Annotated in this window: 57 protein-coding genes, 1 tRNA gene and 1 pseudogene (2 of these 59 only partly in view); 23 read left to right on the top strand and 36 right to left on the bottom strand. The window is 61.4% G+C overall.

Going from position 1 to position 54,754, the window contains the following annotated elements:
* From RGV59_RS09465 to sctU, 9 genes and pseudogenes are all read left to right on the top strand, one after another.
* On the top strand, positions 1-449 hold the 3' portion of the coding sequence (locus RGV59_RS09465; protein WP_126587237.1) for an FHA domain-containing protein. Its footprint begins 454 nt before the window's first position; only the last 449 of its 903 coding nucleotides appear in the window; its start codon lies beyond the left edge, outside the window; its stop codon occupies positions 447-449.
* Positions 446-1,803 (top strand): annotated as a pseudogene (locus RGV59_RS09470) (FliI/YscN family ATPase). Before RGV59_RS09465 ends, RGV59_RS09470 begins: the two are co-directional and overlap by 4 nt.
* Positions 1,790-2,218: a type III secretion system stalk subunit SctO gene (gene sctO / locus RGV59_RS09475; RefSeq protein ID WP_046384777.1), complete on the top strand. Its 429-nt coding sequence runs from the start codon at positions 1,790-1,792 to the stop codon at positions 2,216-2,218. Before RGV59_RS09470 ends, sctO begins: the two are co-directional and overlap by 14 nt.
* Positions 2,215-2,670, top strand: a complete 456-nt coding sequence (locus RGV59_RS09480; protein ID WP_046384776.1) for a type III secretion system HrpP C-terminal domain-containing protein — start codon at positions 2,215-2,217, stop codon at positions 2,668-2,670. Before sctO ends, RGV59_RS09480 begins: the two co-directional genes overlap by 4 nt.
* On the top strand, positions 2,667-3,680 hold the full coding sequence (locus RGV59_RS09485) for a FliM/FliN family flagellar motor switch protein (RefSeq protein ID WP_046488026.1): 1,014 nt from the start codon (positions 2,667-2,669) through the stop codon (positions 3,678-3,680). The genes RGV59_RS09480 and RGV59_RS09485 overlap by 4 nt, the downstream gene beginning before the upstream one ends.
* Positions 3,677-4,330 (top strand): type III secretion system export apparatus subunit SctR, encoded by a 654-nt coding sequence (sctR, locus tag RGV59_RS09490; protein ID WP_046384774.1) that lies wholly within the window; start codon positions 3,677-3,679, stop codon positions 4,328-4,330. The genes RGV59_RS09485 and sctR overlap by 4 nt, the downstream gene beginning before the upstream one ends.
* Positions 4,331-4,337: 7 nt before the next feature.
* Entirely contained in the window at positions 4,338-4,601 is a 264-nt protein-coding gene (sctS, locus tag RGV59_RS09495) for a type III secretion system export apparatus subunit SctS (RefSeq protein ID WP_017844422.1), read from the top strand.
* A 9-nt stretch (positions 4,602-4,610) separates the two neighbouring features.
* A complete protein-coding gene (sctT, locus tag RGV59_RS09500) occupies positions 4,611-5,399 on the top strand; it encodes a type III secretion system export apparatus subunit SctT (RefSeq protein WP_017844421.1) in 789 nt (262 codons plus the stop codon).
* On the top strand, positions 5,396-6,493 hold the full coding sequence (gene sctU, locus RGV59_RS09505; protein ID WP_046488028.1) for a type III secretion system export apparatus subunit SctU: 1,098 nt from the start codon (positions 5,396-5,398) through the stop codon (positions 6,491-6,493). Before sctT ends, sctU begins: the two co-directional genes overlap by 4 nt.
* On the opposite strand, the gene RGV59_RS09510 is transcribed toward sctU, so the two are convergent.
* The 19 genes from RGV59_RS09510 to RGV59_RS09600 form a co-directional block, all read right to left on the bottom strand.
* Positions 6,494-6,865, bottom strand: coding sequence for a hypothetical protein (locus RGV59_RS09510; protein ID WP_017844419.1), 372 nt, complete (start codon positions 6,863-6,865; stop codon positions 6,494-6,496).
* The gene (gene hrpT / locus RGV59_RS09515) at positions 6,862-7,065 is read right to left on the bottom strand and encodes an HrpT family type III secretion system protein (protein WP_108525284.1); all 204 of its coding nucleotides are present in this window, start codon (positions 7,063-7,065) and stop codon (positions 6,862-6,864) included. The genes RGV59_RS09510 and hrpT overlap by 4 nt, the downstream gene beginning before the upstream one ends.
* Positions 7,062-9,203, bottom strand: a complete 2,142-nt coding sequence (sctC, locus tag RGV59_RS09520) for a type III secretion system outer membrane ring subunit SctC (protein WP_126587238.1) — start codon at positions 9,201-9,203, stop codon at positions 7,062-7,064. Before sctC ends, hrpT begins: the two co-directional genes overlap by 4 nt.
* A 14-nt stretch (positions 9,204-9,217) precedes the next feature.
* A complete protein-coding gene (locus RGV59_RS09525) occupies positions 9,218-9,565 on the bottom strand; it encodes a type III secretion protein (protein ID WP_226926247.1) in 348 nt (115 codons plus the stop codon).
* A 46-nt stretch (positions 9,566-9,611) separates the two neighbouring features.
* Positions 9,612-9,830, bottom strand: coding sequence for a hypothetical protein (locus RGV59_RS09530; RefSeq protein ID WP_026139725.1), 219 nt, complete (start codon positions 9,828-9,830; stop codon positions 9,612-9,614).
* 86 nt (positions 9,831-9,916) lie between these two features.
* The gene (sctL, locus tag RGV59_RS09535) at positions 9,917-10,513 is read right to left on the bottom strand and encodes a type III secretion system stator protein SctL (RefSeq protein ID WP_017844414.1); all 597 of its coding nucleotides are present in this window, start codon (positions 10,511-10,513) and stop codon (positions 9,917-9,919) included.
* A 2-nt stretch (positions 10,514-10,515) separates the two neighbouring features.
* Positions 10,516-11,073 (bottom strand): hypothetical protein, encoded by a 558-nt coding sequence (locus tag RGV59_RS09540; RefSeq protein WP_032804176.1) that lies wholly within the window; start codon positions 11,071-11,073, stop codon positions 10,516-10,518.
* Positions 11,066-11,872: a type III secretion system inner membrane ring lipoprotein SctJ gene (gene sctJ / locus RGV59_RS09545; protein WP_026139723.1), complete on the bottom strand. Its 807-nt coding sequence runs from the start codon at positions 11,870-11,872 to the stop codon at positions 11,066-11,068. The genes RGV59_RS09540 and sctJ overlap by 8 nt, the downstream gene beginning before the upstream one ends.
* 6 nt (positions 11,873-11,878) lie before the next feature.
* Entirely contained in the window at positions 11,879-12,244 is a 366-nt protein-coding gene (locus tag RGV59_RS09550; protein ID WP_259331064.1) for a hypothetical protein, read from the bottom strand.
* Between the two features lie 108 nt (positions 12,245-12,352).
* A complete protein-coding gene (locus RGV59_RS09555; protein WP_017844410.1) occupies positions 12,353-12,556 on the bottom strand; it encodes a hypothetical protein in 204 nt (67 codons plus the stop codon).
* A 181-nt stretch (positions 12,557-12,737) separates the two neighbouring features.
* Entirely contained in the window at positions 12,738-13,664 is a 927-nt protein-coding gene (locus tag RGV59_RS09560) for a sigma 54-interacting transcriptional regulator (RefSeq protein WP_017844409.1), read from the bottom strand.
* A 377-nt stretch (positions 13,665-14,041) separates the two neighbouring features.
* On the bottom strand, positions 14,042-15,142 hold the full coding sequence (ychF, locus tag RGV59_RS09565; RefSeq protein WP_046384760.1) for a redox-regulated ATPase YchF: 1,101 nt from the start codon (positions 15,140-15,142) through the stop codon (positions 14,042-14,044).
* Positions 15,143-15,164: 22 nt separating this feature from the next.
* Positions 15,165-15,749 carry an aminoacyl-tRNA hydrolase gene (pth, locus tag RGV59_RS09570; protein ID WP_017844407.1) on the bottom strand — a complete coding sequence of 195 codons (585 nt, stop codon included), beginning with the start codon at positions 15,747-15,749 and terminating at the stop codon, positions 15,165-15,167.
* A 166-nt stretch (positions 15,750-15,915) separates the two neighbouring features.
* The gene (locus tag RGV59_RS09575; RefSeq protein ID WP_017844406.1) at positions 15,916-16,515 is read right to left on the bottom strand and encodes a 50S ribosomal protein L25/general stress protein Ctc; all 600 of its coding nucleotides are present in this window, start codon (positions 16,513-16,515) and stop codon (positions 15,916-15,918) included.
* 138 nt (positions 16,516-16,653) lie between these two features.
* Positions 16,654-17,595, bottom strand: a complete 942-nt coding sequence (locus tag RGV59_RS09580) for a ribose-phosphate pyrophosphokinase (RefSeq protein WP_017844405.1) — start codon at positions 17,593-17,595, stop codon at positions 16,654-16,656.
* A gap of 46 nt (positions 17,596-17,641) precedes the next feature.
* Positions 17,642-17,716, bottom strand: a tRNA-Gln gene (locus RGV59_RS09585).
* A gap of 37 nt (positions 17,717-17,753) precedes the next feature.
* Positions 17,754-18,557 (bottom strand): 4-(cytidine 5'-diphospho)-2-C-methyl-D-erythritol kinase, encoded by an 804-nt coding sequence (ispE, locus tag RGV59_RS09590; protein WP_186352149.1) that lies wholly within the window; start codon positions 18,555-18,557, stop codon positions 17,754-17,756.
* A gap of 49 nt (positions 18,558-18,606) precedes the next feature.
* Positions 18,607-19,224 (bottom strand): lipoprotein insertase outer membrane protein LolB, encoded by a 618-nt coding sequence (gene lolB, locus RGV59_RS09595; protein WP_046488043.1) that lies wholly within the window; start codon positions 19,222-19,224, stop codon positions 18,607-18,609.
* Positions 19,225-19,228: 4 nt separating this feature from the next.
* Positions 19,229-20,953, bottom strand: a complete 1,725-nt coding sequence (locus tag RGV59_RS09600; protein WP_079442819.1) for a tetratricopeptide repeat protein — start codon at positions 20,951-20,953, stop codon at positions 19,229-19,231.
* Positions 20,954-21,135: 182 nt separating this feature from the next.
* Between RGV59_RS09600 and hemA the strand changes: the two genes are divergently transcribed.
* The 6 genes from hemA (at position 21,136) to RGV59_RS09630 (ending at position 26,503) form a co-directional block, all read left to right on the top strand.
* The gene (hemA, locus tag RGV59_RS09605) at positions 21,136-22,422 is read left to right on the top strand and encodes a glutamyl-tRNA reductase (protein ID WP_017844401.1); all 1,287 of its coding nucleotides are present in this window, start codon (positions 21,136-21,138) and stop codon (positions 22,420-22,422) included.
* Positions 22,422-23,504, top strand: coding sequence for a peptide chain release factor 1 (prfA, locus tag RGV59_RS09610; RefSeq protein WP_017844400.1), 1,083 nt, complete (start codon positions 22,422-22,424; stop codon positions 23,502-23,504). The genes hemA and prfA overlap by 1 nt, the downstream gene beginning before the upstream one ends.
* Entirely contained in the window at positions 23,505-24,335 is an 831-nt protein-coding gene (prmC, locus tag RGV59_RS09615; protein ID WP_017844399.1) for a peptide chain release factor N(5)-glutamine methyltransferase, read from the top strand. It abuts the gene before it with no gap.
* Positions 24,329-25,084, top strand: coding sequence for a molybdopterin-synthase adenylyltransferase MoeB (locus RGV59_RS09620; protein ID WP_017844398.1), 756 nt, complete (start codon positions 24,329-24,331; stop codon positions 25,082-25,084). The genes prmC and RGV59_RS09620 overlap by 7 nt, the downstream gene beginning before the upstream one ends.
* On the top strand, positions 25,077-25,871 hold the full coding sequence (gene murI / locus RGV59_RS09625; RefSeq protein ID WP_017844397.1) for a glutamate racemase: 795 nt from the start codon (positions 25,077-25,079) through the stop codon (positions 25,869-25,871). The genes RGV59_RS09620 and murI overlap by 8 nt, the downstream gene beginning before the upstream one ends.
* A 113-nt stretch (positions 25,872-25,984) precedes the next feature.
* Complete coding sequence (locus RGV59_RS09630) at positions 25,985-26,503, top strand: acyloxyacyl hydrolase (RefSeq protein ID WP_017844396.1); 519 nt, start codon at positions 25,985-25,987, stop codon at positions 26,501-26,503.
* Between the two features lie 2,039 nt (positions 26,504-28,542).
* Here the strand turns inward: RGV59_RS09630 and RGV59_RS09635 are convergent.
* The 11 genes from RGV59_RS09635 to RGV59_RS09685 all read right to left on the bottom strand — a co-directional run bounded on the left by RGV59_RS09635 (position 28,543) and on the right by RGV59_RS09685 (position 38,093).
* On the bottom strand, positions 28,543-28,848 hold the full coding sequence (locus tag RGV59_RS09635; protein ID WP_102617168.1) for a YkgJ family cysteine cluster protein: 306 nt from the start codon (positions 28,846-28,848) through the stop codon (positions 28,543-28,545).
* Positions 28,849-28,923: 75 nt separating this feature from the next.
* Positions 28,924-30,195, bottom strand: coding sequence for an SAM-dependent methyltransferase (locus tag RGV59_RS09640; protein ID WP_017845512.1), 1,272 nt, complete (start codon positions 30,193-30,195; stop codon positions 28,924-28,926).
* Positions 30,182-30,991 carry a DUF1365 domain-containing protein gene (locus RGV59_RS09645; RefSeq protein ID WP_102617167.1) on the bottom strand — a complete coding sequence of 270 codons (810 nt, stop codon included), beginning with the start codon at positions 30,989-30,991 and terminating at the stop codon, positions 30,182-30,184. The genes RGV59_RS09640 and RGV59_RS09645 overlap by 14 nt, the downstream gene beginning before the upstream one ends.
* Entirely contained in the window at positions 30,988-32,235 is a 1,248-nt protein-coding gene (locus tag RGV59_RS09650) for an NAD(P)/FAD-dependent oxidoreductase (protein ID WP_102617166.1), read from the bottom strand. The genes RGV59_RS09645 and RGV59_RS09650 overlap by 4 nt, the downstream gene beginning before the upstream one ends.
* A complete protein-coding gene (locus RGV59_RS09655; RefSeq protein WP_046384752.1) occupies positions 32,232-33,014 on the bottom strand; it encodes an SDR family NAD(P)-dependent oxidoreductase in 783 nt (260 codons plus the stop codon). Before RGV59_RS09655 ends, RGV59_RS09650 begins: the two co-directional genes overlap by 4 nt.
* Positions 33,011-33,433 (bottom strand): nuclear transport factor 2 family protein, encoded by a 423-nt coding sequence (locus RGV59_RS09660; RefSeq protein WP_017845508.1) that lies wholly within the window; start codon positions 33,431-33,433, stop codon positions 33,011-33,013. The genes RGV59_RS09655 and RGV59_RS09660 overlap by 4 nt, the downstream gene beginning before the upstream one ends.
* Complete coding sequence (phrB, locus tag RGV59_RS09665) at positions 33,426-34,871, bottom strand: deoxyribodipyrimidine photo-lyase (protein WP_017845507.1); 1,446 nt, start codon at positions 34,869-34,871, stop codon at positions 33,426-33,428. The genes RGV59_RS09660 and phrB overlap by 8 nt, the downstream gene beginning before the upstream one ends.
* Positions 34,872-35,801 carry a MerR family transcriptional regulator gene (locus RGV59_RS09670; protein WP_017845506.1) on the bottom strand — a complete coding sequence of 310 codons (930 nt, stop codon included), beginning with the start codon at positions 35,799-35,801 and terminating at the stop codon, positions 34,872-34,874.
* Positions 35,802-35,816: 15 nt separating this feature from the next.
* Positions 35,817-36,782 (bottom strand): YbgA family protein, encoded by a 966-nt coding sequence (locus tag RGV59_RS09675; protein ID WP_126585820.1) that lies wholly within the window; start codon positions 36,780-36,782, stop codon positions 35,817-35,819.
* 112 nt (positions 36,783-36,894) lie between these two features.
* A complete protein-coding gene (locus RGV59_RS09680) occupies positions 36,895-37,110 on the bottom strand; it encodes a TIGR02450 family Trp-rich protein (protein ID WP_017845504.1) in 216 nt (71 codons plus the stop codon).
* The gene (locus tag RGV59_RS09685; protein WP_017845503.1) at positions 37,110-38,093 is read right to left on the bottom strand and encodes an NAD(P)/FAD-dependent oxidoreductase; all 984 of its coding nucleotides are present in this window, start codon (positions 38,091-38,093) and stop codon (positions 37,110-37,112) included. Before RGV59_RS09685 ends, RGV59_RS09680 begins: the two co-directional genes overlap by 1 nt.
* 211 nt (positions 38,094-38,304) lie before the next feature.
* On the opposite strand from RGV59_RS09685, the gene RGV59_RS09690 reads away from it, so the two are divergent.
* Together RGV59_RS09690 and hemH are read left to right on the top strand one after the other, a co-directional pair.
* A complete protein-coding gene (locus RGV59_RS09690) occupies positions 38,305-39,204 on the top strand; it encodes a TIGR01777 family oxidoreductase (protein WP_126585819.1) in 900 nt (299 codons plus the stop codon).
* A 14-nt stretch (positions 39,205-39,218) separates the two neighbouring features.
* Positions 39,219-40,244, top strand: a complete 1,026-nt coding sequence (hemH, locus tag RGV59_RS09695) for a ferrochelatase (protein ID WP_017845501.1) — start codon at positions 39,219-39,221, stop codon at positions 40,242-40,244.
* A 101-nt stretch (positions 40,245-40,345) separates the two neighbouring features.
* On the opposite strand, the gene RGV59_RS09700 is transcribed toward hemH, so the two are convergent.
* A complete protein-coding gene (locus RGV59_RS09700) occupies positions 40,346-42,442 on the bottom strand; it encodes a TonB-dependent siderophore receptor (RefSeq protein WP_126585818.1) in 2,097 nt (698 codons plus the stop codon).
* 114 nt (positions 42,443-42,556) lie between these two features.
* On the bottom strand, positions 42,557-43,711 hold the full coding sequence (gene algW, locus RGV59_RS09705; RefSeq protein ID WP_017845499.1) for a Do family serine endopeptidase AlgW: 1,155 nt from the start codon (positions 43,709-43,711) through the stop codon (positions 42,557-42,559).
* A gap of 102 nt (positions 43,712-43,813) precedes the next feature.
* On the opposite strand from algW, the gene RGV59_RS09710 reads away from it, so the two are divergent.
* The 3 genes from RGV59_RS09710 to cysN all read left to right on the top strand — a co-directional run bounded on the left by RGV59_RS09710 (position 43,814) and on the right by cysN (position 47,578).
* Positions 43,814-44,572 (top strand): Nif3-like dinuclear metal center hexameric protein, encoded by a 759-nt coding sequence (locus RGV59_RS09710; protein ID WP_017845498.1) that lies wholly within the window; start codon positions 43,814-43,816, stop codon positions 44,570-44,572.
* Between the two features lie 180 nt (positions 44,573-44,752).
* Positions 44,753-45,670 (top strand): sulfate adenylyltransferase subunit CysD, encoded by a 918-nt coding sequence (cysD, locus tag RGV59_RS09715; RefSeq protein WP_010565604.1) that lies wholly within the window; start codon positions 44,753-44,755, stop codon positions 45,668-45,670.
* 9 nt (positions 45,671-45,679) lie between these two features.
* On the top strand, positions 45,680-47,578 hold the full coding sequence (gene cysN, locus RGV59_RS09720) for a sulfate adenylyltransferase subunit CysN (RefSeq protein WP_046488067.1): 1,899 nt from the start codon (positions 45,680-45,682) through the stop codon (positions 47,576-47,578).
* Positions 47,579-47,753: 175 nt separating this feature from the next.
* On the opposite strand, the gene RGV59_RS09725 is transcribed toward cysN, so the two are convergent.
* The 3 genes from RGV59_RS09725 to RGV59_RS09735 form a co-directional block, all read right to left on the bottom strand.
* Positions 47,754-48,653: an acyltransferase gene (locus RGV59_RS09725; RefSeq protein ID WP_046384745.1), complete on the bottom strand. Its 900-nt coding sequence runs from the start codon at positions 48,651-48,653 to the stop codon at positions 47,754-47,756.
* Positions 48,654-50,753, bottom strand: coding sequence for a phosphate acetyltransferase (pta, locus tag RGV59_RS09730; RefSeq protein ID WP_017845495.1), 2,100 nt, complete (start codon positions 50,751-50,753; stop codon positions 48,654-48,656). It lies immediately after the preceding gene.
* Between the two features lie 79 nt (positions 50,754-50,832).
* Positions 50,833-51,123, bottom strand: coding sequence for a DUF3565 domain-containing protein (locus RGV59_RS09735; protein ID WP_046384743.1), 291 nt, complete (start codon positions 51,121-51,123; stop codon positions 50,833-50,835).
* On the opposite strand from RGV59_RS09735, the gene RGV59_RS09740 reads away from it, so the two are divergent.
* Complete coding sequence (locus tag RGV59_RS09740) at positions 51,122-51,607, top strand: FKBP-type peptidyl-prolyl cis-trans isomerase (protein ID WP_017845493.1); 486 nt, start codon at positions 51,122-51,124, stop codon at positions 51,605-51,607. The two genes, RGV59_RS09735 and RGV59_RS09740, sit on opposite strands and share 2 nt — an antisense overlap.
* Positions 51,608-51,771: 164 nt before the next feature.
* Here RGV59_RS09740 and rpsT read toward each other — a convergent pair whose 3' ends face one another.
* Positions 51,772-52,050, bottom strand: a complete 279-nt coding sequence (rpsT, locus tag RGV59_RS09745; protein WP_003215870.1) for a 30S ribosomal protein S20 — start codon at positions 52,048-52,050, stop codon at positions 51,772-51,774.
* Between the two features lie 253 nt (positions 52,051-52,303).
* Between rpsT and murJ the strand changes: the two genes are divergently transcribed.
* Together murJ and ribF are read left to right on the top strand one after the other, a co-directional pair.
* Positions 52,304-53,842, top strand: a complete 1,539-nt coding sequence (gene murJ, locus RGV59_RS09750) for a murein biosynthesis integral membrane protein MurJ (RefSeq protein ID WP_017845492.1) — start codon at positions 52,304-52,306, stop codon at positions 53,840-53,842.
* Positions 53,843-53,962: 120 nt separating this feature from the next.
* Positions 53,963-54,754, top strand: the 5' portion of a protein-coding gene (ribF, locus tag RGV59_RS09755) for a bifunctional riboflavin kinase/FAD synthetase (RefSeq protein WP_017845491.1). 147 nt of this gene lie beyond the right edge of the window; 792 of the gene's 939 nt are visible here — the first part of the coding sequence; it begins with the start codon at positions 53,963-53,965; the stop codon falls past the right edge of the window.

Consider the following 54,754-nt stretch of genomic DNA (forward strand, 5'->3'; position numbering starts at 1 on the left):
CCACCGGCGAGCATGAGGCCCAGGCGTCGTTGATGCCCGTCGAGCCGCAAAAGCCCAACCTCGGTTCGCCGCTCGAGGTGCGTCAGCAGTTGCTCAAGATGCTCGGCGAGCGCGAGCTGGACCATCGCGTCGGCTTGCAGGTGATCAATGGGCAGATCGCCCTCAATGGCGATGTGTCCCAGGAAGAGGTCGAACTCGTGGCGCGCATGCTCAGCCGCTTTGCTGAACAGTTCGATACCGCCGTGCCGGTGATCAGTCGTGTGCGGGTACGTGACAACATCCTGCCGTTCAAGATCTTGCAGATCGTCGGCGGGCCGAGCGGTCATGTGGTGTTGGAACACGGCGACCGTTTGTTCGTCGGCGATGAGGTGGATGGCCTGCGGCTGGTGCTGATCGACAACAGCAAGGTGGTGTTCGACGGCACGCAACGCTATGAGGTGCGCTGGTGAGCGGCACGGTGCAGGAGCGTCTCGACGCGTGGCAATTGATTCAGTCCCAGGGCCTGGCCCGTTTCGCGCCGGTGTCGATGCGCGGGCGTATCCAGCGTGTCAACGGCATGCTGTTGCAGTGCCGGCTGCCCCAGGCGCGTATCGGTGATCTGTGCCAGGTCGAAAAAAGCCTGGCGATTACATGCTGGCCGAAATCATCGGGTTCGATCAGCAGGATGCGGTGCTCAGTGCCCTGGGCAATCTGGAGGGGGTGCGCGTCGGCGCCGCGGTGGAGCGCCTGGGGGTGCCGCACCGGGTGCGGGTCAGCGACGAGCTGTTGGGCCAGGTGCTGGATGGTTTTGGTCGGCCGATTGCCGGCGAGGGCCCCAGTGCGTTCGTCGAGGCGGATACGCCCGACGCGACCACGGTGTTGTGCGAGGCGCCATTGCCCACGGAGCGCCCGCGCATCAGTCGCGCGTTGGCCACTGGCGTGCGCTCGATCGATGGCTTGCTGACGTTGGGCGAGGGCCAGCGTGTCGGGCTGTTCGCCGGCGCCGGTTGTGGCAAAACCACGTTGTTGGCCGAGATCGCCCGTAACGTGGAGTGCGATGTGATTGTGTTCGGCCTGATCGGTGAACGGGGCCGCGAATTGCGCGAGTTCCTCGATCACGAACTGGATGACCAGTTGCGTGCCAAGGCCGTGCTGGTGTGCGCCACGTCCGACCGCTCCAGCATGGAGCGCGCGCGTGCCGCGTTCACGGCGACGGCGCTGGCCGAAGGTTTCCGGCGCAAGGGCAAGCGGGTGTTGTTGCTGATCGACTCGTTGACCCGTTTCGCCAGGGCCCAGCGTGAAATCGGCCTGGCCGCCGGCGAACCGTTGGGCCGCGGTGGTTTGCCGCCGTCGGTGTACAGCTTGTTGCCGCGCTTGGTGGAGCGCGCCGGGTTGACGCGCGAAGGCGTGATCACCGCGATCTACACCGTGCTGATCGAGCAGGACTCGATGAGCGATCCGGTGGCCGATGAAGTTCGCTCGCTGCTCGACGGCCATATCGTGCTGTCTCGCAAGCTGGCCGAGCGGGGCCACTACCCGGCCGTGGATGTGCTGGCCAGCCTTTCGCGAATTTTGAGCAACGTTGCCGAGCCTGGGCACATCCAGTCGGGCACGGCGTTGCGCCGCCTGTTGTCGGCTTACCAGCAGATCGAGTTGATGCTCAAGTTGGGCGAGTACCAGCCCGGCAACGATGCGCTGACCGATCTGGCCGTGGACAGCCGCCAGGCGGTGGATGACTTCCTGCGCCAGGACCTGCGTGAACCCTCGCCCATCGCCTCGACCCTGGATCACCTGATGGAGCTGACTGCCTATGTCCCTTTCTGAAGTATTGCCGAGTGACATCGACACCTTGCGGCGCTTGCGTCGATACCGCGCAGACCGCGCCGAGCGGGCGCTGCGCGAGGCCAAGCGGGCGCATCAAACGCTGGTGGTGCATATCCAGCAGGCCCAGGAGACGCTGGAGCAAACGCGCCAGGAAGAGGCCCGGCAATGCGCGCAACTGTTGAATGAACACCAGGGCCAGGTGGTGACCTTCAAGGCGCTGAAAACCTGGAGCGCCAAGGAGCAGCACTTGTCGGCCGGCACCCGCCGCGAAGAAAGCCAGTTGAAGACCCTGCAAGGGCAACGCGAAGAGCAGGCGGTGCAGGTCGGCAGTGCGCAAAAGCACGTGACCTTGTGTCTGCGTCAGGTGGAAAAAATCCAAGAACTCTCCCATTTACTCGCGCAGGAACCGCTATGAACCACGTTTCAGTCAACCCGTCTGAGCGCCAGTACCCGCTTGAGTTCTGGGGCGACCGTGTGCCGGCAATCGACGCGCTGGCGCCTTGGGAGCAACGGCTGTTTGCCCAGTTGTTGAATGACGACAGCGACGACGCGAGCCAATGGCAGTTCCTCGCCGGAATCAAGGCTTCGGGGGAAACCGCCAGGGTCGATGCGTTGAGCGAGCAATTGGTTTCGCGGATGGACGGCGTGTCGCAGTGGCCGCTGACGGCGGTCTTGTATTTGCCGCACCTGGGGCGGATCGACAGCAGCATCGGCCGAGAGCAGGGCGCCTGGAGGGTCGAGTTGCGCGCCGAGCGAGAGGGCACGACGCGCTGGCTCAGCGGGGTACGGCAACAGTTCGAGCAAAGGCTCGCCGCGAGCCTGGCACGGCCGGTCAGCGTGCATTTGGCACATACGGCGCTGGCATGATGATGCCCTCCCTGGCGTTACCCACGGTCAAGGGCGATGTGGCGGCGGCCCGGCGACGGTTGGGGCGCGGATTGCGCATGTCGTACCAGGTTGGCGAGCTGCGCGGAGAGTTGCGGCTGGAACCCGGGGCGGCCCCCATGGGCGTCCAGCCGCTCTGTTTCGAAACAGCCTGCGGCGTATTGGGGTTCAGTGAGCCGGGGCCGCAATTCAGCTTGCTGGGCGAATGCCCGGTGACGTTGGCGCAGGCGGGCAACGATCCGGACTCCTGGTTCTGGGCCTTGTTTCAACATCATTTGAGTGCCCAGGTGCGGGCGCTGTTGGGGCATCTGCGGCTATTGCCCTCTGCCCGGCCGTTGAACTTCGGTTGCCGGTTGTGCGTGACGCTCGGCGCTTCCCACGTGGTGGGCTATCTGTGGCTGTCGACCGAGAGCTTTCTGGCGTTGTGCGAGGCCGGGCCGTGGCGCCGCATGGCCAGCCCGATGCCGACGCGTTTTCAGTTGGCGCTGCCCGTGACGATCGGGCGCCTGCGCGTGCCCCTCAGCCAATTGCGCGGCCTGCGCGCCGGCGATGTGCTGATGTTCGAGCAGGTGTATTTCCAAGCCCATGGCAACGGCCATGTGCAGGTCGGCAGGCAGCGCCTGTGCGTGTTTATTGATGATGAATCCGGGCCTGTCTGCCTGACCCTTACTTCGATCGAGGAAGCGCCTTTGGAAGAGGATTTCGCAACACCGCCCTATGCAGGGCATGAAGACGACACGCCGGTGGTGGATGTCTTCGGGCATGAACCGTTCGACGAACTGAGCATGGCGCTCAATGTGCGATGCGGCACGCTCAACCTGACCCTCGGCGAGCTGCGCAACCTGGCGCCCGGCGCGGTGCTGGGCATTTCCGGGTATGCGCCGGGCATGGCCGGGTTGTATTACGGCGACCGCCCGCTGGGCGTGGGGCAATTGGTGGAGGTGGACGGTCGCCTGGGGTTGCAGATGTCTCGTGTGATTTTTTCCCGATGAGTTTTCAAGGCGTAGACCCGATTGTCCTGGCCGTGTTCGTGGGGGCCTTGTCGTTGATGCCCATGCTGTTGATCGTCTGCACCGCGTTCTTGAAGATCGTGATTGTGCTGATGATCACCCGCAACGCGATCGGTGTGCAGCAGGTGCCGCCCAGCATGGCCATCAACGGCATCGCATTGGCGGCGACGCTGTTCATCATGGCGCCGGTGGGCTATGAGATCGCGGAGGTCGTCAAGGTATCGCCCCTGGACTTGAGCAACGTGAGCACGCTGCAACAGACCGGGCTTGAGGCGGTGCAGCCGTTGCGGACGTTCATGGTGCGCAACAGTGACCCGGACATCCTCACCCACCTGCTGGAAAACACCGCGCGCATGTGGCCGCCGGCCATGGCGCAGGAGGTCCAGCGCGAAGATCTGATCCTGCTGATCCCGGCGTATGTGTTGTCGCAGTTGCAGGCGGGGTTCGAGATCGGCTTCTTGATCTACATCCCCTTTATCGTGATCGACCTGATTGTCTCCAACCTGCTGCTGGCGCTGGGGATGCAAATGGTCTCGCCCATGACCATTTCCCTGCCGCTCAAATTACTGCTGTTTGTGATGGTGTCCGGCTGGTCGCGGCTGCTGGACAGCCTGTTCCTTTCCTATCTCTGAGCTGCCTATGGAACCGATCGTACTGTTCAAACAGGGCATGCTGCTGGTGGTGGTGCTGACGGCGCCGCCGCTGATTGTCGCGGTGATCGTGGGCGTCCTGACGTCACTGATCCAGGCGCTGATGCAGATACAAGACCAGACGCTGCCTTTTGGCGTCAAGCTGGTCGCCGTTGGCGTCACGTTGGTGGTGACCGGGCGTTGGATTGGCCTGGAGTTGGTCCAGTTGATCAACCTGACGTTCGACATGATCGCCCGTTCGGCCTTGAATTGAGGCGTGCCCATGCTGCTCTATCTTGATTTACTGCCAAGCCTGCTGATTGGCATGGCACGCATCTACCCCTGCGCTTTTCTGGTCGCGGCGTTCTGTTTCCAGCACATTCGCGGCATGCCCAGGCACGCCGTGGTGATGGTCATGGCGTTGATGCCCGCGCCGGGTATTCATGCGGCGCTGATGGGGCAGGAACTCTCCGCGATGATGTTGGGCGCGCTGGTGCTCAAAGAGGCGATCCTGGGCGTTTTGCTGGGGGTGTTGCTGTCGATGCCGTTCTGGATGTTCGAGTCGGTCGGGGCGCTGCTGGACAACCAGCGCGGGGCTTTGGCCGGCGGCCAGCTCAACCCGTCGCTGGGCCCCGACGCCACGCCGATCGGGCATTTGTTCAAGCAACTGGCGATTTTTTTATTGATGGCCAGCCTGGGCCTTGGCGCGCTGACCCAGGTGATCTGGGACAGCTACCTGATCTGGCCGCCGACCGTGTGGTTTCCGTTGCCGGCGGCCAATGGTCTCAGTGTGTTTGTCGAGTTGGTCGGCGACACCTTCACTCACATGATGCTGTACGCCGCGCCCTTTATCGCCGTACTGCTGTTGCTCGAGTTCGGCGTGGCACTGTTGGGGATCTACAGCCCGCAACTGCAGGTGAGTACGCTGGCCCCGCCGATCAAATGCCTGGCCGGCATCGGTATTCTGCTGCTGTATTTCGCCCTGCTGCAGGACTTGATCGTCGGGCGCATGGCGCTGCTGAGTGACCTCAAGCATTCCCTGGGCCTGCTGTTCAAGGGGCCTTTTACATGAGTGACTCAGGGGAAAAGAAACACCCCGCCAGTGCCAAGAAACTGCGTGACCAGCGCAAGAAAGGCCAAGTCGCGCAGAGCCAGGACGTGGGTAAGTTGTTGGTACTGACGGCCTTGAGCGAGATCGCCTTGTTCACGGCCGACACCAGCATGCAGCGCTTCCAGCAGATGATCGCACTGCCGCTGGCGCGCATAGGGCAACCCTTTGCGCGCGCCCTGGAAGAAGTGCTGACGGAGGCGCTGGTGTTGTTTTTCTCCTTCGGCCTGCTGATGGTCGGGGTCGCGATCGGGGTGAAACTGATTAGCAGTTGGATGCAGTTCGGCTTGCTGTTCGCCCCCGAATCCCTGAAGTTGGACTTCAACCGGCTGAACCCGCTCACCCAGCTCAAGCAGATGTTCTCCGCCCAATCCCTCATGAACTTGTTGATGGGCATCGGCAAGTCATTGCTCCTGGGCTTGATACTGTACGTGGTGATTGGCCCGTCGCTGGGGGCCCTGATCAACCTTGCCAACAGCGATCTGCAAACCTACATCCTCGCGCTGATCACACTCTTTCGGCACTTGTTGCATGCGTGTCTGGGGGTGCTGCTGGTGCTGGCGCTTATTGACCTGACGTTGCAGAAGTACTTTTTTGCCAAGCGCATGCGTATGACTCAGGTCGAGGTGGTCAAAGAGTACAAAGACATGGAGGGCGATCCCCACGTCAAGGGCCAGCGGCGCTCGTTGGCTTATCAGTTGGCCCAGGAAGAACCCAAGGTCAAGCTGCCCAAGCTGGAGGAGTCGGACATGCTGGTGGTCAACCCGACGCACTTTGCCGTCGCGTTGTATTACCGCCCCGGCCAAACGCCGCTGCCAAAATTGGTGGCCAAGGGCACGGACGCGAATGCGCGTAAGCTGATTGATCGAGCCAAGGCGGCGGATGTCCCGGTGATTCAATGCGTATGGTTGGCGCGCACGCTGTACGAGGCAAAACTGGGGGCGGGCATTCCGCGCGAGACCTTGCACGCGGTGGCGTTGATCTACCGTACCTTGCGCGACCTCGACGATGAGGCCAAGCGTGAAACCCTCGAGTTGCCGGAGCTGGAGCAGCGCTGATCAGCGGTTGGCGAAACCATCCAAGGCGTCGAGGTCGGCCAGCGACAGCATTCGGCTGAGGACTTGATCCACGGCCTGAAGCTCGGCGGGCAGGGCGTGCCAGATCACCAGTGCGCCCTGGGCATCGAGGTAGATATAGCAGCCATCAAATACCACTGCCTGATCGAAGCGGCGTTCCAGCACGCGTTGCAGTTGCCCGGCTTGCAAGGCCGCCTGGCTGATGTGCAATGCCAACCCCGGGCGGGCGTTGGCGTGCCGTGTGTGCAGGGCGATGCCCAGGCACAACGGCAGGTGAGCGGCATCGCCGCTCACCAGGCTATCGAAGAATGCCTGCCGATGCCGCTCATCGTCCGGCACCCTCCCGGCGTTCATCGTTCCAGCGACACCGTTTGATAGTCCGAACGCTCCCCGGCCGGGCCGGGTTCGACGCGCATGTGCGGCGGCCACCAGATCACCAGCTTATCGCTGGTCGATTGTGGGCGTGAGCAGGAGTCTCCTTTGCAGGTCGGGGTGCAACCGCTGATGAACAACGCGGCAATCATCAGAGTGGCGCACAACAGTCTTGGCTTCATGGCGTGGTCTTCCGGGTTGGCGTGAGCAGGGACGGGCGCGGCACACTCAGGTGTTCATCCTTCACCACCGGGCGCATGGCGATGAACACTTCGGCTTCTTCGCCCGGCTTGAGCCAGGCGCGTGGCCAGACGGTGACCGCCAGGGTCTCGGAGTTGCTGCATTCTTTTTCATCGATGCGGACATTGCGCTTGTACTGATTGCGCAGCACCACCACTGCCACGTTGAACTGCGGGCCGGCATACCACTGGCTGCGCTCGGTATTGAGCGCCAACAGCTCGCGAGGGGTACACAACGTATTCAACGCCAGCGGCATCGGTGCGGCCTTGAAGGCTTTGGGCACTTGCCCGCTGACCAGATGCGCCAGGATGCTGGTGATGTCGCTGCGGTTGATCACCGGCTGATGTGGGGCCAAGCGCCGTGCCAGGGGTTTGAGGGCGGCCTGCAACTCGCTCTGGTCGGCCTGCGGCAAGTAACGTGATGGGTCGGACTGATCGCCGATCACGCGCGGGGTGAGAATGAACAAACGTTCGCGCCGGTTGTTCTGGCGTTCCGTCGAAGAGAACAGCGCTTTGCCCAGCAACGGAATGTCCCCCAGCAAGGGGATCTTGTTTTGCTTGTCCGCGCTGTTCGTTACATGGAAACCGCCCACCACCAGGGAGCGTTTTTCCGCCATGACGGCCTGGGTGCTGACCTTGCCTCGACGCACATCGGGGCCGATGCGTTCGGGGTTGGACTCGTCGAAGTTACCGTCTTCGATGTCCACCGCCAGGTGGATCTGATGGCCACCGCGGCTGGTGATGACGCGAGGCACGACCTGGAAACTGGTGCCGACGGTGATCGGCAGGATGGTCGCGTTCTCGTTGCCGGCCGTCAGGTACTGGGTGCGGTTGAAGTCGATCACCGCCGGTTGGTTTTCCAGGGTGAGCACCGATGGGTTGGAGACCATGGTTGCCAGCCCGCGCGCTTCCAGGGCGCGCACGTCGGCGTAAAAGCGGTCGCGGTTTTCGATCGACAATTGTGATGAGGTGCCGGGCGCCATGTTGACCGCGCCGCGGAAGCGACTGTTTTGAAAGCCCCAGTTGACGCCGAACTCACGTAATTGGGTGCGTTCGATGTCGAGGATGATGGCGTCGATTTCCACCAGTTTGCGCGCCACGTCGAGCTGACTGATCAGCTCGCGGTACATCCCCTGACGCTCCGGCAGGTCATAGATCAGAATCGCGTTGTTGCGCACATCGGCCTCGACGCGGATTCGGCTGGGGTTGACCGGCGCCCGCGACGTCAGCGCTATGCCGGCGTCCACCGGCCCGGTTGGCGCGGGTGTGCCGAGCATCTGCCCCAGCAGCGGGTTGCTCAGGCGCGGGAATGCTGGCGTCAGGGGCGCGGGCTGGGACTGCGCGGGGGAGCGCTGAGTCATGCCGGCGAGCATCGCGGGATTGCGTGGGTCGAGCAGCCCGCGCAGCATGGTAGCCACGCCGGGGATGGTGATTCTTTCGTTGCGGTATTCCATTTGGCGGTCCGCGGCGTTGGCGAACTTGAGCGGATAGCTCAACACGCTCTGCTTTTCGTCCGGTGAACGGCGCTGGCTGCTGAACTGCTTGATCTGTTCGATATAGCGCCGGGGGCCGGAGACCAGGACGACACCGTCCTCCGGCAATTCGCCCCAGCCGAAACGACTGTCGAGCAGGCCGATATCGGTCAGCGCCTGCTTGAGGTCGGCAATGGTTTCGGACGACACCTCCAGGCGTGCGGACTCTTGCTGATCGAGGGTGCTGATGTGCAGGGTGTTGTTGTAGAGATACCACTGGAAGCGGTGTTCAACACCCAGCCTGTCGAGCAGCGACTGCGGGGTATTGGCGCGTATCTTGCCGTTGACGTTGCCCTCCAGCAGGCCCTCGATCTGGAGTTGGGTGCCAAATGTCTGGGCAAAATCTTCCAGGACTTCACGTAACGGCTTGTGCTGGGCTTCATAGGCGTATGCCGTGTTCTTCCATTCGGCGGGGATGGCGGCGAGGGCGCCTGGCGCCGGGGCCAGCAAGCAGGTCAGGGCGATCAGGCACCGCCAATCGGCGCGTCCGGATGAAGTTTCGGGCGGGTCAATGCGCAAGCTGTCGCGCTTGTGGATCTTGTTATGCATAGAAGCTTCTCTGATTAGTACAGCAACGAACGTAGGGAGGTGGGGTTGCGTCGAGGCGCCGGTCTGTGGAGGCGCGCGACGGTGGCGCGCCAGGTATCGCGTTGGTTGAGCAGGGACTCGAGGCAGAGCTGCAGCTGCTGTTCGTCGTGCTTGTCATGCAGGCAATGCATCAGCCAGAGCGCGCCACTGGCCGGCGCCTGGGCGAGAGCGCCAGGAAAGTGTTCCAGGCTGACCTCGCCCAGTCGCAGCCAGCTCAGCAGCAATGATTTGTCCGGGCGAAGTGGCGTCAACTGGACACTGAGCAACAGGCTGTTCGAACAATGACGCAGGATAATTTCGTCATTGTTTTCGAATAACCTCAATTCTCCGGAGCCGCGTTTCAAACACTCGGCCAGCAGCGCGTTCAAGTTACTGACCGCTGTCCAGGCCTGACTTCAGGAGCATATGTTTGACGCGGGCATGCTCATTGAAGACGTATTCGGAAGTTCGATGCTTGGCGACAAGATCGAAAAAAAAGGCGAGGTCTTCTTCAGACCCGGAATTGGTTTCTGCGGCGAGGTTGAGGTCACGTTTAACCTCCCTTGCGTCGTTTAAAAGCCGATTGCTGTAACCGTCGTAATAGTTCATGGATTCACTCCGTTGGGATGTTCTCCTTTTTGGTTTGTATTTCGAATTGGTTCCATGTGCGGCAATTTTTATTTCATGAAGTGTGTTTAAAACCCGTTGTCTGAAGGGCTGTCATCGGGCTTCATGAAAATATTGATCAAGGACGTCCAGTCAATCCGGAAGTCCCCTTCTTCGGTGGTCAATATGAGCGATTGCAGTTTGATCGTATCGTCGGCGCGCAGTGTCCAGTGCGTGCTGCCGCGGTTGGTCAGGCATGCCCGCACCGCCTCCAATTCGAGCGGGTGGCAAACCAGTGTTGCCTTCACCGCTGGCACATGGCTCGCCAGTAATTGCTTGATCAGGGCGGCCATGCGTTGGGGGGCGGGGGTGTCTTCTAGCAGCAGGTGAATAGCCTGGTTGGCGATCGAGGTGGCGTATTGTTCAAGGCTGTCGCACAGGGCCTGACGCTCGATTTCCCAGCGTTTGAGTTGTGCATTGGCACGTTGCCATACTTCAACGCTGACTTTTTCCAGCAGCGCTTCACGTTGGGCGTGTGCCGTCTTCAGCAACTGCCTGGCCTCGGCTTTTGCCTGGTCCACCACATTGCTGGCCTGGGTATAGCTCGCCAGTGTTTCGCAAGAGATCAGGCTCCCCGGCAAGGGCGGCGCGCCCCCGGGCGAGCTGATTTTATATCGGCATAACATCGTTAATCTCCGAGCCCCTCTGAGGCGGCAGCGCTACTGTTCCTGTTCATCGCGCCAATGCGCCACGCCACCGCATGCCAAAGGGTATCGAGGCGGCTATGGGAGTCGCCGAGCGACAGGGCTTTTTCGTCCAGATCCAAAATGCGCCGGCGCGCAAAGCGCAACCGGATGCGCTGCCAGGTGGCCGGTGTGACCCAGGCGCGGAGCAATTGCAGCGGGTCATTATCGGGTTGCACCATATCCAGGGGCAGGGCCTTGGCCAGCCTGTTGCACCACTGTCGATGGTTGTCATCGAGTGCGGTGGCATAGGCGGGACGGCAGATGCCGTCAATCAGGGCGAGCCCCAGGTCGAGTTGATCCGTGGGGGCGAGTGCCAGTTGCAGGAGTGCGGGGTCGGGCATTGGCGGCAGGCAAGGGGCAACGCCATAAGGCGTGCCCGTGACGACCTGCCGGCTGCGGTGCAGCTCATTCAGCGCGGCGTGTTGAACGGGGGCTTTCCAGTCTTCGTGGGCACACAACCAGGGCGCGGACCACCATTGGGCCCATGAGAGATTACTCATTGCGGGCCTGGACAGGCGCATCCGGGGATGGGCCGTCTGACAGCGCGTCTGCGGCTCTTTGTGTGCGTTTATGCCAGAACATGCCCGCCGCGATCATCAGCGCCAGGGCGATCAGCCCGAATGTCACACTGGCCCGCCAAAAACCGATGTCATCTCCCGGAACCAGGAACGGCCCGAAGTAAGCCAACCGTTGCTGCTCTAAGTAAGCGGTTGCCGGCACGAAGACGACCGTCAGTTTTTGCGGGTTTTCCACCGCGGCGGTCATCCCCGGAATACTGCTTGCAACCATCCTGCGCACCCGGGCCCTGATATTGTCGGGGTCGAGTCGCGGGTCATGCTTGATGAACACCGAGGCGGAGGCGGGTTGTACCGGTTCTCCCGGAGCGACGCGCTCGGGCAGCACCACGTGTACGCGAGCCACGATGACGCCATCGATGTTCGACAGCGTGGTCTCCAGCTCCTGGGACAGGGCATAGATGTAGCGTGCTCGTTCTTCAAGCGGGGTGGAAATAACCCCCTCTTTGCGAAAGGTGTCGCCCAGCGTCGCGCGCGCGACCCGCGGGAGGCCGGCGGCCTCCAGCGTTCGCACAGCGCGGCCGATATCAGTTGAGTTGACCACCACCACAACGCCATCTTTCGCGGGAACCTTGGTGGCGCGGATATGTTTGTCCGCCAGTTCCGCAACGACCTCATTGGCCTCTTGTTCGGTTAACTGACGATGAAGTTCGACACGGTCACTGCAGGCATTGAGCAAGAATGAGAGCGACAGGATTACTAGGATAAGCCGCGGGCGAGTCATGTTGGCCTACTGGAGGTTGCTGATTTTATCGATGCACTGCGCGGTTTTACCGACGCTCTTCGACAACATGTGCGTCAGCAGGAGTGCGTCGGAAAGTTGCCCCGGATATTTTCGCGCCTCTTCCAGTTTGTTCTTGCTGCTTAATGCACGCAGGCTTTTGGTCATACGCTCAGTCATGGAATTGAGCTTGCCTGCGGCTTCGGAAAGCATATTCGGTGGCAGCGCATGATCGACCGCGGTATTCGCAATTGGGGAAGGCATGAGCGTTGAGTTGAAAAAGCTGACATCGGTGGCCGAGTGGGAGGCCTCCTGTATGCCTGAGGTGCCAGGGAGTTGATTGATTTCAGTCGTGCGGATGCTGCCTATCATCATGTTGCCCTGTCAGATAAGGGTTAGAAGATGAGCGTGTATATGACAACGCTCGTGGCGATGTGGCCTTCCCGGCATCGACTGTCGAGAAGGCCAGCAAGCGTTCAGCTATTACAGGCGGAGCATGTCAGCGGCTGCTTTAATACCGTTGGTATTAGCGTTCTCTGCTGCTTTATATGCGTTTTTTACACCATCTTTGCGCTTCTTGGATTCTACAGCCTCCATCCCAGCATCTGCTTCATCAGCAGACATATTGTTGGCGTCACCGCCACCATAGGAGGCGCCAGAATACGAGCCAATCGAACCGATAGTCATGTTGTTTTCTCCGTGCTTAACGTTAGTTTCACTGGAGTCAGCGATACATCAAAAGACGCTGTTGCACACCTGTATCGCTGTTCCATGACTTATGTGGCTAAACGGATTCATGCGTTCCATATGTTGCGGGAAGGTATGTTTCAAAAGATGTTATTGCGTTAACAGGGGGCGGCACCCTGTTTCAGTTAAGTGATATTCCCAAATGCTTTATTCGGTGGTACAGCGTTCGCTTGGCGACGCCTAAAGCGATTGCCACACTGTCCACACAGTGGTCGTGTTGACGAAGCGATTCTTCAATCAGCGATTTCTCCATCTGTTGCAATCGTGTCTTCAGGTTCAATTCAAGTTCATGTCGGTTGATCACCGCGGTGGATAACGGCGGCAGGCCCAACACGAAGCGCTTGGCCGTCGAGCGCAGTTCGCGCACGTTACCCTTCCACGGGTGGCACAGCAGTTGTTGCAATAACTGCTTGCTGGGGGGCGATGGCGCGGCGAGCCGGAAGTGATCGGCCTCTTGCTCAATCATGTCCAGGAACAAGGGAATGATCCGCTCTCGCCGATCCCGTAAGGCTGGTAGGTGGATATTGACCACATTCAGACGGAAGTAGAGGTCGCGTCGGAAAGTGCCTTGCTCGACCATTTCGTGCAAGGCGTGCTGGGCCGAGGCGATCACACGCATGTCTACCGGGATAAATCGTGTAGACCCCAGGCGTTCGACCCCGCGCGATTCCAGTACACGTAACAGCTTGGCTTGCAGCGACAGCGGCATGCTGTCGATTTCGTCGAGGTATAGGGTGCCCAGATGGGCGGCTTCGACAAACCCCGCGCGAGATTGCATGGCGCCCGTGTAGGCGCCGCTGTTGACACCGAACAGTTGGCTTTCGGCCAGGGTTTCCGGGATGGCGGCACAGTTAACTGCAACGAAGTTTCCTTTGCGACGAGACAGCTGATGGATGCGTTGCGCCAACGTATCTTTACCTGTGCCGGTTTCTCCCAAGAGGAGAATATCGATATCGAGAACGGCCGTATTGTTCACGGTCGTTTCGATGGCCGGGCAATCGCTAAAGGTCATGTCCGTTATAAGAACGTTTTCGCAGAGCGTCGACATCGTGTTGTGCTCCGATACTGTTGCCACGTCAGGAGGGCAATTAACCTATGGGTCGACGTGCAGTTAAACAGGAAAGCTTAGTGTTGTCATGATGCGCTGCCGGCGTTAAAAGTGGTACCGGGTATAGGGAGGGCAAGTGCTCTGAAGTTGCAAGCGCTAGTTGAGATGGTTATCCGTGGTCGGCGTAAGATTATTCTTAGAGTGGTGAAGAATAGTTGGGAAGTTTTAATGCTTCGCAGATATGTTGCGGTGTGTGTTCTAAAGTCCTCTTATTTATAATGTATGGCAATGTTTCGCTCTCATGAGTCTTTCACCCACAAAAAAGCCGATGCAGGGCATCGGCTTCTTTATATCGCGACGTCTGCCGCGATCAATGTTTACACGTTGAAACGGAAGTGCATCACATCGCCGTCCTTGACGATATATTCCTTACCTTCCAGGCGCCATTTACCGGCTTCCTTGGCACCGGCTTCACCCTTGTACTGGATGAAGTCGTTGTAGGCGATCACTTCGGCGCGGATAAAGCCTTTTTCGAAGTCGGTGTGGATCACGCCGGCGGCCTGTGGCGCGGTGGCGCCGACCTTGACGGTCCAGGCGCGGACTTCTTCGACACCGGCGGTGAAGTAGGTCTGCAGGTTGAGCATTTCGTAACCGGCGCGGATCACGCGATTCAGGCCGGGCTCTTCCAGGCCCAGGGCCTCGAGGAACATGTCTTTTTCTTCGCCGTCATCGAGCTCGGCGATTTCCGCTTCGATCTTGTTGCACACCGGAACCACGATCGCGCCTTCTTCGTCGGCGATGGCCTTGACCACGTCGAGCAGCGGGTTGTTCTCGAAGCCGTCTTCGGCGACGTTGGCGATGTACATCACCGGCTTGGTGGTCAGCAGGTGGAAGCCCTTGACCGCGGCCTTCTCGTCAGCACCCATGGTCTTCATCAGGCTGCGTGCCGGCTTGCCCAGGGTGAAGTGGGCGATCAGTTGCTCCAGCAGGCCTTTCTGGACCACGGCGTCCTTGTCGCCACCCTTGGCGTTACGCGCGACTTTCTGCAGTTGCTTCTCGCAACTGTCGAGGTCGGCGAAGATCAGTTCCAGGTCGATGATCTCGATGTCGCGTTTCGGGTCGACGCTGTTGGAGACGTGAATCACGTTCTCGTCTTCAAAGCAGCGGACCACATGGGCGATGGCATCGGTTTCGCGGATGTTGGCCAGGAACTTGTTGCCCAGGCCTTCACCTTTCGACGCACCGGCCACCAGGCCGGCGATGTCGACGAATTCCATGGTGGTCGGCAGGATGCGCTTGGGGTTGACGATCACCGCCAGGGCGTCCAGGCGCGGGTCCGGCATCGGCACGATACCGCTGTTGGGTTCGATGGTGCAGAAGGGGAAGTTCTCCGCCGCAATACCGGACTTGGTCAGCGCGTTGAACAGGGTGGATTTGCCGACGTTGGGCAGGCCGACGATGCCGCAATTGAATCCCATGGTGTTTCCCCTCGGAAAAGAGTCAGGCCTTCTGGCTGTGCAGGTTTTTCATCGCGCGGTTCCATTCCCCGGCGAGGATATCCGGCAGCACGCCGAGGGCAAAGTCGATGCAGGCATCGAGTTTTTCCTGTTCGGCGCGTGGCGCACGACCCAGGACGAAATTTGAAACCATACTGGCAACGCCTGGGTGGCCAATGCCGAGCCGCAGACGGTAAAAGGTATTCTGATTGCCCAGCTGCGCGATGATGTCGCGCAGGCCATTGTGCCCGCCATGCCCGCCGCCTTGCTTGAGCTTGGCAACGCCGGGAGGCAGGTCCAGTTCGTCATGGGCCACCAGGATTTCTTCGGGTTTGATCCGGAAGAACCCCGCAAGCGCCGCGACAGCCTGGCCGCTGCGGTTCATGTAGGTGGTGGGAATCAACAGACGAACATCCTGACCCTGATGCGAAAAGCGTCCGGTCAGGCCGAAATACTTGCGATCGGCCACCAGGTTTACACCTTGGGCGTGGGCGATGCGCTCAACAAAAAGGGCCCCCGCGTTATGCCGGGTCTGTTCGTATTCTGCGCCTGGATTTCCCAGGCCAACGATCAGTTTAATGGCAGTCACGACAGGGGCCCTTCCTTTGGAGTTGTGGATAACAATGCCGACCTGAGTGCGGCGAAAGTGGACGACAAGGGATCATTTACTCAAGAGTAAACGTCGCGTTATCGCCCGCTTTCTCGCTACGTTTCGGTCCGCGATGTTTCCTCAAGCTCCGGCAATACAGAGTGAATTACTCTGCAGCGCCTTCTTCAGCTTCTGGAGCAACGCGTGGAGCGTGAACGTTGGCAACCGCTTTGTCATCACCGTGAACCAGTGCGACAAACTCAACGCCTTTAGGGGCTTTGAGGTCGGACAGGTGCAGGATTTCGCCGATTTCCAGAGCCGACAGGTCGACTTCGATGAACTCAGGCAGGTCTTTCGGCAGGCAGGTCACTTCGATCTCGGCAACAACGTGCGAAACTTCGCCGCCTTTTTTGATCGGAGCTTCTTCACCAACAAAGTGTACCGGCACGACGGCGGTCAGTTTCTGGCCGGCAACGACGCGAACGAAGTCAGCGTGCAGCACGTGGCCTTTAGCTGGGTGACGTTGCAGGGCCTTGATGATGACGTTCTGCTTGGTGCCGCCGACGTTCAGCGAAATGATGTGGCTGTAGGCCGCATCGTTTTCCAGCAGTTTGGCAACTTCTTTGGCCAGCATGCTGATGGATTCAGGGGCTTTGTCGCCACCGTAAACTACAGCTGGAACCAGGCTTGCGAGACGACGCAGGCGGCGGCTCGCACCTTTCCCCAGGTCGGAACGCACTTCAGCATTCAGAATAAATTCGTTCATGTTGTATCTCCAAAATAACCACATTCGCCCCAGCGTTTGCGACCAGCGCTAAAGGCGATATGGGCAAAAAAGCCCCGCCCCGACAATATGCCGGGGCGGGGCGCTTTTCGTCAGTGAGGTGATCCGAAGGTTTGACCCTTAACGGAACATCGCGCTGATCGATTCTTCGTTGCTGATGCGGCGAACCGCTTCGGCAACTACCGGTGCGATATCCAGTTGGCGGATACGCGGACAGGCTTGAGCTGCAGCGGACAACGGGATGGTGTTGGTCACCACCAGTTCGTCCAGCATTGAGTTCTCGATGTTCTCGATCGCTCGGCCCGACAGCACAGGGTGTGTGCAGTAGGCGAAGACTTTTGCCGCACCGTGCTCTTTCAAGGCTTTCGCCGCGTGGCACAGGGTGCCGGCGGTGTCGACCATGTCATCAACCAGAATACAGGTACGCCCTTCGACATCACCGATGATATGCATCACTTCAGAGTGATTGGCTTTCTCGCGGCGTTTGTCGATGATCCCGAGATCAACGCCCAGGGATTTGGCGACAGCCCGTGCACGCACGACGCCACCAATGTCCGGGGACACGATCATCAGGTTTTCAAAGCGCTGGTCTTCGATGTCATCCACCAATACGGGGGAGCCGTAGATGTTATCTACCGGAATATCGAAGAACCCCTGGATTTGGTCAGCGTGCAGGTCAACCGTGAGAACACGGTCGATGCCTACCACGGTGAGCATGTCAGCCACGACTTTCGCGCTGATAGCTACACGTGCGGAACGCGGACGGCGATCCTGACGGGCATAACCAAAGTAAGGGATTACAGCTGTGATTCGAGTCGCTGAGGAGCGGCGGAAGGCATCAGCCATCACGACGAGTTCCATCAGGTTATCGTTGGTCGGAGCGCAGGTCGGCTGGATAATGAAGACGTCTTTACCGCGGACGTTTTCATTGATCTCGGCGGTAATTTCGCCGTCGGAGAATTTACCGACAGAGATGTCACCGAGAGGGATATGCAGCTGACGAACAACACGTCGAGCCAGATCGGGGTTGGCGTTCCCCGTAAAGACCATCATCTTGGACACGCGCAGTACCTAGAGGCTGAGGGTAACCTGGATGAGTAAAGGAAAATGGCAGGGGCGGCTGGATTCGAACCAACGCATGGCAGGATCAAAACCTGCTGCCTTACCGCTTGGCGACGCCCCTGTATCTGTTGCAACGAGTACCCAGTACTCGGTTCCTTTTAGAGCAGACTTTGCAGCTTGCGATGCAACATCGAAACGTTGCTTCCTTTCGCTACAAACCCTGTAAGGGTCTCTGTAAGAAGGGCCGAGACTTTATCAGCTTCAGCTTTGTTTGGGAAGCCCCCAAACACACAACTTCCAGTGCCGGTTAATTTTGCTTCGGTAAATTTACCTAACAAATTCAAAGCGTTACGTACTTCTGGATAACGCCTTGCTACAACCGGTAAGCAGTCATTTCGACTGTTTCCCTTGGGAACGGGGCGCACTTTAATGGGAGGAGAGTTACGTGTCAACAGTGGATCTGAAAAAATTTCTGCTGTACTTACAGATACTTGCGGGACAAGCACGACATACCAAGGCTCTTCGGGGTTTTCCGGGGTGAGTTTTTCTCCCACGCCCTCGGCAAAAGCCGCGTGCCCACGCACGAAAACCGGGACGTCGGCGCCCAGTGTCAGGCCCAGCGTGGCCAGGCGATCGAGGTCCCAGCCGAGCTTCCACAAGTGGTTCAGGCCCAGCAGTGTGGTCGCGGCATTCGAGCTGCCGCCACCGATGCCGCCGCCCATGGGCAGGATTTTATCGATCCAGATGTCGATGCCCAGGGCGCAACCGGATTGCGCCTGAAGTTTTTTCGCGGCCTTCACGATCAGGTTGCTGTCGTGGGGCACCCCTTCGAATTCGGTGTGCAGTCGGATCACGCCATCGTCACGCACGGCGAACGTCAGTTCATCGCCGTAGTCGAGAAATTGAAACAGCGTCTGCAACTCGTGGTAGCCGTCTTCGCGGCGCCCCAGGATGTGCAGCATCAGATTGAGTTTGGCCGGGGAGGGCAGGGTCAGTTTTTCTACGGTCACCTTATTGCCCCAGCTTGCGTGGTTGCCAGTCCTTGATCACCAGCGTGATATCAAGGTCGGTGCCGTGCAGTTTGATCCGCTCGGGCAGCCAATAACCGCTCTGTTGCACGTAGCTCAGGTATTCGACCTGCCAGCCGTCCTGCTCCAGGGAGGCCAGGCGGCTGTCGCCATTGAGGCTCAGGCGGCTTTTGCTGTCGGGGGCGGGCAAGCCGCGTACCCACCAGACCAGGTGCGACACCGGCAGTTTCCAGCCGATCTGCTCTTCCAGCAGCGCCTCCGGGGAGACGGCTTCGTAGCGACCCTGGTTGGCCACTTCGAGGCTGACTTGCCCCGGTCGGCCGGTCAGGCGGGCGGCGCCGCGCCCCAATGGGCCGGACAGGCGGATATCGTAGTAGTCCTGGCGTTGCAGCCAGAACAAGGTGCCGCTGCCGGAATCTTTCGGCGCGCGTACCCCGACTTTTCCTTCGATCTGCCAGCCATCGATGCTGCTGAGCTGGGCCTTGTGCTGTTTCCATTGCGCCGGGTTGCCCTGGCCCTCAACGGACTCGCGGGCACCGAAGCCCGCGCAACCGGCGAGCAAGGCGATGAAGCTGAAAACGATAAAGTGGCGCAAGAACATAAACTTAAAGGGTCTCGGAACCGGTCAGGCGCTTGATGGTGCCGCGCAGGATGGGGCTTTCGGGTTGTTCCTTGAGGAACTTCTCCCAGATTTGCCGGGCTTCGCGCTGTTTGCCATTGGCCCAGAGCACTTCGCCCAGGTGGGCGGCGACTTCCTGGTCGGGGAAGCGCTCCAGCGCCTGGCGCAGCAGGCGCTCAGCCTCGTCCAGGTTGCCCAGGCGGTAGTTCACCCAGCCCAGGCTGTCGAGTACGGCCGGGTCTTCCGGGTTGAGCTTGTGGGCCTGTTCGATCAGCACCTTGGCTTCGGCGTAGCGCGTGGTGCGGTCGGACAGGGTGTAGCCCAGGGCATTGAGCGCCATGGCGTTGTCCGGGTCGCGCTTGATGATCAGGCGCAGGTCTTTTTCCATCTGCGCCAGGTCATTGCGTTTTTCCGCCTGCATCGCACGGGTGTAGAGCAGGTTCAGGTCGTCAGGGTATTGCAGCAAGGCTTGTTGCAAGACTTTCCAGGCGCGCTCGGCCTGATTGTTGGCCGACAAGGTTTCGGCCTGGATCAGGTACAGCTGGATCGCGTAGTCCGGTTCCGCCTCGCGCGCCGCGACCAGACGTTTTTCCGCCTCGTCGGTGCGCCCGTTGCTCATCAGGATGTCGGCCTGGCGCAACTGGGCGGGCAGGTAGTCGTTGCCGGGGCCGACCTTGGCGTATTCGAGCAGGGCGGCCTGGGGGTCGTTGTTTTCTTCGGCGATGCGGCCGAGGTTCAGGTGCGCCGAGTCCACATGGCTTTCGCGCTCGATCAACTCTTCCAGATAGCCCTTGGCCTCGTCCCAGGCCTTGGCTTCCAGGCACACCAGCGCCAGGGAGTAGCGCAATTCGTCATCGTCCGGGTATTGCTGGACCAGGTTGGCGAACTGCACTTTGGCGTCCTCCATGCGGTCCTGCTCCACCAGCGTGCGCGCGTAAGTCAGGCGCAGGCGCTTGTCTTCCGGGTACTTCTTGATGCTTTTTTCCAGCAGCGGAATCGCTTCCTTGCCGCGATTGAGGTTCTGCAACAGGCGTGCGCGCAGCAGGATCGGCGCGATCTCGCCTTCTTCCGGCGGGTTCTGTTCCAGCAGCTTCAGCGCGGCTTCGGCTTCGTCGTCCTGTTGCAGCAGCAAGGCCTTGCCGAACACGAGCTGGCTGTTCTTCGGGTGTTTTTGCAGCAGGCGGTCGAAACTCTTCATCAGCCCGTTGCGCGTGTCCTGGTCGGTATCGGCCGCCGACAGCGCAAGAAAGTCGAAATGCGTGTCGCCCTTGCCCTGCAGGACTTTCTCCATATAGGTCATGGAGTCGTCGTAGCGCCCCGAGCGCGCCAATTGAATGGCTGCCGCCCGTTGTGCTTCCAGGTCGTGCGGCGCGTTTTTCGCCCAGATCAGCGAGGTGTCCAGCGCAGCCTGGTCGGCCCCCAGGTACTCGGCGATGCGAAACGCCCGCTCCGAGATGCCCGGATCTTGCGTATTGATGGCCTGGGTCACGTAATTATCCAGCGCAATATCGAAACGATTGCGCTGGCCGGCCAGTTCTGCGGTCAGCAGGCTGTACACCGTATCTTCAGTGAACGAGGAGTAAACCTTGGGCTTTTCAGGGGCTGGGGTGCTCTCTTCCACCGGCGGTGTACCGTCGGTCGACACGGGGGCCATGGCCTGGCAGCCGTTGAGGAAGACAAAAGCGAGGAGCAACGCGGAGGATCTATTCATATAGGAAGAGGACGACTAACCTGCGGTCGGATCATCATGACACAAGCCTTCGGCCAAACATAACCGAGTCTCAGTGGATGCCTTTATAGGCACAACGTATAGGGACAATAGACGACGGTGGTTGTTCTGAATCTATCGAAGTAGGACAATTGTCGGCTTCCCGACATCATCAGCGATATTGAATGGCCTTCCTCGCACTCGGTATTAACCACAAGACTGCCTCCGTAGACGTGCGCGAGCGCGTGGCGTTTACGCCTGAGCAGTTGGTTGAGGCCTTGCAGCAGCTCTGCCGACTCACCGACAGCCGCGAAGCTGCGATCCTTTCCACCTGCAATCGCAGCGAGCTTTATATAGAGCAGGAGCATCTTTCAGCGGATGTCGTGCTGCGCTGGCTGGCCGATTACCACCATTTGGACTTCAATGACCTGCGCGCGAGCGCTTATGTGCATGAGGACGATGCGGCAGTTCGTCACATGATGCGTGTGGCGTCCGGTCTCGATTCGCTGGTCTTGGGCGAGCCGCAGATCCTCGGCCAGATGAAATCCGCCTACGCCGTGGCGCGTGAGGCTGGCACCGTGGGGCCGCTGCTGGGGCGCCTGTTCCAGGCTACGTTCAATTCCGCCAAGCAGGTACGCACCGACACCGCCATCGGGGAAAACCCGGTGTCCGTGGCGTTTGCCGCCGTCAGCCTGGCCAAACAGATTTTCAGCGACTTGCAGCGCAGCCAGGCCTTGCTGATCGGTGCCGGCGAGACCATCACCCTGGTCGCCCGTCACCTGCACGACCTCGGCGTGAAGCGTATCGTGGTGGCCAACCGCACCCTGGAGCGTGCCAGCATCCTCGCCGAACAGTTCGGCGCCCACGCCGTGCTGCTGGCCGATATCCCGGCCGAGCTGGTGCGCAGCGACATCGTCATCAGTTCCACCGCCAGCCAGTTGCCGATCCTGGGTAAAGGCGCGGTAGAAAGCGCGCTGAAGCTGCGCAAGCACAAGCCGATCTTCATGGTGGATATTGCCGTTCCCCGGGATATCGAGCCTGAAGTCGGCGAGTTGGACGACGTTTACCTGTATAGCGTCGACGATCTGCACGAAGTGGTCGCCGAAAACCTCAAGAGCCGTCAGGGCGCAGCCCAGGCCGCCGAGGAAATGGTCAGCGTCGGCGCCGAAGACTTCATGGTGCGCCTGCGCGAACTGGCGGCGGTGGACGTGCTCAAGGCGTATCGTCAGCAGGGCGAACGCCTGCGCGATGAGGAGTTGAGCAAGGCCCAGCGCTTATTGGCCAATGGCGGCAACGCCGAAGACGTGCTGATGCAACTGGCCCGCGGCTTGACCAACAAGTTGCTGCACGCTCCCAGCGTACAACTGAAAAAACTCACTGCCGAAGGCCGCCTCGATGCGCTGGCCATGGCGCAGGAACTCTTTGCCCTCGGTGAGGGCGCGTCAGATAGCTCTTCGGATAAAAAACCGTAATGAAAGCGTCACTGCTCAACAAACTGGACGTGCTCCAGGACCGTTTCGAAGAACTGACTGCGTTGCTCGGCGACGGCGAGGTCATCTCCGATCAGGCCAAGTTCCGCGCTTATTCCAAGGAATACGCCGAAGTTGAGCCTATTGTGCTCACCTATCAGAACCTGTTGAAAGTACAGGCCGACCTGGAGGGCGCCCAGGCCCTGCTCAAGGACAGCGACCCGGACATGCGTGAAATGGCCGTGGAAGAAGTCCGTGAAGCCAAAGACAAACTGGCCGAGCTCGAAGGCGACCTGCAACGCATGCTACTGCCCAAGGACCCCAACGACGGGCGCAACGTCTTCCTCGAAATCCGCGCCGGCACCGGCGGCGACGAGGCGGCGATTTTCTCCGGCGACCTGTTCCGCATGTACTCGCGTTATGCCGAGCGGCGTGGCTGGCGCGTCGAGATCCTGTCCGAGAACGAAGGCGAACACGGCGGTTATAAAGAAGTCATCGCCCGCGTCGAAGGCGACAACGTGTACGGCAAGCTGAAATTCGAGTCCGGCGCGCACCGCGTGCAACGGGTGCCGGCCACCGAATCCCAAGGCCGTATCCACACCTCGGCGTGTACCGTGGCGGTGTTGCCCGAGCCGGACGAGCAGGAAGCCATCGAGATCAACCCGGCGGACCTGCGCGTCGACACCTACCGTTCATCCGGTGCCGGTGGTCAGCACATCAACAAGACCGACTCGGCGATCCGCATCACGCACTTGCCGTCGGGCATCGTGGTTGAATGCCAGGAAGAGCGTTCGCAGCACAAGAACCGGGCGCGGGCCATGTCCTGGCTGTCGGCCAAGCTGAATGACCAGCAGACCAGCGCCGCCGCCAACGCGATTGCCAGTGAACGCAAACTGCTGGTGGGCTCGGGCGACCGTTCCGAGCGCATCCGCACCTACAACTTTGCCCAGGGCCGGGTCACCGACCACCGGGTCAACCTCACGCTCTACTCCCTGGACGAGATTCTCGCCGGTGGCATCGACGCGGTGATCGAGCCGTTGCTCGTCGAATACCAGGCCGACCAATTGGCGGCGATAGGTGAATAAATGACCATCATCGCCAGCCTGCTGCGCGCCGCCGACCTGCCCGACTCGCCCACCGCACGCCTGGACGTGGAGCTGTTGCTCGCGGCTGCCCTGGGCAAGTCCCGCAGCTACCTGCACACCTGGCCGGAAAAAATCGTCAGCAGCGAAGCCGCGCTGACCTTCGCCGATTACCTGCAACGCCGCCGCGCCGGTGAGCCGGTGGCCTACATCCTCGGCCAGCAAGGTTTCTGGAAGCTGGACCTGGAAGTCGCGCCCCACACGCTGATCCCGCGCCCGGACACCGAACTGCTGGTCGAGGCGGCCCTGGAATTGTTGCCCGCCACGCCGGCCAAGGTGCTCGACCTCGGCACTGGCAGCGGCGCCATCGCCCTGGCCCTGGCCAGCGAGCGCCCGGCCTGGCACGTCACCGCCGTCGACCGCGTGCTCGAAGCCGTGGCCCTGGCCGAACGCAATCGCCAGCGCCTGAACCTGCACAATGCCACTGTGCTCAACAGTCATTGGTTCAGCGCGTTGCAAGGCCACACCTACGACCTGATCATCAGCAACCCGCCCTACATCGCCGCCAACGATCCGCACCTGGCGGCCGGCGACGTGCGCTTTGAGCCGGCCAGCGCGCTGGTGGCGGGCCATGATGGGTTGGACGATCTGCGGCTGATCATCGCCGAGGCGCCGGCCCACCTCAACGCGGGCGGTTGGTTGTTGCTGGAACACGGTTACGACCAGGCCGCGGCGGTGCGTGACCTGCTGCTGAGCCAGGGCTTTGAAGGCGTCCACAGCCGCATCGACCTCGGCGGCCACGAACGCATCAGCCTGGGGCGCCGGCCATGCTGAGCGACCAGGAGCTGTTGCGCTATAGCCGACAGATTCTGTTGAAACAGGTCGACATCGACGGCCAATTGCGCCTGAAAAACGGTCGCGCCTTGATCGTCGGCCTCGGCGGCCTGGGCGCGCCGGTGGCGCTGTACCTGGCGGCGGCCGGGGTCGGCGAGTTGCATCTGGCGGATTTCGACACCGTCGACCTGACCAACCTGCAACGCCAGATCATCCATGACACGGACAGTGTCGGCCTGAGCAAGGTCGATTCGGCCATCCGCCGTCTGACCGCGCTCAACCCCGAGGTCAAACTGCTCACCCATCGCACTGCGCTGGATGCCGACTCCCTGGCCGCGGCAGTGGCGGCGGTGGATGTGGTGCTCGACTGCAGCGACAATTTTTCCACCCGCGAAGCGGTCAACGCCGCCTGCGTGGCCGCCGGCAAGCCGTTGGTCAGCGGCGCGGCGATCCGCCTGGACGGGCAACTGTCGGTATTCGACCCGCGGCGCGCCGACAGCCCGTGCTACCACTGTTTATACGGGCACGGCAGCGACACCGAACTGACCTGCAGCGAAGCCGGCGTGGTCGGCCCGCTGGTCGGTCTGGTCGGCAGCCTGCAGGCCCTGGAAGCATTGAAGTTGCTCGCCGGTTTCGGTGAGCCCCTGGTCGGACGCTTGTTGCTGATCGATGCCTTGACCACGCGTTTCCGTGAGTTGCGCGTCAAGCGCGATCCCGGTTGCAGTGTGTGTGGGACGCAGCATGGTTAAGGATGCACCGATCGGTGTGTTCGACTCCGGTATCGGCGGGTTGACGGTGCTCGAGGAAATCCAGCAACTGTTGCCCCATGAGTCGCTGCTGTACGTCGCCGATTGCGGGTACATCCCCTACGGCGAGAAAACGCCGGCCTTTATTTGCGAGCGTTTACACCGGGTTGCAGAGTTTTTCCGCGAGCGCGGCGCCAAAGCCTTGGTGATTGCCTGCAACACGGCGACCGTTGCTGCCGTGGCCGACTTGCGCAAGAGCTACCCCGACTGGCCGCTGGTGGGGATGGAACCCGCCGTCAAACCCGCTACCGCTGCGACCCGCAGTGGTGTGGTCGGCGTACTCGCCACCACCGGCACCCTGCAAAGCGCCAAGTTCGCCGCGTTGCTCGACCGTTTCGCCACCGATGTGCGGGTGATCACCCGGCCGTGCCCAGGCCTGGTGGAACTGATTGAAACCGGCGACCTGGGCAGCCCGGCCCTGCGCCAGTTGTTGCAAAGCTATGTCGAACCGTTGCTCAGCGCCGGCTGCGACACCATCATCCTCGGTTGCACCCACTACCCCTTCCTCAAGCCGCTCCTGGCGCAGATGCTGCCCCCCGGCATCAGCCTGATCGACACCGGCGCCGCCGTGGCCCGCCAGCTCAAGCGCCTGCTCGGCGAACGCGATCTGCTGGCCGCCGGCACTCCGGGCCCTGCCCAGTTCTGGACCAGCGGCGATGTGTATCATCTAAGAAATATCCTACCGACACTATGGAAACATCCCGGAGTTGTGAGAAGCTTCGGCTCGTGAAAATTTCGTCAAAATTCGCCGTTAGACGCTGAATTTCTGGCAGTAAGTCGGCTTCTATAAGCGAGATTTCCCTGTGTAAAAACCTATAACTTCGTTCGGAAAGGATGTTTCTTATGAAGCGCTTGTTCTGTTTGGCCGCGATTGCGGCCGTTGTGGTGGGACACTCTTTTTCGGCGCAAGCCGCCGGCCTTGAGTTTGGCCTGGGGACCACCGGTGATTCGACGCTCACCTATCGATTGGGGCTGACGTCGGATTGGGATAAGAGCTGGATGCAGAGCGACGTCGGTCGCCTGACTGGCTATTGGAGTGGTGCATACACCTATTGGGAAGGTGATCACCGTGCAGGCGCGAGCAGCCTGTCGTTCTCCCCGGTATTTGTGTATGAGTTCGCCGGGGAATCGGTAAAGCCTTACATCGAGGCCGGGATCGGGGTGGCGGCATTCTCCCGCACGCGGTTGGAAGACAACAACCTCGGCCAGGCCTTCCAGTTCGAAGACCGCCTGGGCTTCGGTTTGCGCTTTAACGGCGGGCATGAAGTGGGCATTCGTGCCATGCACTACTCCAACGCCGGGCTCAGCGACCATAACGACGGCATCGAAAACTACTCGTTGCACTACACGATGCCGCTGTAACTTCAGAACCCTGCAAAACCCTGTGGGAGGGGGCAAACCCCCTCCCACATTGAGATATTCATCGGCCTGAGATCAGCGGTAAGCGGTCGCGAATCCCTTCGCGTTCGGTGGCATCGAAAACTACTCGTTGCACTACACGATGCCGCTGTAATTTCAGAACCCTGCAAAACCCTGTGGGAGGGGGCTTGCCCCCGATAGCGCAGTGTCAGTCGCAGAATTTGCCAACTGACCCACTGCTATCGGGGGCAAGCCCCTCCCACATTGAGATATTCGTCGGCCTGAGATCAGCGGTAAGCGGTCGCAATCCCTTCGCGTTCGGTGGCATCGAAAACTACTCGTTGCACTACACGATGCCGCTGTAACTTCAGAACCCTGCAAAAACCTGTGGGAGGGGGCTTGCCCCCGATAGCGCAGTGTCAGTCGCAGAATTTGCCAACTGACCCACTGCTATCGGGGGCAAGCCCCTCCCACATTGAGATATTCATCGGTCTGAGATCAGCGGTAAGCGGTCGCGAATCCCTTCGCGTTCGGTGGCATCGAAAACTACTCGTTGCACTACACGATGCCGCTGTAATTTCAGAACCCTGCAAAACCCTGTGGGAGGGGGCTTGCCCCCGATAGCGCAGTGTCAGTCGCAGAATTTGCCAACTGACCCACTGCTATCGGGGGCAAGCCCCTCCCACATTGAGATATTCATCGGTCTGAGATCAGCGGTAAGCGGTCGCGAATCCCTTCGCGTTCGGTGGCATCGAAAACTACTCGTTGCACTACACGATGCCGCTGTAATTTCAGAACCCTGCAAAACCCTGTGGGAGGGGGCTTGCCCCCGATAGCGCAGTGTCAGTCGCAGAATTTGCCAACTGACCCACTGCTATCGGGGGCAAGCCCCTCCCACATTGAGATATTCGTCGGTCTGAGATCAGCGGTAAGCGGTCGCGAATCCCTTCGCGTTCGGTGGCATCGAAAACTACTCGTTGCACTACACGATGCCGCTGTAACTTCAGAACCCTGCAAAACCCTGTGGGAGGGGGCTACACCCCGATAGCGCAGTGTCAGTCGCAGAATTTGCCAACTGACCCACTGCTATCGGGGGCAAGCCCCTCCCACATTGAGATATTCGTCGGCTTGAAATCAGCGGTAAGCGGTCGCGAATCCCTTCGCGTTCGGCGGCATCGAAAACTACTCGTTGCACTACACGATGCCGCTGTAACTTCAGAACCCTACAAAACCCTGTGGGAGGGGGCTTGCCCCCTCCCACATTGAGATATTCATCGGTCTGAGATCAGCGGTAAGCGGTCGCGAATCCCTTCGCGTTCGGTGGCATCGAAAACTACTCGTTGCACTACACGATGCCGCTGTAACTTCAGAACCCTGCAAAACCCTGTGGGAGGGGGCTTGCCCCCGATAGCGCAGTGTCAGTCGCAGAATTTGCCAACTGACCCACTGCTATCGGGGGCAAGCCCCTCCCACATTGAGATATTCGTCGGACTGAGATCAGCGGTAAGCGGTCGCGAATCCCTTCGCGTTTGGTGGCATCGAAAACTACTCGTTGCACTACACGATGCCGCTGTAATTTCAGAACCCTGCAAAACCCTGTGGGAGGGGGCTTGCCCCCGATAGCGCAGTGTCAGTCGCAGAATTTGCCAACTGACCCACTGCTATCGGGGGCAAGCCCCTCCCACATTGAGATATTCATCGGCCTGAGATCAGCGGTAAGCGGTCGCGAATCCCTTCGCGTTTGGTGGCATCGAAAACTACTCGTTGCCCTGCAAAACCCTGTGGGAGGGGGCTTGCCCCCGATAGCGCAGTGTCAGTCGCAGAATTTGCCAACTGACCCACTGCTATCGGGGGCAAGCCCCTCCCACATTGAGATATTTGTCGGGCTGAGATCAGCGGTAAGCGGTCGCGAATCCCTTCGCGTTCGGTGGCATCGAAAACTACTCGTTGCACTACACGATGCCGCTGTAATTTCAGAACCCTGCAAAACCCTGTGGGAGGGGGCAAGCCCCTCCCACATTGAGATATTTGTCGGCTTGAGATCAGCGGTAAACGGTCGCAATCCCTTCGCGTTCGGTCAGGCATTCCGGCGCGCCCATCTCGAATTCCCGGCAGATCAGCGGCCGACGCGTATAAATCGTACACATCATCGTGTCCCGGTCCAGCGCTGCGCACCAGCCGTCGTCCAGGCGCAGCATGACTTCGCCGCCCCAATCGTCGGTGTCGATATAGCGCTCGGGCACGCCCGTGTCGGTGATCAGCATGACTTCCAGCTGGCAGCAGCAGGCCGCGCACGTCGAGCAGGTGACGGCGGGGGTGGTGATTTGGGTGTGGGGGATGTTGGTCATAGGCACGCAGTGTAAGGCAAGCGGGTGACACAGGTGTGAAAGGGCTGACAGACGTTAGCGTACCCGGCGCATTGGTTAAGCACTGAAACGCCCAAGCAACGGCGGGTTGATGGCTGCCGGCTTGGCCAGCAGCAACTGCGCGGTGCCGATGGTGCGCTCCATAAAGCCGCCTTCGCAGTAGCACAGGTAAAACTCCCACAACCGCAGGAAGTATTCGTCGTAGCCCAATTCCATGAGGCGGCCGTGGGCACGGCGAAAGTTCTCATGCCACAAGCGCAGGGTTCGCGCGTAATGCAGGCCGAAATCTTCCATGTGCAGCAGGTTCATGTCGGTGTCGCGGCTGATGATCTGCAGCATGTTCTGCACACAGGGCAAGGCGCCGCCGGGGAAGATATAGCGCTGGATGAAGTCGACGCTGTTCTTGGCCTGTTCAAAGCGTTGCTCACGGATGGTGATGGCTTGCAGCAGCATCAGCCCATCGCTCTTGAGCAGGCGCGCGCACTGTTTGAAGTAGGTCGGCAGGAAGCGATGGCCCACCGCTTCGATCATTTCGATGGACACCAGCTTGTCGTATTGGCCGCTCAGGTCGCGGTAGTCCTGCAACAGCAGCGTCACCTGGTCTTGCAGCCCCATGGCAGCGATGCGTTGCTGGGTGTAGACAAACTGTTCCCTGGACAAGGTCGTGGTGGTGACTTTGCAGCCATAGTGCCGCGCCGCGTACAACGCCATGCTGCCCCAGCCGGTGCCGATCTCCAGCAGATGGTCGGTAGGTTTAAGCGCGAGTTTCTGGCAGATGCGTTCCAGCTTGTTCAGTTGCGCCTGTTCCAGGGTGTCTTCGGCGCTCAGGAACTGCGCCGCCGAATACATCATGGTCGGGTCGAGGAATTCTTCGAACAGGTCGTTGCCCAGGTCATAGTGGGCGGCGATGTTCTTCTGCGAACCCTTGCGCGTATTGCGGTTGAGCCAATGCAAGCCTTGGGTGAACGGCCGCGCCAGCTTGGCCAGGCCGCCCTCCAGCGCGTCGAGCACCTCCAGGTTGCTGACCATCACACGCACCACGGCGGTCAGGTCCGGGCTGCTCCAATAACCGTGGATAAACGCTTCGCCCGCACCGATCGAGCCGTTGGCCGCCACCAGGCCCCACACCGCCGAATCGAGGATCTGGATCTCGCCCAGCAGATGCGCTTCGCGGGCGCCGAACACTTGGCGTTCGCCGTCTTCGATCAGCACCAGTTGGCCGTGGCGCAATTGGCTGAGTTGCCGCAGCACGGCCTTGCGCAGCAGTGCGGTGGTCACGCCGTTGACGTTCAGGCGGTTGGCCTTGACCGATAAGCTAGGGGATTTCATGGCGGCGATCCTTGGTGTACCCGACGGCGGTGCGAGAGGCGCCATCGGCGGCCTGATGGGGAAAAATCGGTGTGCGTTTGAGCAACAGGCGCAGGGCCTGCCAATAGATCGCCAGGCAGGTCTTGGCGGTCATCCACGGAAAGCGCCACAGATAGCGGTGCAGGCTGGCACGGCTGAGGGCTTCGCGCTGCAGGCTCAAGGTGGCGTCGAAGATTTTCCGATCGCCCTGCCAGTCGGCCATGTGGACCCCAAGCCTGGCGGCGGGCGGGCTGAAGCTCATGCGGTATTCCAGGTCGGGCGGCAGGAACGGCGATACATGAAACGCCTTGGCCACGGCGAAGTGCTGATGCTCGTCGGCGCCCAGCGCCAGGGCCGGCAGCACGTAGTGATAGCGCTCGCGCCATGGGGTGTTGGTCACTTCACACAGGATCGCGGCCAACTGTCCGTCGGCCTCGAAGCAGTAGAAGAAACTCACCGGGTTAAACGCCAGGCCCCAACTGCGGGCCTGAGTCAGTAGGCAGATAGCGCCCTGGGGTGTACGCCCCAGCGCCTTGCCGACGTGCTGGCGCACGGCATCGCTCAGGCTCATGCCGTGGCGGGTGAGTTCACGCAGGTAATCCTGCTGGCGAAAGCCGAAGGCGGCCAGGCGACCTGCGCCGGCCAGGGGCGACAGCCCGAGCACTGCGTCCTGTTCGCTCAAGTCCAGGTACAGCAAGCCGATGCGGTAGCGAAAGGCGTGGGCCTTGGGCGCAAACCGGCGATGGGCGATCCAGCCGCTGTACAAGGCGCTGTTCACAGGGCTTCTCCAAACGCCTGGGCCACGCGCAAGGCGCTGATCACGCCGTCTTCGTGGAAGCCGTTGGCCCAATAGGCGCCGCAATAATACGTATGCTGCGCACCGCTCAACTCTTCCCAACGCGCTTGCGCAGCCACGGCCGCCAGGCTGTATTGCGGGTGGGCATAGGTGTAGCGGGCGAGGATCTTCAGCGGGTTGATCATCGATGTCTGGTTGAGGCTGACGCAAAAGGTCGTGGCGCTGTCGATGCCTTGCAGGATGTTCATGTCATAGGTCACCGCCGCCTGGCTCTGCGCATTGCCGCTGAGCCGGTAATTCCAGCTGGCCCAGGCCAGTTTGCGGTCTGGCAGCAGGCGCGTGTCGGTGTGCAGCACCACGTCGTTGTCGGCGTAGGGCAGAGCGCCGAGGATCTGCTGCTCGGCACTGCTCGGCTCGCCCAGCACGGCCAGCACCTGGTCGCTGTGGCAGGCGAACACCACTTTGTCGAAGGTTTCGGTGCCCGCGGCGCTGTGGATCGTCACGCCCTGTGCATCGCGCTCGACCCGATGCACGGGGCAATCGAGGCGAATCCGTTCACGAAAGCCGCGGGTCAGCGGTTCGATGTAGCGGCTTGAGCCGCCCTCGATCACGCACCATTGCGGGCGGTTGCTCACCGACAGCAAGCCGTGGTTCTTGAAGAAGCGCACAAAGAACTGCAAGGGGAAACCGAGCATGTCCGCCAGGGACATCGACCAGATCGCAGCGCCCATCGGCACGATGTAATGCCGGATGAATCGCGGGCCGTAGCCGCCGGCGTCGAGGTAGTCACCCAGGGTCATGTCGGCACTGATGCGTTGCGCTTGCAGGTCCGCCGGCGCCTCGCGGTTGAAGCGCAGAATATCGCGCAACATGCCCCAGAACCCCGGCGACAACAGATTGCGCCGCTGCGCAAACAGGCTGTTGAGGTTATTGCCGTTGTACTCGAACCCGCTGCGGCGGTCGCACACCGAAAAGCTCATCTCGGTGGGTTTGAACTTCACGCCGACCTGACCCAGCAGGCGGATGAAGTTGGGGTAGGTCCAGTCGTTGAATACGATAAAGCCGGTGTCCACCGCATAGCTTTTACCCTCGACGGTGACGTTGACCGTGTGGGTATGCCCGCCGATGCGATCGCCCGCTTCGAACAGGGTGATGTCGTGGCGACGGCTGAGCAGGTAGGCGCTGGTCAGCCCGGCAATGCCGCTGCCGATAATCGCGATCTTCACAGGTCGTCCTTTTTTGGCGGCGGGCTGCGCAGCATGCGTTTGCCGATGATCAGTTGCGCGCGATTCGGCAGTTTCGACAACGGCCACAGGGTGGCGATGAACATCGCCGGGAAGGCGATTTCCAGTGGGCGTTTGTCCAGCTTGGCGAAGATATGCCGGGCCGCCTTGTCGGCAGACCAGGCCAGGGGCATCGGGAAGTCATTGCGCTCGGTCAGCGGGGTGTCGACAAAGCCCGGGCTGATCACGGTGACGTCAATGTTTTCCGGCGACAGGCTGATGCGCAGGGATTCGAACAGGTAGCGCAAACCGGCCTTGGACGCGCCATAGGCTTCGGCGCGCGGCATCGGCAGATAGGTCACGGCGCTGGCCACGCCCACCAGATGCGGCGCGCGCCCGGCGCGCAACAGTGGCAGTGCGGCTTCGATGCAATAACTGCTGGCGAGCAGGTTGGTGCGTACCACGTGTTCGACGATCGACGCGTCGAATTGCTTGGCATCGACATATTCACAGGTGCCGGCATTGAGGATCACGGTGTCCAGCGACCCCCAGACCTGGGCGATGTGTTCGCCGATTTCGCGCACGGTCTGGCTGTTGGTCAAGTCGCCCGCCACGACCAGCACTTGGCCGGGAAAGCGTTGGGCGAGCGCTTGCAGCGGGCCTTTGGAGCGCGAGCTGAGGGCCACGTGGGCGCCGCTGTTGAGCAGCTCTACGGCGAGGGAGGCGCCGATGCCACTGCTGGCGCCGGTCAGCCAATAACGACGGGGCGGTGTGAGGTTCATCCGACTCTCCTTTTCAGCCAACTGATCACACGGCCGAACACCGGCAAGTGTTCGTAAAGCATTGCGCCGGCATCGAAATAATCCCGATGGCGGTACACCTTGTCGCGCCACATCAGGTGCGAGCAGCCTTCCACTCGGATCACCTTGCCCTTGGCCAGGCGCGGGTGGCAAAAGCTCATTTTCCAGCGCAGGTAACCTTCGCCTTCGGCCACCTGGTCGAAGCCGTGGAAGTCGAAGCGCAACTGGCTGACATTACCGTACAACTGCGCGAAGTAGTGGTGCAGCGGCGTGAGCCCGTGGACCTCGTGCAGCGGGTCGGTGAAGACGATGTCCTTGCTGTACAGGCTGTCGAGCAGGTGCAGGTTGTGCTTGTCCAGAGTGGCGAAGGCCTGGGCGAAGCGGCGCAGGAAGTCACTCATGTTCGGCTCCGACGGCCTGGCGCGACGGCAGGCTGCGGAATGCCGCCAATGCACGTTCGCGGGAGTGTTTCAGGTCGACGATCGAGCGCGGGTAGTCGGCCACGCCGAACAGGCCGCCAGCGGCCTGCGGGTCGTGTACGTCGTTTTTATTCAGCGTCGCCAGTTGCGGCAGCCAGTGCTTGATGAATACGCCGTCGCGGTCGAATTTCTGCGACTGGCTCAGCGGGCTGAAAATCCGGAAATACGGCGCCGAATCGGTGCCGGTGGAGGCGCTCCACTGCCAGCCGCCATTGTTGGCTGCCAGGTCGCCGTCGATCAGGTGGCGCATGAAAAAGCGCTCGCCTTCGCGCCAGTCGATCAGCAGGTTCTTGGTCAGGAACATCGCCACCACCATGCGCAGGCGGTTGTGCATCCAGCCGGTTTCCAGCAGTTGGCGCATGGCCGCGTCGATGATCGGCAAACCGGTGCGCGCCTGCTGCCAGGCGGCGAGGTCGTTGGGCGCGTCGCGCCAAGCCACCGCCTCGGTTTCGGGGCGGAAGGCGCGGTGACGGGACACCCGCGGGTAGCCCACCAGGATGTGCTTGTAGAACTCACGCCAGAGCAGTTCGTTGACCCAGGTGATCGTGCCGATATCGCCGCTTTCGAACTCGCCCTGGTTGCGCTGCAGCGCGGCATGCAGGCACTGGCGCGGCGAAACCACGCCCGCTGCGAGGTACGCCGACAGCTGGCTGGTGCCGGGCTTGGCCGGGAAGTCGCGCTCATCCTTGTAATAGCTGATCTGCTGCGCGGCGAATGCGTCGAGGCGGCGGCGCGCTTCGTCTTCACCGGCGGGCCAGAGGGCGCGCAGCGTTTCGCTCGGCGTTTCGAAACCGTCGACCTGTTGCGGCACCGGGTCGCTGGTCAGCGCGAGGGCCGCTTGAGCCTTGGGCGTGGCCACCCGGCGCGGCAGGGCGCTGTGCAGGCGGGCGTAGCAGACTTTGCGGAACTGGCTGAACACCTGGAAGTAGGTGCCGGTCTTGGTCAGCACGCTGCCGGGCTGGAAAAACAATTGGTCCAGGTAACGGTGGAAGCTCACGCCGTCGGCTTCCAAAGCCTTGGCCACCGCCGCATCGCGACGGCTTTCGTGGATGCCGTATTCCTCGTTGACGTGGACCGACTCGACCGATAGCTCACGGCACAGCTGGCCGAGTACGGCGGGCGCCTGGTCCCAGGTCGCGGCGCGGCGGATCAGCAAGGGAACATTCAGCGCGCCGAGGGCCTGGCTCAAGTGCTGCAGGTTGCGCAGCCAGAAGTCGACTTTGCACGGCGCATCATCGTGGGCCAGCCATTGCTGCGGGGTGATCAGGTACACGGCCGCCACCGGGCCGCGCTGGCTCGCGGCGGTCAGGGCGGTGTTGTCATGCAGGCGCAGGTCGGTGCGCAGCCAGATCAAGTGCATTTAAACGAGTCCATGCTGGATCAGTATCTGGTGAGCCGACAATGGGTCTTCGGCGACGAACAATTCAGGGGTGTCGCCAGCTAATGCCGTCAGCTCGGCCTGGTGGATGCATACCGTTGGTCCGACGATCAACTTTGGGCAAGCGATGCCGCCCAGAAGTTTTGCGAGTGCCGACAAATGGAGCGCCTGGCTGGAATACAGCAGCACCGCCCGCGGTTGCAGGTGTTCCACGGCCAGCGCCAGTTCACCGGTCGGCAGCGGCCAGTCGAAGACTTCCACCGGGCAGTCGGCGCTGCTGGCCAGCCAGGCGCTGAGCCACAGGTGCGGTGCCAGGGGCAGGTCGGAATGATTCACCAGCAGCAGCGGTGCGCCGTGCAACTGGCGATTGTTGTGATAGATCCGCGCGCCGAACTTGCTGCGCAACCAGGACAGGAAGAACACCCGTTCCATCTGCGCGCCGAATTGGCCCTGCCAGCGTTGCTCCAGTTCGCGGAGCAGCGGCAGCAGCAGTTGTTCGCACAGGGTGCGCGGCGGGTAGAGCGCCATGGCCTGGTTGAAGGCATCGTCGACCCGGCGTTCGGCCAGTTCGCTGATGGCCTGCACCAGGGTCTGGCGCAGGGTGTGCCATTCGTTTTCGACGGCGTCGGGAGCGACGTGCGCGGAGTCGATCAGGTTTTTCACCTGGCTGACCGGCACGCCGCGATTGAGCCAGGTGAGGATGGTGTGGATGCGTTGCACATGGTCGTGGCTGAACAGCCGGTGGCCCTTGGGCGTGCGCTGCGGCACGATCAGGCCATAGCGGCGTTCCCACGCGCGCAGGGTCACGGCGTTGACGCCGGTCTGGCGCGCCACTTCGCGAATCGGCAGCCAGCCGTCCTCGAGGGCTTGGGCGATATCTTCGCCGGGTTCGTCTTGCAAGGCTGCGGTCATGAGGTTTTTCATGGTTCAGATCGCATTGCGCAGGCTGAGATTTTCCGGGTGTGGCTGCAAGTAAGCCTGCTGCGCGATGTAGCGGTCCGGGTGGAGGCGAAAGTGGTGCTTGAGCAAGGTCAGCGGCACCACCAGCGGCACGATGCCTTGGCGGTATTGGCCGATCACGGTTTGCATTTCCTGTTTGTCGTCGGCGCTGATGGCCTGCTTGAGGTAACCGCTGATGTGTTGCAGCACATTGGTGTGGGTGCCGCGGGTGGCGCACTTTTTCAGGCCGCTCATCAGCGCGCTGAAATAGCCGCTGCCCAATGCGTCGAGGTCCTCGCCCTTGGCCATGCCGCCGAGCAGGTTGCCGAGGCTTTTGTAATGCGCCGGGCTGTGGGCCATCAGCAGGTATTTGTAGCGCGCGTGAAAGGCCAGCAGGCGATGGCGGCTCAGGCCTTCGCCGAGCAATTGTTGCCAGTTGGCGTAGACGAAGACGCGGGTCAGGAAGTTTTCCCGCAGCACCGGGTCATTCAGGCGGCCGTCTTCTTCCACAGGCAGGTTGGGGTGGCGCGCGCAAAAGGCCTGGGCATAGATGCCACGCCCGCCGCCGTCCACCGGTGCGCCGTTTTCACGGTAGACCTTGACCCGTTCCAGGCCGCAGGACGGCGATTTCTGCATGAAGATATAGCCGCACAGGTCGCTGTGCTCGGCGGCCATTTTTTCGCCGTATTCACCCAGCGGCGCGGTGACGTTCAGCTCGCGATGCACGCTGCCCACGGCTTGAGGGGACGCGGCATCGCCCACCAGGCGAATGGTTTCCCGGGGAATGCCCAGGCCGATCGCCACTTCCGGGCACAACGGCACAAAGTCGAAGTATGCAGCGAGCACCTCGCTGCAGAGTTGCGATTGCTTGTGGCCGCCGTTGAAACGGACGTTCTCGCCCAGCAGGCAGGCGCTGATGCCAATCTTCGGCTTGAAGGACGGGGTGCTGGACATGGGCAAACCTCTGCAAGATTCCTGTACAAGCGTAAAAGCATGTACAGCTAAATCTCATCATAGGTTTGATGCTGTACAAGTCAAATGGTTTGTACAAGTATTTGTGCGAGGGCTATTTCCAGCCGATTCGCCAGTCCTCGGCGCTTTGCAGGGTTTGCCAGGGCAGGCGCTCACCGCGCCGGGTCATGACGGCTTGCAGCTCGATGTCGAGCACGTTGCCTTCTTCATCACAAAACAGTTCGGTGACCAGGAAGTGTTTTTCCTTGTTGCGCGGGTGTGCTGCTGTCCACTTCGACAGCAGCAATTTAGCGGGGTTTATGCGGTTCATTACAGGTGCTCGATCAAGCGTCGCGCGGCTTCCTGGCCACTGAGCCAGGCGCCTTCCACGCGGCCCGACAGGCACCAGTCGCCACAGACGTACAAGCCCAGGTCGGCGTCGGCCAGCACGCCGAATTCATGGGCGCTGGACGGTCGTGCGTAGAGCCAGCGGTGCGCCAGGCTGAACGAGGGCGCGGGCATGGCGCTGTGCAGCAGTTCGGCGAAGGCGCCGTGCAGGTGTTCGATCACTGCTTCTTTGGGCAGGTCCAGATGTTCTTTGCTCCAGGCGCTGGTGGCGTGCAGCACCCAGGTGTCGAGGACGGTGTCGCGCCCCGGTTTGCTGCGGTTGCGGGCCAGCCAGTCGAGGGCGCTGTCTTGCACGAAGCAGCCTTCCATCGGGGTTTCCAGCGGCTTGTCGAAGGCCAGGGCAATGGCCCAGGTCGGGTCCATCTTCACGCCGGCGGCGGCACTTGCCAGCTTCGGTGCGGCGGCCAGCAGGGCGGTCGCTTGCGGGGCGGGCGTGGCGATGATGACGTGGCTGAACGGACCATGGTTGCCGCCGTCGGCGTCCAGCAGGTTCCAGTGCCGTTTGCCTTGGAACACTTCGGTGATACGGCAGCTGAACTGCACCGGCAGGTCGTCGAGCAGGGCGCGGGTGATGGCGCTCATGCGCGGCGTGCCGACCCAGCGGATCTGTTCATCGGGGGAGGGCGTGAGTTCGCCGGACTTGAAGTTATACAGCTGCGGCTTCCATTGCTCGGCCCAGCCATTACCTTGCCAGCGCTGCACTTCGTTGACGAAGCGGCGGTCGCGGGCGGTGAAGTACTGCGCGCCCATGTCCAGTGCGCCGGCGTCGCTGCGCTTGCTGGACATGCGGCCACCACTGCCGCGGCTTTTATCGAAGAGTTGTACAACATGCCCGGCGTCTCGTAACGCTCGGGCGGCGGAGAGACCGGCGATGCCGGTGCCGATGATCGCGATGGGGACAGTCATGGGAGGCCTCGTTTTACCGTTGGGTACAGACTACGCCGACACCAATAGCTGTACAATATTGTTTTTTGGTATAAGTTTTGGCGTACCTGATCGTTTGGAGTGACCTATGGTTAAAGCTGAGGCTTAAATCAATGTCACGCCCGATTGCAAATGATCCCTGCTTATAAAATAGACCAGTGATCGGTGGCGAACGTTACATGAGGAAGATCCCATGCATATTTTGCTGACCGGCGGTACCGGCCTGATCGGCCGTCAACTCTGCCAACATTGGCTGGCGCAAGGGCATCGCCTGACGGTGTGGAGCCGTCGCCCTGAACAGGTCGCCCGGTTATGTGGCGATGCGGTGCGCGGTGTCGCCAGCCTGCAAGAGGTTATCGGCCCGGTGGACGCGGTCATTAATCTGGCCGGCGCGCCAATCGCCGATCGCCCCTGGACGCATAAACGCAAGGCGCTGCTGTGGAGCAGCCGCATCAGTCTGACCGAAACCCTGCTGGTGTGGCTGGAAGGCCTGGCGGAGAAACCGGCGGTGTTGATTTCCGGTTCTGCCGTGGGCTGGTACGGCGACGGCGGCGAGCGCGAACTGACCGAAGCCAGCGGCCCGGTGCAGGACGATTTCCCCAGCCAGTTGTGCGTCGCCTGGGAAGAAACCGCCCAGCGCGCCGAAGCCCTGGGCATTCGCGTGGTGCTGGTGCGTACCGGGCTGGTGCTGGCGGCCGAGGGCGGCTTTTTGTCGCGGCTGTTGCTGCCGTTCAAGCTGGCACTGGGCGGGCCGATTGGGAATGGTCGGCAGTGGATGCCGTGGGTGCATATCCACGATCAAATCGCGCTGATAGATTTTCTTCTGCACCAGCACGACGCCCGCGGTCCCTATAATGCCTGCGCGCCGCACCCGGTGCGTAACCGCGAGTTTGCCAAGACGTTGGGCCAGGTGCTGCACCGCCCGGCGTTCATGCCCATGCCGGCCTTCGTGTTGAAGGTGGGGTTGGGCGAGTTGTCCGGTTTGTTGCTGGGCGGCCAGAAAGCTTTGCCCGAACGCCTGTTGGCGGCCGGTTTCATTTTCCAGTTCACTGAGTTGAAGGCGGCCTTGGACGACTTGTCCAGCCGCCTCTAGAGATAGGATGTTGCATGACGGATCACGCGTTGTTACTGGTCAACCTGGGGTCACCGGCGTCTACTTCGGTGGCCGATGTGCGCAGCTACCTCAATCAGTTCCTGATGGACCCTTACGTGATCGACCTGCCGTGGCCGGTGCGGCGCTTGCTGGTGTCGCTGATCCTGATCAAGCGTCCCGAGCAGTCGGCCCATGCCTATGCCTCGATCTGGTGGGAGGAAGGCTCGCCGCTGGTGGTGCTCAGCCAGCGCCTGCAACAGAAAATGACTGCGCAGTGGACCCAGGGGCCGGTGGAGCTGGCGATGCGTTATGGCGAGCCGTCCCTTGAAACGACCCTGACGCGCCTGGCCGCCCAGGGGGTTCAGAAAATCACCCTGGCGCCGTTGTACCCGCAGTTCGCCGACAGCACCGTGACCACGGTGATTGAAGAAGCCCAGCGGGTGGTGCGCGACAAGAAGCTCAAGGTGCAGTTCTCGATCCTGCAACCGTTCTACGATCAGCCGGAGTACCTCGATGCGCTGGCGGCGAGCGTGCGGCCTTACGTGGCGCAGGAGTACGACCACCTGCTCCTGAGTTTCCACGGCCTGCCCGAGCGCCATCTGACCAAGCTCGACCCTACCGGCGCGCATTGCTTCAAGGATGCCGATTGCTGCCGCAACGCTTCGCCGCAGGTGCTTGCCACGTGTTACCGCGCGCAGTGCTTCAGCGTCGCCCGCAATTTTGCCGAGCGCATGGGGCTGCCGGATGGTAAATGGTCGGTGGCATTCCAGTCGCGCCTGGGCCGGGCGAAGTGGATCGAACCCTACACCGAGGCACGCCTGGAAGCGTTGGCCCAGCAAGGCGTGAAAAAGCTGCTGGTGATGTGCCCGGCGTTCGTGGCCGACTGCATCGAGACGCTGGAAGAGATCGGCGACCGTGGCCGGGAGCAATTCCGCGCAGCGGGCGGCGAGGAGTTGGTGCTGGTGCCGTGCTTGAATGACAGCGAGCAGTGGGCGGTGGCGCTTAACACCCTGTGCGAGCGGGCCCCCGTGGCACTGTAATGTGGGAAGGGGCTTGCTCCCGATAGCGGTTTGCCAGTCACTGGGTGAGGTGACTGTTGTAGCGCTATCGGGGGCAAGCCCCTCCCACAGGTTTGACCGTGTTACAGGTTGAGGGTCAGGCTGACCGTGAAGTTGCGCGGTTCACCGGGGCTGACCCAGTAATTGCTGTAGGCGCGTTCGTAGTACTTTTCATCAAACAGGTTGTTAAGGTTCAGGCCCACGGTGACGTTGTCGGTGGCTTTGTAATGCGCCAGCAGGTCCACGGTGTGATAGGCGGGCAGTTCGAAGCTGCCGCCGGCTTCACCGGAGCGATCACCGACATAGGTGAACGCCGCGCCCACGTCTGAACCGCGCAACGTGCCGTCCTGGAATTCATACACGCCCAACAGGCTGCCGCTGCGCTTGGCCACGCCGAGAATGCGGCTGCCGGTGGGGATGGCTTTATCGCCCTTGGTCACTTCGGCATCGATGTAGGCGAACGCGCCGATCACGCGCACCGCCTCGCTCAGTTGCCCGCTCAGTTGCAGGTCAAACCCTTGGCTGCGTGCCTTGCCCATGGCGCGTTGGGTGTCGGTGGCGGGGTCCACGGCCAGCACGTTTTCCTTCTCGATGTGGAACGCGGCGAGGGTCGCGCTGAGGCGCTCGTCGAACAGCTCGCTCTTGATCCCCACTTCATACCCCACGCCCTCTTCAGGCTTGAAGGATTGGCCGCCAGCGTCCAGGCCGTTGTTCGGCTTGAATGAGGTCGAGGCGTTGGCGAACACCCCGACTTCAGGTGTGAGCTGATAGAGCAGGCCGGCGCGCTGGGTCAGGGCGTCGTGGGTCTGGCGGCTCTTGGCGTGATCGCGGGTGAAGTCGTCGGTGTGTTGCTCGAAGTGCTCGAAGCGCGCGCCGAGCATGCCGCGCAGGCGTTCGGTGAAGATGATCTGGTCTTGCAGGTTCAGTGCCTGGCTTTTTACCTGTTCGGAGAAGTCAGTGCCGGAGCGCTCGCCATTGGGTTTGGGCTGGCCGTAGACCGGGTTGTAGATGTCGATCGCGTAGGGGCTGCCGGCGATGGCGGTCACGCGTTCCTTCTTGCGGTAATCCTCGTACTCGGTGCCGATCAGCAGCTCATGTTGCCAACGACCGATGTCGAACAGACCGCGCAGTTCCAGCTGGGTGATGCTGTCGTGCCAACCCATGGAGCGTTCGCGGTAGCGGCGGTTGACGGTGTGGCCGTCGCTGTTCAGCGCGCGGTTTTCCGAAGCGTCGCCCCACAGGCTGCCTTGTTTGTAATGGCTGGCCAGGCGCAGGGCCCACGTGTCGTTGAGGTGATGTTCGAGGGTGGCCTGGAGGCGGTTGTTGTGGTTGTTGATGTCGCCGTCGTTGGGCTCGCCGAGGAAGGTGGAGCGCGACATGCCGCGCGGCGCGACGATGCCGCGGTCGAAGGTGGAGCGGTGGCGCACGAATTCGCTTTCCACCAGCAGGTGCGTGTCGGGGGCCAGTTGCCAACTGAAGGACGGCGCGACGAACACCCGCTTGGCGTCTACGTGATCGCGGAAACTATGGTTGTCTTCCACCGCCAGGTTGACCCGTGTCAGCAGCTGCCCTTCGCTGTCGAGCGGGGTGTTCACGTCCAGCGCGGTGCGATAGCGGTCCCAACTGCCGGCGCTGGTTTGCAGGGTGGTGAACGCGTCGGGCTGGGGTTTCTTGGTGACGATATTCACCGTGCCGCCGGGATCGCCGCGTCCGTACAGGCTGGCGGCGGGGCCTTTGAGCACTTCGATGCGTTCGAGATTGGCGGCATCCGGCGTGCTCGGGTAACCGCGGTTGGCGCTGAAGCCGTCCTGGTAGAACTCCGACGTAGTGAAGCCGCGCACGCTGTATTCGTAGAGGGTGAGGCCGCCGAAGTTGTTCTGCTTGGAGACGCCGCCGGCAAATTCCAGGGCGCGTTCCACGTCGGTGCTGCCCAGGTCCTTGAGCACGTTGGCGGGAATCACGCTGATGGATTGCGGGATGTCGCGCAGCGCGGTGTCGGTCTTGGTTGCGCTGGCGGAGCGGGTGGCGCGATAGCCGTTGACCGGGCCGGTGGCGGATTCGTAGGCGTCGGTGGTGACGCTGATGGCGTCCAGTTCAATGCGGGTGTCTTCGGCGCAGGCGGGGTCCAGCAGCAAACCCAAGGCCAGGCCGGCCAAGGGGGAAAACGTGCGAGGCGACATGATAGAGCGTTCCAATAGCGATATTGAAACAATATAACATGTCATTATGTCGGCGATTCGGTTCTGAAATATGTGCTTACAGGTGCCCGCGAACGGGCACCCGGAGGGCGCAGGTTATTCCTCTTCCGTCACCGGCGCGGGCGGTGGGCGCAGGCCGATTTCCGCCGTCAGGTTGAGTTCTTTACCGTTGCGCATCACCTGGATCGTGACCTTGTCGGTCGGTTTGATCCGCGCCACTTGGTTCATCGACTTGCGGCCATCACCGGCCGGTTCGCCGTCGATGCTGAGGATCACATCGCCCAGTTGCAGGCCGGCCTTTTGCGCCGGGCCATCGCGGAAGATCCCGGCGACCACGATGCCCGGGCGCCCGGTCAGGCCAAACGACTCGGCCAGTTCCTTGCTCAGCGGCTGCACTTCGATCCCCAGCCAGCCACGGATCACCTGGCCGTGCTCGATGATCGACTTCATCACTTCCATCGCCAGCTTGACCGGGATCGCAAAACCGATGCCCTGGGAGCCGCCGGACTTGGAGAAAATCGCCGTGTTGATGCCGGTCAGGTTGCCGTTGGCATCCACCAGCGCGCCGCCGGAGTTGCCCGGGTTGATCGCGGCGTCGGTCTGGATGAAGTCTTCGTAGCTGTTGAGGCCCAACTGGTTACGCCCGGTGGCGCTGATGATGCCCATGGTGACCGTCTGGCCGACGCCGAACGGGTTGCCGATGGCCAGCGCGACATCGCCGACCCGCAGCCCTTCGGAGCGGCCGATGGTGATCGCGGGCAGGTTTTTCAGGTCGATCTTCAGCACCGCGAGGTCGGTTTCCGGGTCGCTGCCGACCACGCGGGCCAGGGTTTCGCGGCCGTCGCGCAGGGCTACCACAATCTGGTCGGCGCCGGTGGTCACGTGGTTGTTGGTGAGGATGTAGCCTTCCGGGCTCATGATCACCCCGGACCCCAAGCTGGATTCCATGCGTCGCTGCTTGGGGCTGTTGTCGCCGAAATAGCGGCGGAACTGCGGGTCTTCGAACAGCGGGTGCGCCGGCTTGTTGACGACCTTGGTGGTGTACAGGTTGACCACCGCAGGGGCGGCGATGACCACGGCGTCGGCGTAGGTCACCGGGCCTTGCACCATCGTATTGGTTTGCGGGGCCTGTTGCAGGTTCACATCAAGGCTCGGTAAGCCCACCCACTGGGGGTAACGCTGAATAATCATCATCGCGATCAGCACGCCAGCCAGCAATGGCCATCCAAAAAAACGCAGTGCCTTGAGCATCAAGTAAGTCCTGACAGGTTGCAGGGGGCGGGGGAGCGCCCATAATGTCGCGCATTATACGAGGCTGCGAGCGCCTCGGAACGGGATATTTAGGAGTCTTTTATGGCCGTTGCTTTGAGCACCCTCGTCGAGGAAGCGGACCGCTACCTCGGCAGCGCAAAAATTGCCGATTACTGCCCCAACGGCCTGCAGGTCGAGGGGCGCCCGCAGGTGATGCGTATCGTCAGCGGCGTCACCGCCAGCCAGGCATTGCTCGACGCCGCCGTCGAAGCCCAGGCCGACCTGGTGCTGGTCCACCACGGTTATTTCTGGAAGGGCGAGAACCCGTGCATCACCGGCATGAAGCAGCGCCGCCTGAAGACCCTGCTCAAGCACGACATCAGCCTGCTGGCCTACCACCTGCCGCTGGACCTGCACGCCGAAGTCGGCAACAACGTACAGCTTGCTCGGCAGTTGGACATCACCGTCGAAGGCCCGCTGGACCCGGCCGACCTCAAGATCGTCGGGCTGGTCGGCTCCCTCGCCGAGCCGCTGTCGCCGCGTGACTTCGCCCACCGCGTGCAGAGCGTGTTGGGGCGCGAGCCGCTGCTGATCGAAGGCAGCGAGATGATCCGCCGCGTCGGCTGGTGTACCGGCGGTGGCCAGGGTTACATCGATCAGGCGATTGCGGCCGGCGTCGACCTGTACCTGAGCGGCGAAGCCTCCGAACAGACCTTCCATAGCGCGCGCGAAAACGACATCAGCTTTATCGCCGCCGGCCATCACGCCACTGAGCGTTACGGTGTGCAGGCGCTGGGCGATTACCTGGCGCGGCGTTTCGCCCTGGAGCATTTGTTCATCGATTGTCCCAACCCGATCTAACGCACACCACCCTCCCACATTTGGGAGGGTTCGGCCGGCCATCACCGCCAAACCTCGGGGCATATCCATATACCGTTTCGATCTAGTCGGCGCCCTGAATAGAAGCAGGTGCTGTGCTAGCATGCCTCGCTCGAACACGGCCCGCTGGCCGTCCATAAGATCGTTTTTCCGTGAGTAGCCATGGTCGACAAACTGACGCATCTGAAACAGCTGGAGGCGGAAAGCATCCACATCATCCGCGAGGTCGCCGCCGAGTTCGACAACCCGGTGATGCTCTACTCGATCGGTAAAGACTCCGCCGTGATGCTGCACCTGGCACGCAAGGCGTTCTTCCCGGGCAAGCTGCCGTTCCCGGTGATGCACGTCGACACCCAGTGGAAATTCCAGGAGATGTACACGTTCCGCGACCGCATGGTTGAAGAACTGGGCCTGGACCTGATCACCCACGTCAACCCGGACGGTGTGGCGCAGGGCATCAACCCGTTCACCCACGGCAGCGCCAAGCACACCGACATCATGAAGACCGAAGGCCTCAAGCAGGCCCTGGACAAGTATGGTTTCGACGCAGCCTTCGGCGGTGCCCGTCGCGATGAAGAGAAATCCCGTGCCAAAGAGCGCGTGTACTCGTTCCGCGACAGCAAGCACCGCTGGGACCCGAAAAACCAGCGCCCGGAGCTGTGGAACGTCTATAACGGCAACGTCAACAAGGGCGAGTCGATCCGTGTGTTCCCGCTGTCCAACTGGACCGAACTGGACATCTGGCAGTACATCTACCTGGAAGGCATCCCGATCGTGCCGCTGTACTTCGCCGCCGAGCGCGATGTGATCGAGAAGAACGGCACGTTGATCATGATCGACGACGACCGCATCCTCGAGCACTTGTCCGACGAAGACAAAGCCCGCATCGTCAAAAAGAAAGTCCGTTTCCGTACCCTTGGCTGCTACCCGTTGACGGGCGCGGTGGAGTCCGAAGCGGAGACGCTGACGGACATCATTCAGGAAATGCTCCTGACGCGAACTTCCGAGCGCCAGGGCCGGGTCATCGACCACGATGGTGCCGGCTCGATGGAAGATAAAAAACGTCAAGGCTATTTCTAAGGGGTTGTCATGTCGCATCAATCTGATTTGATCAGCGAGGACATCCTCGCCTACCTGGGCCAGCACGAGCGCAAGGAAATGTTGCGCTTCCTGACCTGCGGCAACGTCGACGACGGCAAGAGCACCCTGATCGGGCGCCTGCTGCACGACTCCAAGATGATCTACGAAGATCACCTGGAAGCCATCACCCGCGATTCGAAGAAGGTCGGCACCACTGGTGACGACATCGACCTGGCTCTGCTGGTCGACGGCCTGCAGGCCGAGCGCGAGCAAGGCATCACCATCGATGTCGCCTACCGCTACTTCTCCACCGCCAAGCGTAAATTCATCATCGCCGACACCCCCGGCCATGAGCAGTACACCCGCAACATGGCCACTGGTGCGTCCACCTGTGACCTGGCGATCATCCTGGTCGACGCGCGCTACGGCGTGCAGACCCAGACCCGTCGCCACAGCTTCATTGCCTCGTTGCTGGGCATCAAGCACATCGTGGTCGCCATCAACAAGATGGACCTCAACGGCTTCGACGAAGGCGTATTCGAGCAGATCAAGGCCGACTACCTGAAGTTCGCCGACGGCATCGCCTTCAAACCGAGCACCATGGCGTTCGTGCCGATGTCGGCGCTCAAGGGCGACAACGTGGTGAACAAGAGCGAGCGTTCGCCGTGGTACACCGGCCAGTCGCTGATGGAGATCCTCGAGACCGTCGAGATCGCCAACGACCGCAACTACACCGACCTGCGTTTCCCGGTGCAGTACGTCAACCGTCCGAACCTGAACTTCCGCGGTTTCGCCGGCACCCTGGCCAGCGGCATCGTCCACAAGGGCGACGAAGTCGTGGTGCTGCCGTCGGGCAAGAGCAGCCGCGTCAAATCCATCGTCACCTTCGACGGTGAACTGGAACACGCCGGTCCCGGCCAGGCCGTGACCCTGACCATGGAAGACGAGATCGACATCTCCCGTGGCGACCTGCTGGTGCATGCCGACAACGTGCCGCAAGTGACCGACGCCTTCGACGCCATGCTGGTGTGGATGGCCGAAGAGCCGATGCTGCCGGGCAAGAAATACGACATCAAGCGCGCCACCAGCTACGTGCCGGGTTCCATCACCAGCATCGTGCATCGCGTGGACGTGAACACCCTGGCCGAAGGCCCGGCGAGTTCGCTGCAGTTGAACGAAATCGGCCGGGTCAAGGTCAGCCTCGACGCCGCCATCGCCCTGGACGGTTACGCGAGCAACCGCACCACCGGCGCGTTCATCGTCATCGACCGCTTGACCAATGGCACCGTGGCCGCGGGCATGATCATCGCGCCGCCGGTCAGCCACGGCAGCGCCGCGCAGCACGGCAAGTTGGCCCATGTGGCCACCGAAGAGCGCGCCCAGCGCTTCGGTCAGCAGCCGGCCACCGTGTTGTTCAGCGGCTTGTCGGGCGCCGGCAAAAGCACCCTGGCCTATGCGGTTGAGCGCAAGTTGTTCGACATGGGCCGCGCGGTGTTTGTGCTGGATGGCCAGAACCTGCGCCACGACCTGAACAAAGGCTTGCCGCAGGATCGCGTCGGGCGTACCGAGAACTGGCGTCGTGCGGCTCACGTCGCACGCCAGTTCAACGAAGCCGGCCTGCTGACCCTGGCCGCGTTCGTTGCACCGGATGCCGAAGGGCGTGAACAGGCCAAGGCACTGATCGGTGCCGACCGCTTGCTGACGGTCTACGTGCAGGCTTCGCCGCTGGTGTGCGCCGAGCGTGATCCACAAGGCTTGTACGCGGCCGGTGGGGATAACATCCCTGGCGAGTCCTTCCCCTACGACGTGCCGTTGAATGCCGATCTGGTGATCGACACCCAGGCCCTGTCGCTGGAAGACAGCGTCAAGCAAGTGCTGGAGCTGTTGCGTCAGCGCGGCGCGATCTAAACCGCGCGGCTACAAAAAGCCCGCCACCGAGTGATCGGTGGCGGGCTTTTTCACATCTTCGAGATCGGGCTCGGTCAAATGTGGGAGGGGGCTTGCCCCCGATTGCAGAGTGTCAGTCAGAGCATCGGGTGACTGAACCACCGCTATCGGGAGCAAGCCCCCTCCCACATTTTGATCAGTGGCGGCCTGGGTAGTCGGTGTGCAACTGTTTCAGCAGCGCGTCCTTGTCTTCCCACAACCGGTTGATCCAGGCCTGGAACGCCAGCCGATACTCACTATCCTGCTCATAATTCTTGCCAATGAACTCGGCCGGAATCTGCACTTCTTCAAACTGCACCACCACGTCCTGCACATTCCCACACAACAAGTCCCAGTAGCCTGGGCGCCCGGCGGGGTAGTGGATGGTCACATTGACCAACGACTTGAGCTGCTCACCCATGGCATCCAGCACAAACGCGATACCGCCAGCCTTGGGCTTGAGCAGGTAGCGAAACGGCGACTTCTGCTGCGCATGCTTGCCGACGGTAAACCGCGTGCCTTCGGCAAAGTTGAAAATGCCCACAGGGTTGGCGCGAAACTTCGCGCAGGTCTTGCGGGTGGTTTCCAGGTCCTTGCCTTTCTTCTCCGGGTGTTTTTCCAGGTAGGCCTTGGAGTAGCGCTTCATGAACGGAAAGCCCAACGCCCACCAGGCCAGGCCAATCACCGGCACCCAGATCAGTTCCTGCTTGAGAAAGAACTTCAGCGGGCGAATCCGGCGATTGAGCACGTATTGCAGGACCATGATGTCGACCCAGCTCTGGTGGTTGCTGGTCACCAGATAAGAGTGCTGGTAGTCCAGCCCTTCCAGGCCTTTGAGGTGCCAGCGGGTGCGCCGTACCAGGTTCATCCACGCCTTGTTGTTGCTGATCCAGGCTTCATGGGTGTGGTTCATCAGCCATTCGCTGAAACGTTTGGCGAACGGCAGGGCCTTGAACAGTGCGACGATGAACAGGAACGAACACAGCAGGATCGTGTTCAGCGCCAGCAGCAACGACGCGATTACCCCGCGCACGGCGGCAGGTAGAAAATCCAGCATTTAGATATCCATAGGTCGGTTGGCGGCTTGAATCGCGGTCAGGGCGATGGTGTACACAATGTCGTCGACCTGGGCGCCGCGCGGCAGGTCGTTCACCGGTTTGCGCAGGCCCTGGAGCATCGGCCCGAGGCTGACGCAATCGGCGCTGCGTTGTACCGCCTTGTGGGTGGTGTTGCCGGTGTTCAGGTCGGGGAACACGAAGACCGTGGCCTTGCCCGCCACCAGGCTGTTGGGCGCCAGTTGCCGGGCGACGGTTTCGTTGGCGGCAGCATCGTATTGCAACGGGCCGTCGATCAGCAGCGAACTTTGCTGTTCATGGGCGAGCAGGGTGGCTTCGCGGACCTTTTCCACCTCTTCGCCGCTGGCCGACTCACCGCTGGAATAGCTGATCATCGCCACCCGAGGGGTGATACCGAACGCGGCCGCCGAGTCGGCGCTCTGCAGGGCGATTTCCGCCAGTTCGACGGCGCTCGGGTGCGGGTTCATCACGCAGTCGCCGTACACCAGCACCTGTTCGGGGAACAGCATGAAGAACACCGACGACACCAGGGTGCAGCCCGGCGCGGTCTTGATCAGTTGCAGGGCCGGGCGGATGGTGTTCGCGGTGGAGTGGATAACGCCGGAGACCAGGCCGTCGACTTCATCCAGGGCGAGCATCATGGTCGCGATCACCACGGTGTCTTCGAGCTGCTGTTCGGCCATCGGCGCGTTGAGGCTCTTGCTTTTGCGCAACGCGACCATCGGTTCGACATAACGCTCGCGGATCAGGTCCGGGTCGAGAATCTCCAGGCCTTCGGGTAATTCGATGCCCTGGGCGCGGGCGACCGCTTCGACGTCCGCCGGCTTGGCCAGCAACACGCAGCGGGCAATGCCACGGGCCTGGCAGATCGCGGCGGCTTGCACGGTCAACGGCTCGCTGCCTTCGGGCAGGACGATGCGCTTGTTGGCGGCCTGGGCGCGTTGGATCAACTGGTAGCGGAACACTGCCGGCGACAGGCGCATCTCCCGTGGCGTGCCGCAGCGTTGGTGCAGCCAGCGCGCATCGAGGTGGCTGGCGACGAAATCGGTGATGATCTCGGCCCGCTCACGGTCATCGATGGGGATTTCCTTGTTCAGGTTGTTGAGCAGGTTCGCGGTCTCGTAGGAACCGGTACTCACCGACAGCACCGGCAACCCGGCCTGGAACGCGCCTCGGCAGAGGTCCATGATGCGCGGGTCGGGCAGGGTGTCGCTGGTCAGCAGCAGGCCGGCCAGGGGCACGCCGTTGATCGCCGCCAGGCTGACGGCGAGGATGATGTCGTCGCGGTCACCCGGTGTCACCACCAGCACGCCCGGCTTGAGCAGTTCCACGGTGTTGCGCATGGTGCGGGCGCAGATGATGATCTTGGTCATGCGCCGGGTTTCGTAATCCCCGGCGTTGAGGATCTGTGCGCTCATCAGGTCGGCGACGTCACGGGTGCGCGGCGCGTTGAGTTCGGGCTGGAAAGGAATGCAGCCGAGCAGGCGGAAATCCCCGCTGCGCAGCAACGGCGAATGCTCCTTGAGGCGCGCCGAGAAGGCCTCCATGCTTTCATCGGTGCGTACCTTGTTGAGGATCACGCCGAGCACTTTCGGGTCCTTCGGGCCGCCGAACAGTTGGGCCTGCAGCTCCACGCGGCCGGAGAGTTCGGTGAGCACTTCGTTTTCCGGCGCCGAGACCAGGATCACTTCCGCATCCAGGCTCTTGGCCAGGTGCAGGTTGACCCGCGCCGCATAGCTGGCGCTGCGGGTCGGCACCATGCCTTCGACGATCAGCACGTCCTTGCCCACGGCGGCCTGCTGATACAGGGTGATGATTTCTTCGAGCAACTCGTCGAGCTGGCCGTCGCCGAGCATCCGCTCGACATGGGCCAGGCCCAGGGGCTGCGGCGGTTTGAGGCCGTGGGTGCGCGCCACCAGCTCGGTGGAGCGTTCGGGGCCGGTGTCGCCGGGGTGCGGCTGGGCAATCGGTTTGAAGAAGCCGACTTTCAACCCGGCACGTTCAAGGGTGCGGACCAGCCCAAGGCTGATGGAGGTCAGACCCACACCAAAATCGGTGGGCGCGATAAAAAAAGTCTGCATGCGAATTCTCTGGAGGTGCATGGCTTCGGTGGCGCTCTATGGTTGAGTGCCTACCGGGAATCAGGCGCCAAGGTTATCGTTATTCGCGCTCCTGCGCACACCAGCCGCAGGCAAAGGGCTGGCCTATTTTTTCCAGGCGGCGTGCGGGGTCGAGCACCCAGGCGCGCGATTGCCAGGGCGGCTGGTGGCGCAGGTGCTGGGTGTGGCCGCATGACAGCTCGGCAACCCAGTGCCGGTCGTCGTCCTGGTGGAATCCGATGATGACGACGGCCGTTGATTGATCCCGTCCGTCCGGGTTCTGTTCGCTTTCGGGCAAATCCTTGTTTAGACTTGTCCGTTCTTCATTCTTATGCAAAAGGTCTCGCCCCATGACGATCGCCGCTAACAAGGCTGTCTCCATCGACTATACCCTGACCAACGACGCTGGTGAGGTCATCGACAGCTCAGCCGGCGGCGCGCCGCTGGTCTACCTGCAAGGCGCAGGCAACATTATCCCGGGCCTGGAAAACGCCCTGGTCGGCAAGAGCGTCGGTGATGAACTGACCGTTGTCGTAGAGCCTGAAAATGCTTACGGCGAATACTCCGCCGAACTGGTCAGCACCCTGAGCCGCAGCATGTTCGAAGGTGTCGACGAACTGGAAGTGGGCATGCAGTTCCACGCTTCGGCGCCAGACGGCCAAATGCAGATCGTCACCATCCGTGATCTGGACGGCGACGACGTCACTGTCGACGGTAACCACCCTCTGGCAGGCCAGCGCCTGAACTTCCAAGTGAAGATCGTTGCCATCCGCGACGCTTCCCAGGAAGAAGTCGCTCACGGCCACGTCCACGGTGAAGGCGGTCATCACCATTGATCGATGTTTTGATCAGGTGGTAGCAAAAACGCCCCGACTGGTTCGGGGCGTTTTTTTGTGCGTGCAATAAAGATGTATGGCGCCCAAACAAAAATGCCCCGGACCTTTCGGTACGGGGCATTTCTTAACTGTTACGCAGGTAAACCTGCGTGGCAGTTTATCGCTTAGGCTGCAGCAGCAAGGTTCAGAGCCTTGATGTGGCCGTTCAGGCGACCTTTATGGCGAGCAGCTTTGTTCTTGTGGATGATGCCTTTATCGGCCATACGGTCGATAACTGGCACAGCCAGAACGTAAGCAGCTTGAGCTTTTTCAGCGTCTTTTGCGTCAATGGCCTTAACTACATTCTTGATGTAGGTACGAACCATGGAACGCAGGCTGGCGTTGTGGCTGCGACGCTTCTCAGCCTGTTTTGCACGTTTTTTGGCGGAAGGTGTGTTGGCCACCGTCGAGCTCCTCGAAAGACTTTTTAGGAAATAGCAAACAAAATAGGCCGCGAATCATGCCGATGAGTTGATGGGTTGTCAAGGGCGGTTGATGCGAACTGCTGAGTGGTCGATCTGAAGAGGCGGGTGATTTATTTCCGGCGCTTGACCTGTAAACTCGCGAGCTTTGGCGCTGTGCTGTTGCAGGCGCGCAGTATCGCATAAGTAGGCGCGTAGTTCGCCTGCTCTTTATCTATAGGCGCAAACTCTTTCAATGAATCTGCTCAAATCGTTGGCTGCCGTCAGCTCAATCACGATGATTTCCCGGGTATTGGGGTTTGTGCGTGACACCTTGTTGGCACGCATTTTCGGCGCCAGCATGGCCACGGATGCGTTCTTCATTGCCTTTAAACTGCCCAACCTGTTGCGGCGGATCTTCGCCGAGGGCGCGTTTTCCCAGGCGTTCGTGCCGATTCTGGCGGAATACAAGACGCAGCAGGGCGAGGAGGCGACCCGCACATTCATCGCCTATGTCTCGGGCTTGCTGACCCTGGTGTTGATGCTGGTGACTGTGGCCGGCATGCTCGCCGCGCCGTGGGTGATCTGGGCCACGGCGCCTGGTTTTGCCAATACGCCGGAAAGATTCGCACTGACCACTGATCTGCTGCGGGTGACTTTCCCCTACATATTGCTGATTTCCCTGTCATCCCTGGCTGGCGCCATCCTCAATACCTGGAACCGTTTCTCGGTGCCTGCGTTCGTGCCGACCCTGCTTAACGTCAGCATGATTATTTTCGCGCTGTTCCTCACGCCCTACTTCGATCCGCCGGTCATGGCCCTGGGCTGGGCCGTCCTGGCCGGCGGCCTGGCGCAATTGCTCTACCAACTGCCGCACCTGAAAAAGATCGGCATGCTCGTGTTGCCGCGCCTGAACCTCAAGGACACCGGCGTCTGGCGCGTGATGCGCAATATGCTGCCGGCGATCCTCGGGGTGTCGGTCAGCCAGATTTCGCTGATCATCAACACCGCGTTCGCCTCATTGCTGGTGTCCGGTTCGGTGTCGTGGATGTACTACGCCGATCGCTTGATGGAGCTGCCGTCCGGCGTCCTCGGCGTGGCCCTGGGCACGATTCTGCTGCCGACGCTGGCGCGTACTTACGCGAGCAAGGACCGCCATGAATACTCGCGCATTCTCGATTGGGGCCTGCGCCTGTGCTTCGTGCTGGTGTTGCCGTGCTCCCTGGCCCTGGGAATCCTCGCCGAGCCGCTGACGGTGTCGTTGTTCCAGTACGGGCAATTCGGCGCACACGATGCCTTGATGACTCAGCGCGCGCTGATCGCTTACTCGGTCGGTCTGCTTGGGATTATCGTGATCAAAGTGCTGGCGCCGGGGTTCTACGCCCAGCAAAACATCCGCACGCCGGTGAAGATCGCGATCTTCACGCTGGTCGTCACGCAACTGCTCAACCTGGTGTTCATCGGCCCGCTGGCGCATGCCGGCCTGGCCCTGGCCATCAGCGCTGGTGCTTGTATCAATGCCGGCCTGCTGTTTTACCAGCTGCGCAAACAGCAGATGTTCCAGCCGCAGCCTGGCTGGGGCATGTTTGCCCTCAAGCTGCTGGTGGCGGTGGCGATGATGTCGGCGGTATTGCTGGGCCTGATGCACTTCATGCCGGCCTGGGATCAAGGCCATATGCTCGAGCGTTTCTTGCGCCTGGGCGTGCTGGTGGTGGCGGGCGTGGTGGTGTACTTCGGGATGTTGCTGCTGCAAGGTTTCCGCCTGCGGGATTTCAATCGCAAGGCGCTGGGTTAGCGAGTTTGCCGCGATAAAACCGGTGTTTTATCGATTCCATCCATTTTGCCCTGCGCTGTTGCCTGTGATCCGGGGCCGGGTGTGGTTATAATCGACCACTTTATGAGCAAGAAGCGCGTTATGCAGCTGGTTCGAGGTCTCCACAACCTGCGCCCCCAGCATCGGGGCTGCGTCGCCACTATTGGCAACTTTGACGGTGTACACCGTGGCCACCAGGCTATCCTGGCCCGGCTGCGCGAGCGCGCGGTCGAGTTGGGCGTGCCCAGCTGCGTGGTGATTTTTGAGCCACAGCCGCGGGAATTCTTTACCCCGGAAACGGCGCCAGCGCGCCTGGCCCGCTTGCGCGACAAGCTGCAACTGTTGGCCGAGGAGGGCGTGGACCGTGTGCTGTGCCTGGCCTTCAACCAGCGTTTGCGCAGCCTCAGCGCCGCCGAGTTCGTCGACCGTATCCTGGTGGATGGCTTGGGCGTACAGCACCTGGAGGTCGGCGACGACTTCCGTTTCGGCTGTGATCGGGTCGGCGATTTCGATTTTCTGCAGCACGCCGGCGTAACCCAGGGTTTTACCGTCGAAGCCGCGCAAACCGTCGAACTGGACGGCCTGCGCGTGAGCAGTACCCAGGTGCGTAATGCCCTGGCCGCTGCCGACTTCGCCTTGGCCGAGCGTTTGCTCGGTCGCCCGTTCCGCATTGCCGGGCGGGTATTGCACGGCCAGAAGCTGGCGCGCCAACTGGGCACGCCAACCGCCAACGTGCAGCTCAAGCGCCGTCGTGTGCCGCTGACCGGGGTTTACCTGGTGAGCGTCGACATCGACGGCCAATCGTGGCCGGGAGTCGCCAATATAGGCGTCAGGCCCACGGTTGCAGGTGATGGCAAGGCCCACCTGGAAGTTCACCTTTTGGATTTTGCCGGT

This window comes from Pseudomonas sp. FG1 (assembly GCF_034313875.1).
GTDB lineage: Bacteria > Pseudomonadota > Gammaproteobacteria > Pseudomonadales > Pseudomonadaceae > Aquipseudomonas > Aquipseudomonas veronii.

What these genes read in the sequence shown, in the direction of transcription:
- sctO (WP_046384777.1), top strand. Translation starts at nt 1,790, where the DNA reads ATGTCCCTTTCTGAAGTATTGCCGAGTGACATCGACACCTTGCGGCGC.
- RGV59_RS09480 (WP_046384776.1), top strand. Translation starts at nt 2,215, where the DNA reads ATGAACCACGTTTCAGTCAACCCGTCTGAGCGCCAGTACCCGCTTGAG.
- RGV59_RS09485 (WP_046488026.1), top strand. Translation starts at nt 2,667, where the DNA reads ATGATGATGCCCTCCCTGGCGTTACCCACGGTCAAGGGCGATGTGGCG.
- sctR (WP_046384774.1), top strand. Translation starts at nt 3,677, where the DNA reads ATGAGTTTTCAAGGCGTAGACCCGATTGTCCTGGCCGTGTTCGTGGGG.
- sctS (WP_017844422.1), top strand. Translation starts at nt 4,338, where the DNA reads ATGGAACCGATCGTACTGTTCAAACAGGGCATGCTGCTGGTGGTGGTG.
- sctT (WP_017844421.1), top strand. Translation starts at nt 4,611, where the DNA reads ATGCTGCTCTATCTTGATTTACTGCCAAGCCTGCTGATTGGCATGGCA.
- sctU (WP_046488028.1), top strand. Translation starts at nt 5,396, where the DNA reads ATGAGTGACTCAGGGGAAAAGAAACACCCCGCCAGTGCCAAGAAACTG.
- RGV59_RS09510 (WP_017844419.1), bottom strand. Translation starts at nt 6,865, where the DNA reads ATGAACGCCGGGAGGGTGCCGGACGATGAGCGGCATCGGCAGGCATTC.
- hrpT (WP_108525284.1), bottom strand. Translation starts at nt 7,065, where the DNA reads ATGAAGCCAAGACTGTTGTGCGCCACTCTGATGATTGCCGCGTTGTTC.
- sctC (WP_126587238.1), bottom strand. Translation starts at nt 9,203, where the DNA reads ATGCATAACAAGATCCACAAGCGCGACAGCTTGCGCATTGACCCGCCC.
- RGV59_RS09530 (WP_026139725.1), bottom strand. Translation starts at nt 9,830, where the DNA reads ATGAACTATTACGACGGTTACAGCAATCGGCTTTTAAACGACGCAAGG.
- sctL (WP_017844414.1), bottom strand. Translation starts at nt 10,513, where the DNA reads ATGTTATGCCGATATAAAATCAGCTCGCCCGGGGGCGCGCCGCCCTTG.
- RGV59_RS09540 (WP_032804176.1), bottom strand. Translation starts at nt 11,073, where the DNA reads ATGAGTAATCTCTCATGGGCCCAATGGTGGTCCGCGCCCTGGTTGTGT.
- sctJ (WP_026139723.1), bottom strand. Translation starts at nt 11,872, where the DNA reads ATGACTCGCCCGCGGCTTATCCTAGTAATCCTGTCGCTCTCATTCTTG.
- RGV59_RS09550 (WP_259331064.1), bottom strand. Translation starts at nt 12,244, where the DNA reads ATGATGATAGGCAGCATCCGCACGACTGAAATCAATCAACTCCCTGGC.
- RGV59_RS09555 (WP_017844410.1), bottom strand. Translation starts at nt 12,556, where the DNA reads ATGACTATCGGTTCGATTGGCTCGTATTCTGGCGCCTCCTATGGTGGC.
- RGV59_RS09560 (WP_017844409.1), bottom strand. Translation starts at nt 13,664, where the DNA reads ATGTCGACGCTCTGCGAAAACGTTCTTATAACGGACATGACCTTTAGC.
- ychF (WP_046384760.1), bottom strand. Translation starts at nt 15,142, where the DNA reads ATGGGATTCAATTGCGGCATCGTCGGCCTGCCCAACGTCGGCAAATCC.
- RGV59_RS09575 (WP_017844406.1), bottom strand. Translation starts at nt 16,515, where the DNA reads ATGAACGAATTTATTCTGAATGCTGAAGTGCGTTCCGACCTGGGGAAA.
- ispE (WP_186352149.1), bottom strand. Translation starts at nt 18,557, where the DNA reads ATGCTGCACATCCTGGGGCGCCGCGAAGACGGCTACCACGAGTTGCAG.
- lolB (WP_046488043.1), bottom strand. Translation starts at nt 19,224, where the DNA reads ATGTTCTTGCGCCACTTTATCGTTTTCAGCTTCATCGCCTTGCTCGCC.
- RGV59_RS09600 (WP_079442819.1), bottom strand. Translation starts at nt 20,953, where the DNA reads ATGAATAGATCCTCCGCGTTGCTCCTCGCTTTTGTCTTCCTCAACGGC.
- hemA (WP_017844401.1), top strand. Translation starts at nt 21,136, where the DNA reads ATGGCCTTCCTCGCACTCGGTATTAACCACAAGACTGCCTCCGTAGAC.
- prfA (WP_017844400.1), top strand. Translation starts at nt 22,422, where the DNA reads ATGAAAGCGTCACTGCTCAACAAACTGGACGTGCTCCAGGACCGTTTC.
- prmC (WP_017844399.1), top strand. Translation starts at nt 23,505, where the DNA reads ATGACCATCATCGCCAGCCTGCTGCGCGCCGCCGACCTGCCCGACTCG.
- RGV59_RS09620 (WP_017844398.1), top strand. Translation starts at nt 24,329, where the DNA reads ATGCTGAGCGACCAGGAGCTGTTGCGCTATAGCCGACAGATTCTGTTG.
- murI (WP_017844397.1), top strand. Translation starts at nt 25,077, where the DNA reads ATGGTTAAGGATGCACCGATCGGTGTGTTCGACTCCGGTATCGGCGGG.
- RGV59_RS09630 (WP_017844396.1), top strand. Translation starts at nt 25,985, where the DNA reads ATGAAGCGCTTGTTCTGTTTGGCCGCGATTGCGGCCGTTGTGGTGGGA.
- RGV59_RS09635 (WP_102617168.1), bottom strand. Translation starts at nt 28,848, where the DNA reads ATGACCAACATCCCCCACACCCAAATCACCACCCCCGCCGTCACCTGC.
- RGV59_RS09640 (WP_017845512.1), bottom strand. Translation starts at nt 30,195, where the DNA reads ATGAAATCCCCTAGCTTATCGGTCAAGGCCAACCGCCTGAACGTCAAC.
- RGV59_RS09655 (WP_046384752.1), bottom strand. Translation starts at nt 33,014, where the DNA reads ATGAACCTCACACCGCCCCGTCGTTATTGGCTGACCGGCGCCAGCAGT.
- RGV59_RS09660 (WP_017845508.1), bottom strand. Translation starts at nt 33,433, where the DNA reads ATGAGTGACTTCCTGCGCCGCTTCGCCCAGGCCTTCGCCACTCTGGAC.
- phrB (WP_017845507.1), bottom strand. Translation starts at nt 34,871, where the DNA reads ATGCACTTGATCTGGCTGCGCACCGACCTGCGCCTGCATGACAACACC.
- RGV59_RS09670 (WP_017845506.1), bottom strand. Translation starts at nt 35,801, where the DNA reads ATGACCGCAGCCTTGCAAGACGAACCCGGCGAAGATATCGCCCAAGCC.
- RGV59_RS09675 (WP_126585820.1), bottom strand. Translation starts at nt 36,782, where the DNA reads ATGTCCAGCACCCCGTCCTTCAAGCCGAAGATTGGCATCAGCGCCTGC.
- RGV59_RS09680 (WP_017845504.1), bottom strand. Translation starts at nt 37,110, where the DNA reads ATGAACCGCATAAACCCCGCTAAATTGCTGCTGTCGAAGTGGACAGCA.
- RGV59_RS09685 (WP_017845503.1), bottom strand. Translation starts at nt 38,093, where the DNA reads ATGACTGTCCCCATCGCGATCATCGGCACCGGCATCGCCGGTCTCTCC.
- RGV59_RS09690 (WP_126585819.1), top strand. Translation starts at nt 38,305, where the DNA reads ATGCATATTTTGCTGACCGGCGGTACCGGCCTGATCGGCCGTCAACTC.
- hemH (WP_017845501.1), top strand. Translation starts at nt 39,219, where the DNA reads ATGACGGATCACGCGTTGTTACTGGTCAACCTGGGGTCACCGGCGTCT.
- RGV59_RS09700 (WP_126585818.1), bottom strand. Translation starts at nt 42,442, where the DNA reads ATGTCGCCTCGCACGTTTTCCCCCTTGGCCGGCCTGGCCTTGGGTTTG.
- algW (WP_017845499.1), bottom strand. Translation starts at nt 43,711, where the DNA reads ATGCTCAAGGCACTGCGTTTTTTTGGATGGCCATTGCTGGCTGGCGTG.
- RGV59_RS09710 (WP_017845498.1), top strand. Translation starts at nt 43,814, where the DNA reads ATGGCCGTTGCTTTGAGCACCCTCGTCGAGGAAGCGGACCGCTACCTC.
- cysD (WP_010565604.1), top strand. Translation starts at nt 44,753, where the DNA reads ATGGTCGACAAACTGACGCATCTGAAACAGCTGGAGGCGGAAAGCATC.
- cysN (WP_046488067.1), top strand. Translation starts at nt 45,680, where the DNA reads ATGTCGCATCAATCTGATTTGATCAGCGAGGACATCCTCGCCTACCTG.
- RGV59_RS09725 (WP_046384745.1), bottom strand. Translation starts at nt 48,653, where the DNA reads ATGCTGGATTTTCTACCTGCCGCCGTGCGCGGGGTAATCGCGTCGTTG.
- pta (WP_017845495.1), bottom strand. Translation starts at nt 50,753, where the DNA reads ATGCAGACTTTTTTTATCGCGCCCACCGATTTTGGTGTGGGTCTGACC.
- RGV59_RS09740 (WP_017845493.1), top strand. Translation starts at nt 51,122, where the DNA reads ATGACGATCGCCGCTAACAAGGCTGTCTCCATCGACTATACCCTGACC.
- RGV59_RS09735 (WP_046384743.1), bottom strand. Translation starts at nt 51,123, where the DNA reads ATGGGGCGAGACCTTTTGCATAAGAATGAAGAACGGACAAGTCTAAAC.
- murJ (WP_017845492.1), top strand. Translation starts at nt 52,304, where the DNA reads ATGAATCTGCTCAAATCGTTGGCTGCCGTCAGCTCAATCACGATGATT.